We start from the raw sequence: 57,671 nt of genomic DNA on the forward strand, positions 1-57,671 counted from the left end.
GGCTGTTCTTGTTATATCGTTGTTGCTACCGCTTATAACGCATACAACATACTTTCCTTTTATGTCTTCTTTATAAAAATCTAAAGCAGTAATGCTTAACGCTCCTGCTGGCTCTACAACAATGGCATCTCTATTGTATAAATCTAAAATAGTTTGACATACTTTACCTTCTGGAACCGTAATCATAGCATCTAGATTATGTTTACATATTTCAAAATTTAAATCGCCTACACGTTTAACCGCTGCGCCATCTATAAATTTTTCTATATTTTCTATTTGAGTATTTACTTTATTTTTAATGGAGATAGACATTGAAGGTGCTCCTTCTGGTTCTACACCTATAATTTTAGTATTTGGAGATAGGTTTTTAAAAACGCTTGATAATCCTGATGCTAAACCACCACCTCCAACAGGAATAAACACATAATCTATAGGTTTTGTAGCTTGCTCTAAAATTTCTAATCCTACTGTGGCCTGTCCTTCTATTACTTTCTCGTCGTTAAAGGGATGAATAAACGTTTTTTTTAAGCTTTCGCTTTCCAACATAGCTGCTTCGTATGCATCATCAAAAGTATCGCCAATTAGCTCGATGGTTATGTATTCTTGACCAAACATTTTTACTTGCTCCACCTTTTGCTTTGGTGTAGGCATTGGCATATAAATAGTACCCTGTATTTTTAAAAGCTTACATGATAACGCAACACCTTGCGCATGATTACCTGCGCTGGCACATACTACTCCGTTTTTAGATTCGGTAGCTGTTAGCGAGCTTATTTTATTATAAGCTCCTCTAATTTTATAAGATCTCACTTGTTGTAAGTCTTCGCGCTTAAAAAAGATGTTAGATTGATAAGTGTTAGAAAATCTAATATTAGCACTTAAAGGTGTAACTACCGAAACATTTTTAATAGCCTCTGCTGCTTTTTTTACGTTATCTACACTCGGAAAATAAGTTTGTTTTCCCTTATCCATTTACTTCTAGTTATTAATTAATATAGGCTTATGCAAGTTACGTAATTAAACATTTTTAATACTGTAAATCTATTTGTTTTAGACAGGAAAACCTGTTAAGTTTTAAAACTTAACAGGTTTCTATTGCACATTTTATTGTGCTAGTTAGCTTAGTTAGTAGCTGTGGTGATCGTTTATACTATTGGCTTCATAGAAGTCATAGCTGTTCTTAAAAACTCTCCAACCTCTTCAACTGGGTGGTTTCTTAATGCAGCATTAACTTCTATTAATTTAGCGTTATCTACACCTGCTCCGTTATCTTTAGCATAAGGTTTACCAATAACACTTGTATCAATAGTTTTCATGAAATCTGTTAGTAAAGGCTTACATGCGTGATCGAATAAATAACATCCGTATTCTGCAGTATCAGAAATAACTGAGTTCATTTCATATAATTTACGTCTTGCAATTGTATTAGCAATAAGTGGAGTTTCGTGTAAAGACTCGTAGTATGCAGATGCATCGATAATTCCAGAATCTGTCATGGCTTCAAAAGCCAACTCAACACCAGCTCTTACCATAGCTACCATTAACACCCCATTATCGTAGTACTCTTGCTCTGTAATTTCTACATCTCCAGCAGGAGTTTTTTCGAAATTAGTTTCTGCAGTAGCAGCTCTCCAACCTAATAATTCTTTATCATCATTAGCCCAATCTGCCATCATTCCTGCAGAAAAACGACCTTCAATGATATCGTCCATATGCTTTTGAAATAAAGGACGCATAATATCTTTTAATTCTTCTGATAATTCAAAAGCTTTAATTTTAGCTGGGTTAGAAAGTCTATCCATCATATTAGTAATACCACCATATTTAAGACCTTCTGTTACAGTTTCCCAACCATATTGAATAAGTTTTGATGCATAACCCGGATCAATACCTTCCTCTACCATTTTATCGAAACAAAGAATAGATCCTGTTTGTAATAAACCACAAAGTATAGTTTGCTCTCCCATTAAATCAGACTTAACCTCGGCAATAAAAGAAGATGCTAACACACCTGCTCTATCTCCTCCTGTTGCTACAGCATAAGCTTTAGCTTGCGCCCAACCTTTACCTTCTGGATCGTTTTCTTCGTGTACTGCAATTAATGTTGGCACACCAAAACCTCTTTTATATTCTTCGCGAACCTCAGACCCTGGAGACTTAGGCGCCACCATAATTACAGTAAGATCTTTACGAATTTGCATACCTTCTTCAACAATATTAAAACCATGAGAATATGTTAAAGTAGCTCCTTTTTTCATTAAAGGCATAACAGCATTTACAGCGTTTGTGTGCTGCTTATCTGGTGTTAAGTTTAACACAACATCTGCAGTAGGGATTAACTCTTGGTATGTACCAACAACGAATCCGTTTTCTGATGCATTTAAAAAAGATTGACGTTTTTCTGCAATAGCAGCATCACGTAAAGTATAAGAGATATCTAATCCAGAATCTCTCATGTTTAAACCTTGATTTAACCCTTGTGCACCGCATCCAACGATAACGATTTTTTTACCTTTTAAAGCATTTACTCCATCTTCAAACTCTGAAGCGTCCATAAATCTACACTTCGATAATTGATTTAATTTGTCTCTTAACGATAAAGTGTTAAAATAATTTCCCATTTTAATTGTAAATTGTTGTGTTATTGATTATTAAATGCTTTAAGCATTTCTGTTACTTTCATTTCATCTTTTGTTACTGCAATACGTCCTGCTCGTACAAATTGCATAATACCATAAGTATTTAAATCTTTACGTAAAGATTCTATTTCTTTTCTTCTACCCGATTTTTCTAGTACAAAAAACTCTTTATTAACGGTAACAATCCTACTGTTACTATCTTTTATTATATTTTGAATTTGAGGTTCGTTAAACAACAAATCAGACTTAATTTTAAACATACAAGACTCTGTATAAATGGTCTCTTCTTCGGTATGGTAATAAGCACGAATAACTTCTATTTGTTTTTCAAATTGTCCCACAATTTTCTTGGCCTGTGCTTCTGTAATATTTACGACAATTACAAAACGGTTTACGCCTTCAATTTCTGATTGAGATGTTGTTAAACTTTCAATATTTATTGTTCTACGCTGAAAAATTGCCGAAATACGATTTAGTAACCCAATATTGTTTTCGGTATAAATTGAAATCGTTAATGTTTTTATTTCTTCGTTCATTTTCTTTAAAATGATATTAAAAAAAGAGACAAGAGAAAAGACTTTTTTATCGCTTTCGCGGAAGACTATAAACTCTTATCTATCTTCTTTATTTTTTATTCTTCTTTTAACTTAAACGTACATCTGAAACAGATGCTCCAGAAGGAATCATAGGAAATACATTCCCTTCTTTCTCCACACATACTTCTAAGAAATAAGATTCTTTTGACTCTATCATTTCTTTAATAGCATCTGCAAGCTCTTCACGCTTCACTACTTTTCTAGCTTTTATGTAATATCCTTCTGCAATGGCTACAAAATTAGGGTTTGTCATTTCGGTAGATGCATATCTATTATCGAAAAACAACTCTTGCCATTGGCGCACCATACCTAAAAACTCATTGTTAAGTACTACTATTTTAACAGCTGTTTTCTGTTGGAAAATAGTACCTAACTCTTGTATATTCATTTGGTAACCACCATCTCCAATAATTGCTACAACTTCACGCTCTGGCGCTGCCATTTTAGCACCTATTGCTGCTGGTAAAGCAAAGCCCATTGTACCTAAACCACCAGAAGTAATATTACTCTTAGTAATATTGAAATCTGAATAGCGACAAGCAATCATTTGGTGCTGACCAACGTCTGACACTATTGCTGCATTACCCTTAGTTTCTATATTTATTTGTTTTAATACCTCTCCCATAGTTAATCCTTCTTTGGTTGGAGAAATATCATTTTTAATTACTTTATCGTACTCTATAGCATATAGATCTTTAAATTCTTGATGCCATGCATCATGAGAATTTTCATTTAACTCTGCTAATAACAAAGCTAAACTCTCTTTAGAATTACCCAAAACAGCGACATCAGTTTTTACATTTTTATCAATCTCTGCAGGGTCAATATCAAAATGAATAACTTTAGCTTGTTTAGCATACGAGTTTAAATTACCTGTTACACGATCGTCAAAACGCATACCAATAGCAATAAGCACATCGCACTCGTTTGTTAACTTGTTTGGCGCATAATTACCGTGCATACCAACCATACCTATATTTAATGGATGCGATGTTGGCAATGCAGAAGCCCCAAGAATAGTCCAAGCTGCAGGTATTCCAGCTTTTTCTACAACTGCTTTAAGCTCTGCTTCTGCTTCTCCTAAAATAACACCTTGCCCCCAAACTATCATTGGTTTTTTAGCGTTATTAATTAAAGCAGCTGCTGCAGTTACAGATGCAGGATCTGTATCTGGTATTGCTTTATAACTTCTTATACCTTTACACTTTTCGTATTTAAAGTCGAACTCTTCAAATTGAGCGTCTTTTGTAATATCTATTAAAACGGGTCCTGGTCTTCCGCTTTTAGCGATATAAAATGCTTTAGCTAAAACCTCTGGAATTTGCGATGCTTTAGTAACTTGGTGGTTCCATTTTGTTACTGGTGTAGAAATGCCCACAATGTCTGTTTCTTGAAATGCATCGCTACCCAATAATGCTGAAGGCACTTGCCCTGTAATACATACTAATGGTGTAGAATCTATTTGCGCATCTGCAATTCCTGTTATTAAATTTGTAGCTCCTGGCCCAGATGTTGCCATTGCGACACCAACTTTACCAGAAATTCTTGCATAGCCTTGAGCAGCATGTGCTGCACCTTGCTCGTGACGTGTTAATACATGGTGTATTTTACCATGGTATTTATAAATCTCGTCGTAAACTGGCATAATAGCTCCTCCTGGATATCCGTAAAGAATATCTACTCCTTCTGCTATTAAGCATCTTATAATGGCTTCAGCACCTGTAATACGTTCTGTTTGTTCTGCCACTTCTTTTGTTTTATTTATTGTTTCTGTGTTCATGCTATTAAAATTATAAACCCTTTGACAGTGCTCCGGGTGACATGAGATATATTATTTAGTTAAAATTCGTCGGTAACACATCCTTTAGATGCAGACGAGACCGAACGTGCGTATTTGTATAATACACCTCTATCAAATTTTAATGCTGGAGCAACCCAGTCTTTTCTTCTTTTTTGTAATTCTTCTTCAGAGACTTCTAGAGAAATACTATTAGTTTCTGCGTCAATGGTAATCATATCACCATCCTTTACAAAGGCGATAGTACCACCTTCTTGAGCTTCTGGAGTAATATGCCCTACTACAAAACCGTGTGTTCCACCAGAGAAACGACCATCTGTAATTAAGGCAACCTCTTTACCTAAACCAGCTCCCATAATAGCAGCTGTTGGCTTTAACATTTCTGGCATTCCAGGTCCTCCTTTTGGTCCTTCGTAACGAATTACAACTACATCGCCACTTTCTACCTTACCATCTCGAATACCATCATTAGCATCATATTCGCTTTCAAAAACTTTAGCTTTACCAACAAAATTTAAGCCTTCTTTACCTGTAATTTTAGCAACACTACCTTCTTCTGCCAAATTACCATATAGCATACGTAAATGCCCTGTAGCTTTTATTGGTTTTTCTAAAGGCATAATTACATCTTGTCCTTCTTGTAAATCTGGAACGTCAACTAAGTTCTCTGCTAATGTTTTTCCTGTTATTGTTAAGCAATCGCCATGTAGTAATCCTTTTTTCAATAAATATTTTAAAACTGCTGGTATGCCACCTACAGCATGCAAATCTTCCATTAAGTATTTACCACTTGGTTTTAAATCTGCAATAAATGGTGTACTGTCACTAATATCTTGAAAATCTTTAAGTGTAAAATCTATTTGAGCAGATCTTGCAATGGCTAAAAAGTGTAGTACTGCATTTGTAGACCCACCAAGAATAGTAACTAAACGAATAGCGTTTTCTAAAGATTTACGTGTAATAATATCTAAAGGCTTAATATCTCTTTCTAACAATAAACGCATAGCCTCTCCTGCCTTAACAGATTCTTCTCTTTTTAAGTTACTTGCTGCAGGGTTAGATGAGTTATAAGGTAAAGCCATACCTAAAGCCTCTATAGCCGATGCCATTGTATTTGCAGTATACATACCACCACAAGCACCTTGACCTGGAATTGCTTTTTTAATTATTTCTTTATATTCTGTTTCTTCCATAGTACCAGCAACTTTGCTTCCCCATGCTTCAAAAGAAGATACGATATCTAGTTTTTTTCCTTCATGGCAACCAGAATCTGTTGTGCCTCCAAAAATTAAAATAGACGGGCGGTTTAAACGAATCATTGCCATTAAAGCTCCTGGCATATTTTTATCACAACCCACTACAGTAATTAGTCCATCATAACTCATGCCCTGTACAACAGTCTCCATAGAATCTGCAATAATATCGCGAGAAGGCAAAGAGTAACGCATTCCTGGAGTACCCATAGAAATACCATCAGACACACCAATAGTATTAAAAATAAGACCTACTAAATCTTCGTTTTTAGTACCATCTTTAGCTAGTTTAGCTAAATGGTTTAAGTGCATATTACAAGGGTTACCATCGTAACCTGTACTTGCAATACCTATTAATGGTTTATGAAAATCTTCATCAGAAAAACCAATAGCATACAACATAGATTGCGCTGCTGGTTGTGTAGAGTCTTGAGTAACCGTCTTACTATATTTATTAAGTTCTTTCATCTTTATTAAAGAAATTTTATGCTTTTATCTAGTTTTGTTTTTAATTTGATAACGATTTAAGATTTTAGTTAAAAAGTACACAATCGTTTAAAACAATTCACGAAATTAAAATATTAGGTTATTATACACTTATTTTAATACAATTTTAAAATAAATCCAACACCCGAAAAAAACATTTAAACCATTGATTTTTAATAAATTAAGTTGTTTTTTTTATGATGCCCAATTACCAAAAAACATGTAATAAAAAAGCCTTCCATTTCCGGAAGGCTAATAATTTATATTTCATATTAAAATAACACCTTCTTATCCTTGTGAAATAATCACAATGACATCGATAATTACGTTATTTAAAATGTATCTATTCATACTTACTCTACAAATATTCGCAATTAAAACTTAACAAGCAACTTATTCACAAAAAAAGTTAAAATCAATTTACTATTCATTTAATTTATTTATTTTTGCGCCATAAATAATAGAGGAAGGATTTGACTGATTGCAACCTCTTTTATATCATGCTAATATTGATATAAAGTAAAAATGCTAAAGGCAGTGCAAACTTCCTGAGACGTTATCGTCAAATCTTACAATAAAAAAATAATTAAAATGGCGTATTTATTTACTTCTGAAAGTGTTTCTGAAGGACACCCAGATAAAGTAGCAGACCAGATTAGTGATGCTTTAATTGACAATTTTTTAGCTTTTGATGTAGACTCGAAAGTAGCTTGCGAAACTTTAGTTACAACAGGACAAGTGGTACTTGCTGGCGAAGTAAAATCTAAAACCTATTTAGATGTGCAACAGATAGCAAGAGACACTATTAATAAAATAGGATACACCAAAGGAGAATACATGTTTGATGGCAATTCTTGTGGTGTGTTTTCTGCAATTCACGAACAATCTCAGGATATAAACCAAGGTGTAGACCGTGGTAGTAAAGAACAACAAGGCGCTGGAGATCAAGGTATGATGTTTGGATATGCAACAAACGAAACCGAAAATTTTATGCCTTTAGCATTAGATTTGTCTCATCTTATTCTTAAAGAATTAGCTGAACTACGAAGAGAAAACAAAGACATTACATACTTAAGGCCTGACTCTAAAAGTCAAGTAACTATAGAGTACAGCGACGATAATGTACCACAACGTATTGATGCCATTGTAGTATCTACACAGCATGACGATTTTGATGAAGACGACGTTATGCTTGCTAAAATTAGAAAAGACATTGTAGATATTTTAATACCACGTGTAATTACAAAATTACCAGAAGCTATTGGTAAATTATTTAACAACGATATTAAATACCACATTAACCCTACTGGTAAATTTGTTATTGGCGGACCTCACGGAGATACCGGTTTAACAGGACGTAAAATTATTGTAGACACATACGGTGGTAAAGGCGCACATGGTGGCGGTGCTTTTTCTGGAAAAGACCCAAGCAAGGTAGATAGAAGTGCTGCTTATGCGACACGACATATTGCTAAAAACTTAGTTGCTGCTGGTGTTGCTGATGAGGTTTTAGTACAAGTAAGCTACGCTATTGGTGTTGTAGAGCCTATGGGTATTTTTATTGACACTTATGGTACTTGTGCTTTTAACATGACTGATGGCGAGATTGCAGAAAAAGTATCTGAAATTTTTGACATGAGGCCTTTTGCTATAGAAGATCGTTTAAAATTACGCTCACCTATGTATAGCGAAACTGCAGCTTACGGGCATATGGGACGTAAAAACGAAACTGTATCTAAAACATTTTCTCAACCCAATGGAGATACAAAAACATTAGACGTTGAATTATTTACCTGGGAAAAACTTGACTATGTAGATAAAGTAAAAGAAGCGTTTGGTTTATAAAAAACCGAACTTAAATAAAACCTAAAAAGCCTTATAATTTAAATTATGAGGCTTTTTAGGTTTTATAATGACATTTGATTTTGTATAAAATTCCATCTATATTCGTTTCATATAAAATAAAACCATGAAAAACAAGCTATTACTTCTACTATTTTTTACCAGCGTTATAACACTAAATGCTCAAGACAATGCTATATCAGATCAAATAAAAACAGAACGAGATATTGAATTAAATAGCCTTCAGAACAACTTAGTAAACAATCAAATAAAAATAACAAATTTAACCGAGCAGCTTTCGCAACTAAGTAGCAAACAATATGGCAAGAAAATAGAATTGCAAGAACAAATTCAAAAAGAATTAGACAATCGCATTAAGTTTTTAGAAGAAAGTCCTAAAATTAAAATTAAATCTAACGGGCAACTTGCATTTACAGAACTTATTAAAATTCAAAAAGACATTCAACCTGCAAAACTTTATCTTTCATCAAATGGTTTTTACACCAAGTTAGGAAAGTTTGACAACTTGCAAAACTATGCAGAATTTACATCTTGGAAAAAAGAATACGATGCTTGGTACAAAAAAAAGCAAGGCAGCGATTTAACTTTCGACTTTATAAATAAAACCATTTCTTTAATTAGTGATGCCTCTAACGACATTCCGCTTTTTGGCTCCATATCTCAATCTGTAACCTCTGGAGTAACCCTAATATTATCTAATTTAGGCAATAGAGATAAAGGTTTAATGAATAAGACTCCACAGGTTTTAATGCTTTTAAATTCTATAGGTCAGTTTGAATCAGAAAAATCTATACTAGATAACGAGTGGAAAACTATAGATAGCGAATTAAACGATTTACAGTCTGAATATAAAATGCTAGTAGAAGAACAAATTGTTTTTTACAGCATAGATAAAGTAAAATACAATGCATTTTTAACCGCTACTCTAGGTTCTGATATTGATAAATTTAAAGTATACAGCAAAGAAAAAATACTAGCCAAATTAACAAAACTAGAAAATGGCAACAACCAAGATTGGATGGGTAATGTAGAAACATACATGTACCAAGTACAATCTATAAGAATTCGATTTGGAGAATTAACAGGCAGAATGCTTAACAATATCGAGAAATATGAAAATTTATTTTCTAAATACACCAACCCCGATAAATTTTCGGCAGAGTTTGTTACCAAAGCCAAAGAGTTAAAAGCAGATTTAAAACAAGTAAAAGAAAACTTTATTTTACAATTTAAACCTAGTAAATATATTGAAGATTCTGCAGTAATGTATATTAAACGATAAAGTAATAATGCAAAAACACCTAAAAAACTATTTGTAATAGCAATAATTATTCTTTTTTCTAACTGTTCGTCTCATTATACAGATTTAAAAATACTTAAACCAAAACCACGTATTTTTCATCTTAATGTCATTTAGTTAGAATTACCCAAAAAAGATATTGCCATCATAAACGAAAGTTGGACTTACAATAGTAACTCAGACATCTTTACCCTTAGCAAAAGGCGAATTTAAAGCTATTAAGAACTTCATTTTTAAGTCTATTAATTGCTACCTTATGTTACATTTTTAAAGTTTATCTAGACTAAACGCGCATAAAGCAAACCTAGATTTGTTTTATGACAACTAAACAATTTAAAATTAATACTAAACATTAACAGAAGCTTAAACATGCAGCAAACAATAGCTATTCTATACCAATCCAAACTTCCGCCAATTAAAAATGGTATTCAGAAGCCTATGAAACCAGGAGGTTATTCTGATAGCGGAGCAGATATTGCTTGCGCATTAATAAGACAAAACATTGCTGTAGTTACACCTGTAAACAAGCCGAATATAAAAAAAGATCTAGATTGGGTATTTCCCGACACAAAAAAAGGTATTCAAGATGCGTTAAACAAAGGAGCAAATACCTTTTGGTTAAATACAGTTTTATACAAAAACCACGACATAGAGAGTTTCTTTAACAGAGGTTTACAATTTATAGGACAAATACCTAGCCAAGTTGATATTTACGATGACAAGTATTTTACAAACGAGTTTTTAAGAGCAAATAAAATCTCTATTCCTAAAACGAAATTAATTTCGAAAGAAAATTTAGCCAATTACACCTTAGAATTTGATTTCCCTATAGTTGTTAAACCAATAAGGGGTCGAGGAAGCCAAGGTGTAACCTTGGTTAAAAACAAACACGAATTAAATAATAGGCTAAACGACATATTATCGATTAACACCTATGGAAATACCGTGTATGTAGAGCAATTTTTAAGCGGACAGGAAATAACTATTACTGTAATGCCTCGAGGTAATTATTTTATTAACAACAAAGAAATAAACTACAAAAAACCTTGGTGTCTTCCTGCTGTTAAAAGATATAATCATGAAAATGGAATAGCGCCATATAACGGAATTGTAGCAGTAATAGAAAACAGCATAGCACTTGAGCATAACGAGTTAAAATCGAAAGAAATAATTGAAGCCTGTAAACAATGTGAAAAGGCTGGTGAATTATTAAATATTAAAGCTCCAATAAGAATAGATTGTCGTGCAGATAAACACGGAAACTATTTTCTGTTCGATTTAAATATGAAACCTAATATGACTGGACCATCCAGATGCCACAGAGAAAACCAAGAGAGTTTAACCTTAATGGCTTCAAAAAAAATAGGTTGGAATTATACAGACCTACTAACAAATATGAGTAAGCAATCTTGGAACGCGAATTACTAACAACATTGCGCGCAACTAAAGTACGGGTTATGTACAAGGTTTTCCGTTGAAAAAATGTAGAATTAAACAAACAAAGCCTTAAAAGAGACTCTAAAAAAACTAAATAAAAAAAGCCTGCATAACATGCAGACTTTTTTGTGGGGAGAGCAGGATTCGAACCTGCGAAGACGTAGTCAGCAGATTTACAGTCTGCCCTCGTTGGCCGCTTGAGTATCTCCCCAAAACCGATGGCAAAAATATACTTTACTATTTAAACTGCAAAACAAAAAATAAAGAATTTCTCCCATTTTTTTACAAATCGTATTTTATACTAAGCACTAAATAGCGTGGTTGTATAAAATATTCGCTTGTACTTGTAAATAACTCGTTGGTACTGTCTTGATTAAGTGATTTTGTATTTAATATATTTGTAGCTCCTAATTTATACTCCCATTTACTATCTTTTTTCTGATATGCTAAACTAGCATCAAAAAAGCTATAATTATTTAATGTTTCAACTTCATTTTTATAATTATAGTACGAATAATCTGCCTTAAGCGTGAATCCTTTTAGAAAATAAGCATCTAAATTTACAAACGGACTATGGGTGTAAAATTTAGAATTGCCACTACCTTGCATATAATCGTTTACAGTTAAATTATAACCCACTTGTACATTTGGAGCCTCTTTAAAGTTAGTACTTAATCGGGTTCTGTAGGTTTGCGTAAACGACTCGTTAACACTTTGTTGATTATTTACAAATTGATTGAATTTAGAATACGAAAAGTTTCCGTTTAACGATGCTTTTAATTTTCCGAAGGTACGCTCAAAACGTCCATTTGCACTCATGGTTTCGTCTGCAAAATTAGAGTTAAAAGGTGTTGACACTCTGTTTGTACTCTGTATAAACTCGTTATCTGAACTATCTGGATACTCTGGATTCGCAACTAACAAAAACTCAGACAAATTTCTAATTTGATCCACACGCTTATTATAACTAATAGAACCAAATATATTAGTATAATTAAACATATTAAAGTTAAAATACCTTAATGATAAGTTATGAGACAACGAGTTTTCTAGATCACTATTACCCTGAAATAGCGAGTTGTAATTATTAAAAACCAAAGCTTCTGCCAATTGGTTTACATCTGTAAAACTGGTTTGCATTCTGTAATTAAACGATATGTTTTCGCTTTTCTTTAAATCTATTCTAGTATTAAAATCGGGTAGTATTCGTGCAAAATTATCTTTAGTTACCGTTTCAAACTGTGTGTTTTTTGTTGTGTAATTGTGCACAGAAAAACCGGGTGTAATGGTAAATTTGCCTAATTTTAATTGATAATGAAAACCAAGATATAAATCGCTTAAATTATATTTTATATCGTTTTCTATATCCCCTATATCGCTATTTAAATCAAAAACATCACCACTATCTAGTATTTGATAAATTGACGAATTAAACCTTTGTGTACTAAACATGGTACCAAACGTAAAATTAACATTACTCTTTTGGTTTAATACGTACCAATAATCGAGTTTGCTATCTAGTTTATTAGTTTTAATACGCTTGTCTTGAGCCACATTAAAACCTGTTTGATTGTTGTCTAGATTTAAGGTTTCAGAAAAACGGAATTCTGCAGTTTTCTCTAAAGATGCATTGTAAAATGGATCTTCGTCCTGTATAAGATACTGCGCCTCTAATGCAAATATGTTTTTCTCATTTAGAGTATAATAATAATTTACATTTTGATTTAAGCTAAACGGATTTTGTGTTTGAGTTTCGTCTATGTTTTGCAATATAGAAGAGTAAAAATCTTGATACTCTGTTTGCTTAGACACTCGAGCAAAAATATCGTAATCTAAATGATTGTTGCTATTTGGCTTATAGCTAGAACTAAATTTAAACAACCCTAAATCGCTTTTTTGCTTGGTATCGCTGGTTGTACTTTCGTTATTAACCTCTGCCCCATTGGATTCAGACTGTGTATAGGTTTTATCTGTGTTTTGTTCCATTTGGGTTTCGTTACCAGAGTAAATAGCAAACCCACTTAAAGTCCAGGTTTCTTTTGGAGAATAACTAAAGTTTGCTGCTCCAAATTTAGCCTCTATAGATTTTGCTTTGTTATTTTGAAGCGTTAAAAAACCAATATCGCCAGTTTCTACATTAAAGCTTGTACCACTATCTCTACCAGGTCCTCTAAACCCTCCAGAAAAATTAAAATAATCGCGTCTGGTAAATGGTACTTCGCCAATATTATTAAAATCTGTAATAATATTTATACTGTACTTAGGACTGTAATAGAACAACTTAGGATGCACCAAATAACGCTCGTCTAAGCCTGCTCCTGCTGTAACCTCGCCAAACCAAAAATTCTTTTTACCTTCTTTTAATTTAATATTTATAGCAATATTATCCTCGTTGTTTCTTAAGTTTTTTAATTGCCCAACCTCATCATAATTTTTAAGTATTTCAATTTTATCTAAAGCATCAGCAGGAATATTTTTTGTTGCCAATTTGGTATCGCCATCAAAAAAATCTTTTCCTTCTACCATTATTTTACTAACCGATTTGCCTTCAACCTCTATTTCGCCTTCATCATTAACCTCTACTCCGGGTAATTTGTTTAAAACATCCTCTAGTTTTCTATCGGTTTCGTGCTTAAAAGAATCGGCGTTATAAATTAAGGTATCTCCCTTTACAACAACTGGCATTTCGTACACCAATTCTATGGCATCAAGATTATTATCTGGTTTTAAAAAAAAATCTACAGTTAAAGCGGTACTTTGGGTTTGTAAAAGCTCTTCGCCCGTTTTCATACCTATATAACTTACTTGAAGTTTATAAGAAGCATTAGGCTTTAAACTTAATTTATAGCGCCCTGCATCGTTTGTAATTCCGTAAGCATCTAAAGCCTTTGTCTCTTGATTTATAGCCACCACGTTAGCCAGCTCTAGAGGGTCGCCAATACTATCTTTAACGACACCTTCTAATTTTATTTGGGCAAAAGCCGAGGTTGTTATTAGTAAAAATAACATGCTAATTTTAACTTTCATAAATATTTTGCTAGGTTAGGTTGTTTTTTTTATGAGTTGTTTTTTTATACTATTATCGTCCTCGACCTCCGCCTGGGCGTCCACCTCTGCTACGAAAGTTTTCTCTCATTTCTGCAGTTTTCTTTTTTACAATTTTATTGTAAGCCTCTTTAGTTACTTCTTTACCCTTAGACGGTCTTTTTATATGGTCTTTCTCTGTAGGGTTTAAAACAATTTTAGAACATAAAATGGTTGTTTTATCAGAGCTTAACTCTAAAATTAAACCTGGCAAACCCCAATACTCCGCAGGACCTTGGTTAACAGGAATTTGCATAGTATACCATGCCTCTACCACAACCTCTTTAGGTTCTTCGTCTTTCTTCTCTTCTTCTTTTTTAGCATCTTCTGGATCTCTTCCTGGCGGACGCCCAAAGCTAGAGACATCAAAATCTGTTACTGTTTTTTTAGCTGTCGCTTTAAAACACATATATTTTCCAATTTGTTTGGTTTCGCCACTCATTACCCAATCAAACTTTTTTAAAGGATCTTTTATTAAAAACTGTTTACCAAAAAACTCTTGATCTTGTAATAACAATTCTTCTTTTACATTTTTATATTGTGGCCCAGCTGTAAAACTAGACATCATACCAGAAAATCGACCTCCACCACCTTGGTTTGGAGCTGCTAGTTTTTCTTCTTCTTTATAAATAGATTCTGTTTTATTAAACGTTAATACATAAGTTTTTTCAAACATACTTTTCATTCGTGCTTGCATACGATGTTTAGCTTCTTCTGGCATATCTGGTCTTCCAAAATTGCTCATATCCACAGCTGTTTTAGAGTGGTAATATGCTTTACCCTGAAAATCTTGTTGGGCAAATGCGGTTGCAGATACCAAAGCAATACAACTTAATAGTACTAGCCTAATAGTATTAAAATTCATCTTTATAAAAGGTTTAATTAAATTTAAAATCGTTTTATTAATAAAACTTAGACAGTTAAGCTCTATGTTAGTTTAATAGCCAGATGTTAAAGTATTCTTAAAAAAAGAAAAACTATTTTATTATAATATGATTAGCTTTTAACATAGTTTATACAAAAACGGTTTGATTTTTGTATTTTTCCCGCTACAATGATGTATTTACGATTAACCTTCCTTTTTATTTCTATTTCAATATTCGCACAAGAATCTATTGAAACATCTTTTATAAAAAACATAAGTATTGATGCAGATACAATTATTGGAATTGATAATTTTAAAACCCTATTTTACACAAGGAATAACGTTTTTTACAAAAAAACGAACAACAACACTAGCAATTACAGCAACTTACAACTAGGCAACATATACTCTGTAAACACATTTAATTCGCTTAAAACAAATATTTTTTATAAAGATTTTAATACTGCTATTATTTTAGATAATAGACTAGCTGAAATTTATAAAATTGATTTTAACAACCTTCAACCCTATAAAAACGTATCGCGAATTACAACCGGTCCAGATAATACTCTTTGGGTTTTTAATCAAGATTTACAGCAGTTAGAATTATACGATTATAAAGCAAATATAACTCGTATAAAAACCTTACCTACAACCAGCAAAGTGTTAGATTTAAAGAGCGATTACAATTATTGCTACCTTTTAACTTTAAACCATTTATACATATATAATTATTTTGGAAGCTTAATTTCGAAACACAAAAACTCTGGATACACTGCTTTAGCCACTTACAACGAAAACATTATACTAAAAAAAGAAAACACTTTGTATTACTTAAAAAAAGGAAATAAGGACGTAATGCCTATTTCTATAAATAAAAATTTAATAAATCAGTTTTTTGTAACCAACGAAACCTTGTATATTTACCACAATAAAAACTTGCAACAATTCCAATTAAAAATAAATTAACACTATGCATATTGCTATTGCGGGAAATATAGGCGCTGGAAAAACAACCCTAACTAAATTACTAGCAAAACATTATAATTGGGAAGAACAATTGGAGGATGTTGTTGACAACCCTTACCTAGACGACTTTTACAACCAAATGGAACGTTGGAGTTTTAACTTGCAGGTGTACTTTTTAAACAGTCGTTTTCGTCAAGTTTTACAAATTCGTAAAAGCGGAAAAGAAATTATTCAAGACAGAACCATTTACGAAGATGCTCATATTTTTGCTCCCAATTTACATGCTATGGGTTTAATGACAAATCGTGATTTTGAAAACTACAGATCGCTTTTTGAACTTATGGAATCTTTAGTTCAAGGTCCAGATATTTTAATTTATTTACGAAGCTCTATTCCTAACCTAGTATCTCAAATACATAAAAGAGGTCGCGACTACGAAAACACTATTAGCATTGATTATTTAAGCCGATTAAATGAGCGCTACGAAGCATGGATTCATGGCTACGATAAAGGAAAACTTTTAATTATTGATGTAGACGATTTAGATTTTGTTGCTAATCCAGAAGACTTAGGCTCTATAATTAATAAAATTGACGCAGAGATTAACGGATTATTTTAATAGCATAACCCACAGTAAACCAATACAAAAACATATTTAAAACACCCTCATTGTTAACATAAAGTTATTTTAATAATAACATTTGTGTACTTTTGTTATACACTTAATGTTTTATTCCTGTCTATAACTCTTTTATGATTAACACCGACCAAGACATCATCAACCAACTAAAAAGAGGTGATAAAAAGGCACTAACAAAACTCTACGATAGCTACTGGCAGGCATTATACATATCGTCGTATAACTTACTTAAAGACAAAGAACTTTGTGAAGAAATTATTCAAGATGTATTTATAGATCTATGGAAAAGCAGAGCAACACTTGAAATAAAAATTTCTTTAAAGGCCTACTTGTATGCCTGCACACGATATAAAGTTTTTGCACAATTTAGAAAAAATAAAATGATTAGGGTTGAGCTTTTTGACGACCTTAAAAAAAGATTTCAGTACACAAACCCTGAAACAAAAATTATGCACAAAGAGTTGGTAGAGCAAATTAGCGCTATTGTAGAGACACTACCAGAAAAATGTAAAAGAGTTTACAAATTAAGTAGAGAAGAGCAATTAAGCCACAAAGAAATTGCAAAAAAACTTAACATCTCTACAAAAACAGTAGAAAACCATATAACTATTGCCTTAAAAGCATTAAGAAAAGCCCTTGGACACATGCTAAGCATTGAGCTTATACTATTTATTACTCAAAACTTAAAGTAGTTTTAAGCATAGCTATTGCCACCAAATAAAACATGCTTTTTAGCTAGAAACAATAAAAACTTAATAATAATTTAATTTTTTTAACTTTTAATTAGGGGATACTTTAAATAGAAGACACTCTATATATAACACCCCCATTTTAGACTTTATAAATAAATGAATACAAACGAGGTAGACAAAAAAGATTTTCAAGAATTAATTGAAAAATATCTAGACGGTAAAATTTCTTTAGAAGAAATTAAATTGTTGGTAAACTACTATGAAAGCTACCAACAAGAGCATGAATGGGTTGAAGCTCTTGGCTCTAAAAACAAAATAAAACAAAGAATGCTTATTAATATTCTTGATGAGCTACAAAACGAAGACAAAGCAATATTAGCTATTCCATTTTACAAAAAGCCTATATTTAAATATGCTGTGGCTGCAACAATAGCTTTATTAATTGCCCTCCCTTTTATTTTCGAAAGCAACATTATAAATAACCAACAAACCATTGTTAACACGACCATTAATAATAATATTGAAATTGGCACAAGCAAAGCTACTTTAACATTAGGAGACAACTCTGTAGTTCGTTTAGAAAAAGGAAAACAATTAAAAATAGATAATATTTTTAGCAATGGACAACAATTAGTTTACAATAAAAAACGCCCAAAAACTAAAACAAGAGCACAAAACACTAAAGTAAAAATTGAATATAATTACTTAACAATTCCTAGAGGTGGCGAGTTTTACGTTGTACTTGCAGATGGCACAGAAGTTTGGTTAAACTCCGAAACGCAATTAAAATACCCAACAACTTTTGTAAAAGGAGAAGAAAGGCGCGTAGAACTTGTATACGGAGAAGCTTATTTCCATGCTTCGCCTAGCACAAAACATAGCGGATCTAAATTTAAAGTCATTAATAAAGTTCAAGACATTGAAGTATTAGGAACCGAATTTAATATTAAAGCATACAAAGACGAAGACTTTACATACACCACTCTAATTGAAGGTGCTGTTAAGGTTAATAATGGGTCGCATACAGAGACTTTAAAACCTAACGAGCAATCTATACTAAATAACAACAACAAAGACTTTGTTGTTGCTAAAGTAGACACATACTCTGAAATAGCCTGGAAACGAGGTTTATTTAGTTTTAAAAGAAAAACTTTAAAAGAAATTGCAAAAGTACTATCTCGTTGGTACGATGTTAATTTTGTTTTTGAAAATAAAGAACTAGAAGATGTGCAGTTTAAAGGTGTTATTAGCAGAAATCAAAATATAGAAGAAATATTAATTCAAATTCAAAATACAAATTATATAAATGCCTATGAAATAAACGACAATACCATATCTCTAAAAAACTAAAAATAAAGAGGAACAGAGTTTAGACCGTCCAAAGTATAAGACTCTATCCCCCAATTTTAGAATTGCTAATTAATTAAACTGTTTAACTAACAACATGCGAATTTATGAAAATTAAATTAACCGAATCTAGCTTCCCTTTACGGGAAAAGGTACTATTAAACATTATGAGATCTTTTCTTTTTTTATTGTGCTTAAGCGTTTTTGGAGTCACTCCAAACAATGTCATATCACAAAATGCTAAAATCAAAATAGTCGAAGATAAAGAAATAACTATCGACGAGGTTTTTGATTTAATTATGAGCCAAACCGACTACACTTTTATCTACCATGTAGATATGTTTAAAGATTATCCTAAAATTGATCTTAAAAAAGGAGTAGTAAAGGTAAATACGCTCTTAGAAAAAAGCCTTTCTAATGGAAATTTCGATTTAGACTTTACATCTAGCAATACTATAATTATAAAGGAAGCCAAAAACCTTCAACAAGAAGTATTAATTTCTGGAGTGGTAAGAGACGAAAATGGGCTCCCAATTCCTGGAATGACGGTTTATGTGTCAAGCAGAGAACCTTCTTCAGAACAAGCTCCTAAAGATTTTATGTTAAGAGGAACTACTACAGATTTTGATGGTAAATTTAGTTTAAAAGCCGAAATAGGATACTATTTTATTGTTTCTGGTATGGGATATGAAAGGCATACAGAACAAATAGCTAGAAGTAAAAAAATTTATAATGTGACTTTAAAAGAAAGAGTAAGTAAATTAGAAGAAGTACTTGTTGTATCTTCTGGTTATCAAACTATTTCAAAAGAACGTGTAACTGGTGCTTATTCTTCAGTAAAGAAAAGCCAATTAGACAAGCCTGCTTCTAGTATTGCAGAACGTTTAACAAGTGTGGTTTCTGGTTTACAAACTGTAATTGGCGAAGATGGAGAATCAAGTTTTCAAATTAGAGGTCTTACTACGCTTGGTGCAGATAAAGACCCACTAATTGTTTTAGACGGATTCCCTATAGAAGGTGGCTTCGAAACCATTAACCCAAACGATGTAGAAAGCGTTACTGTTTTAAAAGATGCAGCAGCAGCTTCTATTTGGGGAGCTAAAGCAGCAAATGGTGTCATTGTTATTGTAACTAAAAAGAATATAAATAGAGAATTACAGGTTTCTGCATCTTCTTTTGTAAGGTTTTCATCAAAACTAGATATAGACTATACGCTTAATAATGCTTCAAACGAAGATTATATAAAATATTTAAAACTTGGGTTTGATGGTAATAATTTTGGTAGTGGTTTTTCGCCACCTAACGAATTTAGTCTTGGAGGTTTTAATAATTACACAAACATGTATACCGCTTTTTACAACGCACAGTTTGGCGCTATTACATTACAAGAAAGAGATGCTTTAATAGCTAAATATAGTACATACGATAACACAAAGCAAATAAAGCAACACTTGCTACAAACACCAATGGTACAGCAGCATAACGTTAATATATCTGGCGGAAATTCTAAAATGTCTAACAGCTTATCTTTACTTTATGAAGATAGCAAAACAGCTTTTAAAGGCGACAAAATAAACAAATACTTAATTAATTTTAAGAATAACACGAAACTTACTAAGCGTTTACAATTCGATTTTTCGGGAATGCTACAGTATAATGATGAAACAAATAACGGTACCGATTTAGCTACAATTTCAAACTTATCAAAGTCAGACATATTAGTAAATGACGATGGTAGTTTAATAGATATGTCGTACTTAAACAACAATCTGTATGCTATAAGCCAAATACGTCCAGAGGCCAATTTATATCCGTATGGCGGTAACATATTTTACAACCCTATTCAAGAAATAAATAATAGAGATCGTACTTCTAAAAAAATAAACACGCGTATTCAAACCAGTTTAAAGTTAAATATATTAAAAGGTTTAGATGTAACATCGAGTATTCAATATGAAATTTTCGATACTCAAAATAGAGATTTTTATAACGAAAACACATACGATGTTAGAGCAGCGGTAATTAAAAGTTCTACACCAGACCCTGCTGGCGGTGCACCAACCCAAAATATACCAGACGGAAATGTTTTACAATCTAACTCATCAAGAGTTAATGCGTATACTTTTAGAAATCAACTTAATTTTAACCGCACTTTTGCCGATAAACATAACATTAGTTTTATTGGAGGGGCGCAAACAGAAGAAAGAGTATATAAAACAAGTATTTATCCTACCATTTTTGGGTTTAACGAAGCTACGTTGCAATCTGGAGGCTCTATACCAGATAACATACTTGACATACAAAGTTGGGCGGGAAGCTACTTTGGTTTTTTTCCAATAAGAATTGCTAACCAGAACCTTCGCTTTATTCCTTTCGAGTTTAGCAATCAACCTATATATACAGAAGATACCGATAGATTCTTTTCTTACTACGCAAACTTAGGCTATACATTCGATAATAAATATTCTATTACTGGTAACTATAGAAACGATGCATCTAACCTTATTGCAGACGACCCTTCTGTACGCTCTAACCCATTTTGGTCTGTTGGTTTAGCATGGAAAGCACATAAAGAGTCTTTTCTATCTAATGTCGATTGGTTAAATAGATTAAATATTAGAACTACCTATGGTTATGGTGGCAATGTAGATACGAGTACTTCGTCTATTCCAACTTTAGCGCTTGATCCAACAATAGATTCGGTTACAGGAGAATTAAAATCAACTATCGCAAATGTAGGAAACCCGCTATTACGCTGGGAAAGAACAAGAACTTATAACTTTGGTGTAGACTTTACAATACTAGATAACAAATTAAACGGATCTATCGACTATTATAACAAAAAAGGATCAGATTTAATTGTTACACAATCTATTGCATCTGTAAATGGCAACACCACCGCAACCATAAACAATGGTGAAATGGTAAATAAAGGAATTGAAGTTAGCTTAGGGACAACGCTACCTATCAAAGGCAACGATCTTGTTTGGAGTGGTTCTCTAATTTATAGTTATAATGATAATGAAATTACTAAGTTTTTTAGAACATCAACTACTACTCGAGATTTAACATCAGCTGGTGTAAGCCAAGCTTATACTGAAGGCTACAACGCAAACACTTTATGGAGTTTTGATTATGCTGGAGTAAATGAAATAGGTGGAAGAGACGTTCCTTCGTATGTGGGATTAGACGGAGCTTTAAGCTCTTTTCTAGAAAACGATTTTAACGATGCGTCTCAATTTATGCTTAATTCAGGCACTTCTGTTGCTCCAACAAATATTAGCACTAGACAGTTGTTTAAAATATACGATTTCGATTTATCTTTTATTGTTGCTGGTAAATTTGGACATAAATTTAGAAGACCTAATTTTAGCTATGATTCTGGTGGAGAAACACCAATAAACAACTATGTGTCTGAAGCTCTTAATGCTGGAAATGGTTCTGAGGTTGCACCAATAATTTCAGATAATTTTTTATATTTTAGATACAGGAACTATACTCCTTATCTCGATTATTTAGTTTTAGATGCTTCACTTATTAGATTTCAAGAGGTTAATTTAACCTATAACTTACCTTCAAAAGTAACAAAAACACTTGGTGTTAACTCGTTACAATTCTATGCTCAGGTAAATAACTTAGGATCTATCTATTTTAACGATTTTAATGAAGACCCTGAGTATCCTACAGGTTCTATTAAACCACAAGCTACTTATACTTTTGGACTTAATTTAAACTTTTAAAACTAGCTACACATGAAAACATATAAATTAATACTTACACTAATTTTAGTTACTGCATTTTTTACAGGGTGTGATGACTATTTAGACGAGGCACCATCAAAGTCTAACGGAGTTTTACCATCTTCAATTCAAGATTTAGAAGGGCTGTTAAATGAAAGAGCTACTTTTCAATTGGAGCGAGCAAACGAAATTGCAACAGCATCTGATGATTTTGAATTAAACAGTGATTATTTTGATGCAAACAATACAGAAATTACTATAGGGAACATACATGAAGCTACTTGGAGTACAGAAAACACAAACACGAGTCTTACCTTAGGATGGACTGGCGAGTGGTCTAAAATCTTTACAGCAAACTTAGTTCTAGAAGCTTTAGATATAGTAGAAGGTACAGATGAAGAAAAAGCAAATATAAAGGCAGAAGCTCATTTTATTAGAGCCTATAGTTACTTTTTATTGGCTACAACTTATTGCTTAGCTTTAAAAGGTAATGAAACAGAAATGGGTTTACCTATAAAAACAGTAACAAGTTTTGAAGAGTCTTTAAAGAGAGCGACGTTACAAGAAACTTACGATTTTATGACTGCAGATATAGAAGAAGCTTTAAAAATAACCCGTAAACTAGACTATAAAAATGGACTAAAACGTATTTGGAGAGCTAGTACAGCCTCTGTAAATGCATTTGCAGCTAGATATTACTTAGCCATTCACGATTACGAAAAAGCTGAAAAATATGCACAAGAAGCACTTGATGAGGATAACACCCTAAGAAACTTAAATACAGATTTAACCTTAATAAGTCAGACCGTAACTATAGAAAGTGATGGAGATCCTAGCACTACAGAAACAGCAGAGATAATAAATGCAAAATTAGACAATACTACAAGTAAGCCTGATATACTTGTTTGGGGAGAGTTTTATTATGAAAGAACTTTATTAAACTCTTCTGGCGAGCTATACCCCTCTGATGATTTATTAAACACTTACGATCAAGTTAACGATTTGAGATTTGAATATTACATGGTTGAAAATCATTCCTACATTAGAGGAACAGACGGTATAAATAACCCTCTTTTTAGCCAAACAGGATATTCTTCACCAATTGCTGGAAACTCTAATCGTGCTGTATCTGGTCCCTCTGTTGCAGAAATGTATTTAATTGTTGCCGAATGTCAAGTTCGTAATGGAGACTTTAATACAGGTTTAGAAAATGCAAATGTTTTAAGAAGAACAAGAATGCGTAATACAGCATCTACTAGCGATATTGAATTATCTGCAAGTTCTCAAGAAGAAGCACTAACACAAATTTTAGAAGAAAGACGTAGAGAATTACCTTTTGTTTTAAGATGGTACGATGTTAAGCGTTACAACTCTAATGATGATCCATCTGATGATGTTGACGCTCTTGTAAGATCGTTTTACCCATATTCTGCAAGTGCTGTAGATCAAAGTGCACCTTTACAAACCTACGAGTTACTTAAAGGGTCTCGTAAATATGCACACCCAATACCACAAGATGATATTATAGCTAGCGCAGGTGTTTTACTTCAAAATACATACTAATTTCTTTTAGTATACTTACTATAAATAGAAGGCTTGTTATATTTAATAAGCCTTCTTTATTTAAACAACTTAGTAAAAAGTTGTTCTACTTAGCCACGCTAATAGTAAACTATACTAAAACAGACTTAAATAATTAACATATAATTAACGTCTATATTTTAGGGGCATTATCCCTATTTATAATACTTAACAAGCAAACACTAACACATTTAAAAGCCATGAAAAAAATTGCATCAATACTTATATTATCCTTTCTGTTTGTTTATAGCTTAACATCTTGTAAAGATGAAACAAAAAAAACAAATGGTTATACAATTACCGGAACTGTAACTGGAATTAATAATACATATGCTAAAATTTCTGAATACACCTTTTTTAACCAAAAAAAAGCCACAGTAATAGATAGTGTACCGGTTACAAATGGCACCTTTAAAATAACCGGAAAAGTAGACTTTCCAGACATGGTACACTTGCAAATAGGTAAGTGTAGCGGTGCTTTTTTACTAGAAAACAGCAATATAGACCTTACTATTAATGTAAGTAACATAGATGAGAGAAACCCACGCTTTGAGCCATTAGTAAAAGGATCTAAATCGCACGACGAAGTTTCTAGTGTAACCAAAAAAGCTAGAGCGGTTTATAAAGAAGGTCGTTATCCAAAACTAGATGCGTTCAATAAAAAATCAAAAGCAGTATATGCTTCAAATGATAGCATTAAAATAGCCAGTTTAGATAAGGAAAGAAAAGCTTTAATGCCATTAATGAATAAAAGGCAAGACGATTATAACAACGTCATTTATAGTTACGTAAGGCAAAACCCAAGTTCTTCACTGTCACCGCATGTATTGGGCGTAAATTATACAGAAGGAAGAATGTCTAGACTATTACTTAAAGAATTTTATAATACTTTTGAAGGAGATGCACGAAAAACAGGATTTTTTAAAAATTTCATAGAAAAAATTTATAAAGATAACTTCGAAAATCTAGGTGTTGGTAACACAGCTCCAGATTTCACTTTAAAAACCGTTAACGGTGATAAATTAACCTTATCTAAAGTTGAAGGAAAATATAAACTTGTCGATTTTTGGGCGTCTTGGTGTATACCTTGCAGAGCTTCATTTCCCCACTTAAAAGAGTTAAGTAAACAATATAAAAAACAAGGTTTTACTATTATAGGTGTTGGCACAGCAGATGAAGAAGCTAAATGGAGAAAAGCCATTGAAGAAGATAAAACAACCTGGAATCATGTATATGATGTAAGCGAAAACCATAAGTACGGGCCTGTGGCAAAATCTTATGGTGTACCTCACTTACCTACAACGCTTCTTGTAGATGCTAACAACAAAATAGTTTTAAGAAACCCTACAAAAGAAGAACTAGACTCTAAATTAAAAGAGCTTTTTAAAAATTAAACTTTTCTAATTAAAAACTCACACCATGAAATCTATAAAAAACACCATACTTTTCTTTTCGGTATACCTACTAATCTTTTCATATAGCAATGCTCAAGAAAAAGACAATACATTTAAAATAACCGGAGAAGTTACAGGACTTACAGGAGATTTACATTTTCGCCATCCAAATAGAAAATATACAAAAGAAAATACCACAGATATTATTAAAGTAGTTAACGGAAAAATAAACTACACCGATACTATATCTAAATTAAGCATGCTAAGAGCTTATCCAAGTTTTGATGGTTCAGATAGTAAAGTATTTAAAATCCCTAAAGATGGTAAAGGTTATTTTCCGGTAAAATGTGCTTATTTATCATTCTATGCATTTCCTGGTGCAAATATAACGATAAACGGAGAGGCATCAGACTTTATGGATATGTATCCTGGTGGCGATAAATTAAACGAAAGCCTAGCAAGCGCAAACAAACTAACCTTTCCATACTACAATAAAATGGGGAATTTAGCGGTTAAAAACACCTACGAAACAGATTCTCTAATTATAAAAGAAAATAATAAAAAAGCAGAAGCACTGTTTTCTACTTTAAAAAACGAGTTAGTTAAACATATTAAAAACAACCCAAAATCTTTAGCTGCAGCTTGGTATTTAAACGATATGTTAATTCGTAGTCAAATTGAAATTAGCGAAGCGGAAGAATTATTTAACGGATTGTCTAGTGAAGAATTATCAGAATACCCAGATTATCAAGATGTAGCAACCCGAATAGCAGGAACAAAAGCTACCAAAGAAGGGTTTCCTGTTCCTTCAATTAAAACCAATGCTACCTTAGATGGTAAAGCATTCGATATAAAATCTTTACAAGGTAAATATGTTTTGATAGATTTTTGGGGCCTTTGGTGCAGCCCATGTGTAGCAGAAATGCCAGAAGTAAAAGTGTTTCAAGAAAAGCATAAAGATAATTTAGTTGTTGTAGGTATTAACTCTGGAGATACTAAAGAAAAAATTCAAGCCTTTGTTGAAAAGCACGGGTATATGTGGCAACAATTACTAAGCGATAAGGCTAACACGTCAGATAATTTTGTAAACCACTTTAATGTACAAGGGTTTCCAACAAAGTTAATCATAGACCGTAGAGGCAACATTGTAAAACGATTTGTTGGTGGTGGCGAAGAAGCGTTTAAGTTGTTAGAAGAATTATTAGAAAAATAAAATCACTTTAAGAAAATATTAAAAATATAATTATGACGTTTAAAAAGATCATATTAATAGTAATTACTTGTGTTAGTATTTACTCATGCAAAGAAACAGAGAAAAAAGAAGCTTTTAATGGGTATGTTGTTACTGGAAAAGTAAAAGGTTTAGATCAAGGCATTGTAGAGTTAATTGAATTTAATTTTACTGATAGAGGCGCGAAAAAGGTCGTTATTGATAGCACACAAATGACAAATGGGGCATTTGAGTTTAAAGGTTTTATTGAGCACCCAGATAAGGTTGTTATTATGATAAATGATAAGTACAATAGCGATTTCTTTATAGAAAACAGTACTATTTCTTTGTCTTTTGATATTGCAGAGTCAGACCGAGGCCAACTTAAGGCTAAAGTTTCAGGTTCGAAATTAGAGACTATTTATAATGCGCAACAAGCAAAATTGGATAGCATAATGTATCAGGAAAAATTTGCTGTATTAAAAGATATTAGACCCAAAATGGCAGCAGCTTATAATTCTAAAGACGACGAAAAGATTAAAGCCTTTAGAGAATGGAGAGCTCAATTTAGTGAATTGGAACAACAACAACGTAATGAACAAAGAGATTTCAAGATTCAATACATTAAAGATCACCCCGAGTCTCCTGTAGCGCCTTGGGTTTTAGGATTTCAATTTAGTGAAGGACGCATGTCTAAAGACGAAATGAAAGCTATTTATCCAATTTTTAAAGGTGAAGCCAAAACCACTTCGATGTTTAAATATTACGAAAAAACGTTTAATGATATTTTTAAAAATCTAGGTATCGGTTCTATAGCCCCAGATTTTAACTTAAACGATGTAAACGGGAAAGTAGTTTCTTTAAAAGGCATAAATGCAAAATATAAACTAGTCGATTTTTGGGCATCTTGGTGTGTACCTTGTAGAGCTTCTTTTCCGCATTTAAAAGAATTATATAAAAAATATGGTAAAGATGGCTTTGAAATTTTAGGTATTGGCACTGCAGACGAAGAAACAAAATGGAGAAAAGCCATTGAAGAAGATAAAATTACTTGGATGCACTTATACGACTCTAGCGACGACCATCAATGGGGCGTTGTAGCAAGGCAATATGGTGTACCTTTTTTACCAACTACTTTTTTAATGGATGAGAATGAAAAAATAATTCTTAGAAATCCATCAAAAGAAGAGCTAGATGCTAAGTTAAAAGAAGTTTTCGGGCATTAATCTTAATACATTCAACATTTACATTATACAGTTATAAAAAGAGCAGAAATTATTTTCTGCTCTTTTTTGTTTTTACAAAAAAAATTAACACTTCTTAACAAGGGGTAAAGCTTTATACACACACTTAATAAATATAACCACCTAAACTAATTCGTTATTTCTAAATAAAATATAAGATTATATGAAAAACATATTATTTAAAACATTAGCACTTTTTTTTGTTATACAACTTGGTAACGCACAAATACCAAACGATTTAAAAAGCAAAGCAATACAAGCGTCAAAAGCACTACAAACACCAGAAACTACACCAGCAGATCCTGTATCCATAAATTCTAAAATTGTATGGTCTAACGACAAATCACATTTAGCAATAATTCTTAAAGCCAGCATAGAAGAGCAATGGCATATTTACGCTTATGTACCACAAAACCAACCATACATTGCATCTAGGCTAGAATTAGAATTACCAGAAGGAATAACAGCAATTGGCGACTGGGAAAAATCTATTAGCGAACCCTATGGCGACGATATATTTGTTTATCATGGCAATCCTGTTTTTGTTCAATACTGTTCTGTAGGCAGCTATAATAAATCTACAACAATTACATCTGGTTTATTTTACCAAACCTGCGATCTTAGAGTATGCTTACCTCCACAAACAAAAACAAAATCGTTAACCCTTTAATATTATTTTAATCAACATTTAAAACTACACATATGAAGCATCTTTTAAAACAAGCCCTTTTACTTATTTTAACAATTGGGTTATCCCTACCTACTTTCGGGCAATCAAAAAAATCTGATTTAAAAATTCTTTATGTAGGTACAAATCCAGACAAGCCCATATCAGAAAGAGATCTAAAATACTCTACCAATCCAGACAGAAAGCTAGCATTGCAAAAAAAAAGAGCCTCCGATTTTGAGAGTTTTTTAAATAGATATTTCGAAACTGTAACAACCATTTACGGAGCCGATTTTAAAGAAACTATGTCTGCAGATTATGATGTTACCATAATTGACGCTTATCTCACCCCTTTTACAGGCGGTTACGAAAAGGATAAAAACGGACAAATATTAGGTTACAAAACACGCCAATATTTAACAAAGTCGTTTAATCATGCCACTATCATGATTGGAGAACCTTCTGCTTTTATTGGAGAAGGACGCGAACTAAAAATAGATCACTTGTGCCTATGTTTAGATGCTCATGCCCATGGCATGAAATTAGAACACCCTATATTTAACACCCCAAATAAAATTACTATTACTTACGAAAAACAAAAAGTTCCTAGTAATTACAAAGCAAGATATGGAGGTAGAGATTTAAGAGAAACAATGCCTATGTGGAGAATGCAAACTGAAGGCTATGAAGACGGTAAAGGCTTCCCTATTGGATTAGTATCGACAGGTTATGCTTTTGAAAACGGAATTGATGCCGAATGGATTTCCAGTGGCAAATGTGCTAAAGGTGTTGAAGCTACAGCTATTGGGCGTCATGCTAACTTTTTCCATTGGGGTTTTGCAGCTGCTCCAGAATATATGACAGATAGCGCTAAACTTACATTTATTAATGCGATACACTACATAGCTCCTTTTAAAGGCGCTAAGCAAATTACAAGAAAAATTAAAAGAATACCATTACGTGAATACACAAGAGAACAACAATGGACAGTTTCTGACCGTGGAGCAAAAGCTTGGTTACACTACATTAACAAAGACACATTAAAATCTAAAGAAGAAAAACTAAAACTTCAAGCTAAAAAAGAAGCAGGTAAAACACTTTCTGAATTAGAAAAAATGAAATTGCAAATGCCTATTAGAAAAGAAACTAGAGAGTGGACTATTCGCCACGAACCACAAGATTTAAAAGACAAATTTGGAAATAACTGGAAAGCTTATGAAGAACGCTACAAAGAAAACATGAATTACTTTTACCCATTACCGTACAAACATTATTACCAAAATGCAATTGATGAAGATGCTAAAGCTCTTGGCATTCCAAATAACGACATAAAGCTTATAGATACTGCAATTAAAATGCTAAAAAAAGGAGGCGATGTAGCAATGGCCAAACGCATTTTAACTAGATATACTAACGAAAATTTTAAAACAGAAAAAGAATGGGTTAAATGGTTTAAAAAGAACCGCAATAAACTATATTTTTCTGAAGGCGATGGGTATAAATATATTATACTTCCATAACTAATTAATACAACCTAAAATGAAAATCAAATTTATAAATTTTCTTTTTTATGCTTATTATTTTCAATTAAAACCTTAAGAGTCCAAGAAAACAACACCAATTTTAAAGTATTTGGCACTCTTAAAGGCATAGACTCCTCTTATATATTTAACGATTTTGCAACTCCAAAAGCATACGGTTAGATACAATTACGATCTAAAAAGGGGCAAACGATAATAATTTTGTTTCAAAATTTAATATAAGCTGGTTTCCATCAAAATGTATTACAGATCCAGAAGGATTTAAAGAAACTGTTATTAAGCTTGATAAACTACTGTAAAGGTAAACACTAGAATAATTAACAGCAAAACCTCTTTTTTTAATAGATTTCGCAAGGAATTAATAAAAAAAATAAAAATTTAACATTTTATTCTTAGGGGAAAACGCAAATTATATACTCTTAATAAATATAACACAACATTATTAAAATGAAATTAAAGACCTTAACACTTTTACTTCTAATTGGTTTTACATCCCTAATAGTAAAAGCGCAAAACAGTAAATTTAATAAAATTCAAGAATTAGAAGGCATAGAAGAATACCTATACACTCCTAACGGAATGAAGGTGTTACTTGTACAAGACAATTCGGCTCCTGTAGTTACAGTACAAATTGTATATCGTGTGGGCTCAAAACATGAGGTAACAGGAAACACAGGTTCTACTCACTTATTAGAACATTTAAATTTTAAAGGCACTCCTACTTTTAACAAAAGAAACGGAAATGCAATTTTTAATGTTTTACAAGGTATTGGTGCACAAATGAATGCCACGACATGGAATGATCGTACAAATTATTACGAAACTATACCTAGTGATAAATTAGAATTAGCGCTACACATAGAGTCTGACAGAATGCGCAACTCTTTATTATTAAAAGAAGATAAAGATGCAGAAATGACTGTAGTTCGTAATGAGTTTGAACGAGGAGAAAACAATCCTAATAGTCTTTTAAATAAAGAAATATGGGCTACTGCTTACATGGCTCATCCATACCACCACTCTACAATTGGCTGGCGTGCAGACATAGAAAACATGCCTATTGAAACATTACGTGAATTTTACAATACATACTACTGGCCAAATAATGCAACTCTAACCATTATTGGTGATTTTCAAAAAACAACACTCTTTAAACTTGTAGATAAATATTTTGGTAAAATAACAAGGGCACCACACAACATGCCTCAACCTTATACTACAGAGCCTGCTCAATTAGGACCAAGAAGAACTATTATAAAAAAACCAGGACAACAAGGCATGCTAACGGTTGGATACAAAATACCTGGCCGAATGCATGAAGATTTACCAGCCCTTACTGTATTAAGTCAAATTATTGGTAACGGACAGTCTTCTTTACTAAGCAAATCTTTTATAAATACGGGCTTAGCTTATTTCGGGTCTGCCCAAGCATCCAATTTTAAAGAAGCTGGTCTGTTTACCATGTCTTTAGGTTTTGCCCCAACAGCTAATCATGACGATTTATATGCCTCTCTTTTAAACATGGTAGAGAAAATAAAAAAAGAAGGAGTATTACAAGAAGACATTAATAGAATAGTAGCAAAACTTAATGCTCAAACTATTTTATCTAGAGATGGATCTGGAAGCATTGCAAGCCAGATAAACGAAGCTATTGCTGGAGGAGACTGGACAGATTATATTAATAAAAGTAATAGGCTTAGCAAAGTTACTACACAAGATGTAAAACGTGTAGCCAACACTTATTTAATAGAAGATCAAAGCACAACGGGTTATTTTATTCCTAAAACATTAGGCAAAAATACACCTAACGACTTAAAAGCTTCAAATGTTATACCGGATAATAACGATAAATACTTTTACAGAAACCCAAAACACATCCACGACAACTGTATAAACGAAACAAAACCTAATCAACTTTCTCAAAAAGCAGTTACCCAAATAGCATCGGCTTACGAAACTATAGAGGCATCAAAATCTGGAGAAAAATTTATTCGAAAAAACATAGAGAATATAGATCTTGTTACTGCTAAAACCGGAGCTAAAGGCTTCCTTACTATATCGGCTAGTTTTCCTATTGGCGATTATTTAAACACCAATGGAAATGAAATGACACCATATTTAACCACCCAAATGCTAAACAAGGGGACTATTAAAAATAATAAATTACAATTTTCTCAAAAGTTAGAAAAGTTAGGAGTACAATTAAACATTAGTGCAGAAACTCAAAACGTAAACATTAGTTTTAAGTGTCTTAAAAAAGATCTAAACACCGTTATTAATTTACTTGCAGAAGAATTGCGCTACCCGTTATTTGATAAAAAAGAATTCGACCTGCTAAAACAGCAAACTGTAGGACAAATGAAACAAGGCTTAACAGACCCTAGTTCTCAGGGAAAAATTAAACTTTCGCAGGCCATTTACCCTAAAGGACACCCAAATTATTTAACAGACACACAAACATCTATAGATAATTTAAACAGCGTAACCCTACAAGAAATAAAAACGTTTCACAAAACCTATTTTGGTAACGCAGGCCTACGCATGGTTGCTGTGGGCGATGTAGATACAAAAACATTGTATGCTGCATTAAAAAAAGCCTTTAAAGGTTGGAATGGTGGTGTAAAAGGTCTTGCTAAATACACAGAGCCAACAAAAGAAAACGGTTTAACTAAAGTTATAAGTATTCCTCAAAAACCAAGTGCAGAAATGTTTATTGGTCAATATACAGGCATTAAAAGAACCGATAAAGATTTTATGCCTTTTTATATTGGTACAAGCATATTAGGAGGCGGATTTTCTGGACGCTTAATGCAAACCGTAAGAGATAATGATGGGCTAACATACAGCATTGTAGCTAACCATACAGGCCACTCAAACACTGGAGGCTATTGGTTTGTTAATGCTTCTTTTAACCCTACACTTTTTCAAAAAGGACTAGATGCTACTATGGTTCAAATTAAAAAATGGATATCTCATGGTATTACAAGCGATGAGTTGGCTAGCAAAAAAACTAACATTACAGGAAGTTTTAAAGTAGGACTATCTACCACATCTGGATTAGCAGGAACAATTTTAGCATTTTTAGAACGAGGGTTAGAACCTAGTTATATAGACAAATACCCAAAAGATGTTGAAGCTGTAACAGTTAAACAAGTTAATGCGTCTATTAAAAAGCATATCAATTTAGATCAATTAATTATTATAAAATCTGGATCTCTAGATAACAACGGAGCCCCTTTAAAATAACACTATTTTTCTACTTACATTTGTATTTATGTGAATTTTTTGAATTAGTTATTTAATAATTTATTAGAAAGATAGAAAGAAGGGCTATATATCCCCATTTAGCCCTTCTATTTTAAAAATAGAATAAACATTTAAGAATCATTTAACAGTTTCAAGTTAGGGGGAAAGTAGATTTGTAACGACTTATATAACACAAGTACTAAACATTTATTTATAATTTAATTACATCTGTTAATATTTAAATATTGGGTAACAAATGTATCGTTAAATAAAAAATACATTTAATTTTATTTAGCAACCTAAAGCACTAAAAATGAAAAACTTAATTCTATTACTAGCCTTTTTTACCTTTTCTATAAGTAACGCACAAATACTAGAGCCCGTAAAATGGACAACTAGTATAGAAAAAACATCAGACACAGAAGCTGTCTTAATAGCAACTGCAACCATAGAACCTCATTGGCACCTCTATTCGCAAAACGTACCAGAAGATGGCCCAATTGCTACAAGTTTTTCTTTTAAGGGTAATGCAAACTATTTAAAAAAAGGAAACACATCTGAAGAAACAGGACACACTATTGATGATCCTATTTTTGGAATGAAAATTAAATTTTTTGAAAACAAAGCCTCTTTTAAACAGCGTATAAAATTAAAATCTAAAACAAATTTTAAAGTTGAAGCTACGGTTGAATTTATGGTTTGCGACGACACGAGATGCTTACCTCCTACTGAAACTGATTTAGTATTCGAAATAAATTAACTAAACCACCAAACACAATAATAACTATGAGAAAATTAATTTTTCTTTTTGCTTTAATGGCCTTTTCTTTTGGCTATTCGCAAATATTAGACCCTGTAAAATGGACAACTTCTGTTGAAAAAATTTCGGATACCGAATTTAAATTAATAGCCAAAGCTACGGTTGAAGCTGGTTGGCACCTCTATTCGCAGAATGTACCAGAAGACGGGCCAATTCCTACTACATTTACTTTTGATGATGCTAACGGTGCGTTTAAAATTATAGGAAATACTACCGAAGAAGAGGGACATACTGTTGACGATCCTGTTTTTGATATGAAAATTAAGTTTTTTGAAAACAAAGCTACTTTCGAGCAAAAAATTAAGGTTATAGGAGACAAGAATACACTTGAAGCGTTTGTAGAATTTATGGTTTGTGATGATACACGATGCCTACCTCCTACCGAAGTAGATTTAACATTTAACCTAGACACAAATACTAGTACATCAAACGTATCTGCTACCAAAGACATTACTACTTCATCTTCAAAAGAATCAGACAAGAGTCTTTTAGGAATATTTATTATTGCCTTTTTATCAGGTTTCGCCGCATTGTTAACACCCTGTGTTTTCCCTATGATTCCTATGACGGTGAGCTTTTTTACCAAACAAAGTAAAACCAAAGCTGCTGGTATACGTAATGCCATAATTTACGGATTATCTATTATTGTAATTTATGTGTTTTTAGGCATTTTAGTAAGCCTACTATTTGGAGCCGATGCCTTAAATGCATTATCTACCAATGTTTGGTTTAACATAATTTTCTTTATTTTATTATTAGTTTTTGCTGCTTCTTTTTTAGGAGCGTTTGAAATTATGCTGCCCAATTCTTGGGCAAACAAAGTAGATTCTCAAGCAGATAGAGGTGGTTTAATTGGCATCTTTTTTATGGCTCTAGCCTTAGCAATTGTTTCTTTTTCTTGTACAGGACCTATTGTTGGAACCTTACTAGTAGAAGCTGCTGCTGGCGGTAGCCAAATAGGGCCTATTGTTGGCATGCTAGGATTCTCGTTAGCCATTGCTTTACCTTTTGCCTTATTTGCTGCTTTTCCTGGTTGGTTAAACTCTTTACCAAAATCTGGTGGTTGGTTAAATACAGTAAAGGTGGTTTTAGGATTTTTAGAATTAGCTTTAGCATTTAAATTTCTATCTAACGCCGATTTAGTTTTACAATTACACTGGCTAGAACGTGAAGTATTTTTAGCTATTTGGATTGCCATTTTTGGAGCCCTTGCGTTTTACCTTTTCGGAAAAATACAATTACCGCACGATTCGCCTTTATCACATATTTCTGTAGGAAGATTAAGTTTAGGCTTAATAGTAATGTCTTTTACTATTTATATGATTCCCGGACTATGGGGGGCGCCATTAAACTTAATAAGTGCTTTTCCACCACCTCAACATTATAGCGAATCGCCTTATGGTGTAGGATTTACGCAATTAGGATCTGGCTCGAATTTGGCAAATAACCACAGTGAAATTCCAGATGGAGCACACTTAATGCCTCCACACGATATTTTAGCTTTTAACGATTACGATAAAGGTTTGGCTTACGCAAAAAAAGTAGGCAAACCTGTTATGATAGATTTTACAGGTCATGCTTGTGTAAACTGTCGTAAAATGGAACAAAATGTTTGGGTTAAGCCTAGTGTTCTTAAATTCTTAAAAAACGATGTGGTTCTTATTTCGCTTTATGTAGACGATAAACGCAAACTAGAAGACCACGAAATTGTAGACTCTAAATTGAGACCAGGTAAAAAATTAAAATATATTGGCCAAAAGTGGAGCGAACTACAAACCATAAAATACAAAGCTAATACACAACCTATGTATGTATTAATGGATCATAACGAAGAAAATTTAATAGAACCCGTAGCCTATACTCCAGATGTTAACGCGTATCATACCTGGTTAAAAAAAGGTATTAATAATTTCAAATTAAAAAACTAATGAAAAATCTAATTTACATATTATCAGTAGCTTTAATATTTGCATCTTGTAAACAAGAAGCAAACAAAGACTTTGTAACCTTTTCTGGAACAATTTCAAACCCAAACTCAGACTCTTTAATTATTGCTCAACGTGGTATTATTAAAACCATTAAAGTAGATGCTAACGGATCGTTTTCTGACACCCTTTCTGTTGAACCTGGAAACTATATCTTTTTTGATGGAAAAGAAAGAGCTTCGCTATTTTTAAAAAACGGATACGATTTAAATTTAAGTCTAGACACCAAAATGTTTGATGAAACCTTAAAATACGAAGGCAAAGGGGCAGAACCAAACAACTATCTTGTTAAAAAAGCTATTTTGCAAGAAAAAATTATTGATTATGAGGAGCTAATGAGTATGTCTAAAACAGACTTCGATAAAAAAATGGCTTCAAACTCTAGTGCTTTAAAAGCGCTTATAGATAGCACTACTAATTTAGACTCTACTTTTATTGCTTCTCAAAACGAAGAAATTGAAGGTTTAAATAAGCAGTTTAGCTCTATGTACAACGAGAAACAAAAATTACTAGCGCTTACAGGGCAGGACTCTCCAAAGTTTACCGATTACGAAAACCATGCAGGAGGTTTAACATCTTTAAACGATTTAAAAGGTAAATATGTATACATAGATATGTGGGCTACTTGGTGCGGGCCTTGTAAAGCAGAAATTCCGCATTTAAAAAAAATAGAAAAAGCATATCACGGAAAAAACATTGAATTTGTTAGTATTTCTGTCGACAGAAAAAATGCCTACGACACATGGAAAAAAATGGTTAATGAAAAGGAATTAGGAGGCATACAACTTTGGGCTAAAGAAGACAAAACGTTTGCAGACAGCTACAGCGTAACAGGAATACCTAGGTTTATTTTAATAGACCCACAAGGTAAAATTGTAAAAGCAGATGCACCAAGGCCATCTAGCAGTAAATTAACAGAACTTTTTAACGAACTAAACATATAAAAAGCAAGATCAATTAGTTTTGATTGTTTTAGTGTTGAAATTACCTTGGTTTCTTATTTTCCAAGGTAATTTTTTTTAAAAATCTAACCTTATGAGTTCTATAGTAAACAATATAAAAAATATTTTTGCCTCAAAAGCTAAAACCTCATTAAATTTAGAGGCTTATTTTCAATCATTTAAAAACAATATTATAGGAGACGACTTATATTTTGATTCGCCCTACGGAAGAAAAAAAATTATTTATGCAGACTGGACTGCAAGCGGAAGGCTCTACAAACCTATTGAAGATAAAATAACAAAACAAATAGGCCCTTTTGTTGCAAATACGCATACCGAAACCTCTATTACAGGTTCTGCAATGACACATGCTTACCACGATGCCAGAAATATTATTAAACAACACGTTAACGCCTCTAAAGACGATGTATTAATAACTGTTGGCACTGGCATGACAGGAGCTATTAATAAATTTCAACGTATATTAGGTATAAAACTAAACGAAAACTTAAAAGATAACACCACGGTTCCTGAGGAGAAAAGACCTGTTATTTTTGTATCGCACATGGAGCACCACTCTAATCAAACATCTTGGCTAGAAACCATTGCCCGTGTAGAGGTTATACCTTCGAATAGAAACGGATTACCATGCCTAACAGAACTAGAAAACCTATTAAAAAAACACCAAAATTGCCCTATAAAAATTGCAGCTGTAACAGGATGCTCTAACGTAACTGGTATTCGTACTAACTATTATGATATTGCTAAAATTATGCATCAAAATAATGGTTTGTGCTTTGTAGATTTTGCTTGTTCTGCACCATACGTAAACATCGACATGCACCCAGAGCATAAAGACGAATATTTAGATGCTATTACCTTTTCGCCTCATAAATTTTTAGGTGGCCCTGGATCTTCTGGCGTGTTAATTTTTAATAAAAAATTATATAAAAATGTTGTTCCAGACAATCCTGGCGGTGGCACAGTAAGCTACACGAATCCTTGGGGAGACCACGATTATATTGATGATATTGAAACCCGTGAAGATGGTGGTACTCCTGGCTTTATTCAAGCTATAAAAATTGCTCTTTCTATTAAATTGAAAGAACAAATGGGAGTAAAAAACATTTTAGACCGCGAGCATCAATTAAACGATATTGTATTTAGTAAACTCTCTAAAATTAAGAATTTAAAAATTTTAGCTCCAAACCATAAAGATCGACTAGGTGTATTTTCTTTTTATATTGACGATGCACATTACAATCTTATAGTTAAACTTTTAAACGATAGGTTTGGAGTACAAACTCGCGGAGGCTGCTCTTGCGCAGGTACTTACGGGCATTATTTACTTAATGTAGACCAAAACACATCTAAATTTATAGAACAAAAAATATTAGAAGGTTGTTTAATTGAGCGTCCGGGCTGGATTAGAATGTCTATTCATCCCACTATGACAAATAGCGAAATAGAATTTATATGTCAATCGATTGAAGAAGTAGCAAATAATTACAAAGCATGGCAAAAAGATTATACTTATAATGCTGCTAAAAACGAGTTTATTCACAACGGAAATAAATCAATAGAAAAAGAAATAACAAAAGACTGGTTTAAATTATAAGCCTTCTTTTTTTTACATAACTACAGCCCTATTTAATCATTTTACTAAAGGATATGAATTATATAATTAAAGTAATATGTTTTTTAACATTAAACATTGTTTTAGCGCAAGAAACAGCTCAAAAATTAACACCAGCACCAAACTACCGCTTGGCATCAAAGTTTTCGCCTTCTAACATTGCAAAACTTGTACACTCTACATCTGTAAGGCCCAATTGGTTAAAAAATGGAAACCGGTTTTGGTATCAATATAAAACTACAGAAGGCTCTAACTATTATATTGTAGATGCAGATAAACGTACCAAAACCAAATTATTTGATAATGCTAAAATGGCAAAATGGTTAACAGAAATAACTAAAGATCCATATGATGCAAAACACTTACCTCGATTTAACTTTAAGTTTGTTAAAAACGAAACAGCAATTCGTTTTAGAGTAACATCAACAGAAAAAGTAGATGTTACTGAAAAGGAAAAAGAGCTTACTAAAACAGATACGACATCTATAAAAAAAGACTCTACATTAACCAAAAACAAAAAGCCACTAAAAAAGGAAAATAAGGTTTATCATTTTGAATATAAATTAGGAAGCAACGCCTTAACTATAATCGATAATAAAAAAGAGAGCGAAAAAAAGTGGAAAATGTGGGCAAATATTTCGCCAGATAGTACCATTGTTTTATTCTCTAAAAACTACAATTTATACTGGATGGATAAGGAGAATTTCTTAAAAGCTGTAAAAGACGAAAAAGACACTACAATTGTTGAAAACCAATGGACTAAAGACGGTGAAGAGAACTACAGCTACGGTGGTTACGCTAGAGGAGAAAACAACGAAACCAAAGAGAAGAATAAAGACAAGCGCAAAAGCATTAGTGGTATTTGGTCTCACGATTCTAAAAAATTTGTTTTTCAAAAAGGAGACTATAGGCATATAAAAGATCTTTGGGTAATTAATTCTGTTGCCAACCAACGACCTACTCTAGAAACTTACAAATACCATATGGCAGGAGAACAAGAGTATTACAAACCTGAAGTTCTTATTTTCGATATGCCCTCTAAAAAAATAAACCGTATTAAGTTAGATACCACTATACAACAAGATATAAATATTTATAAAGCTCCAATAAAAAAGTCGAATTTTTCTGATGAGTTTAAGCCTGCATTATTACTATCTAAAAAAAACAAAATATACTACAGCACAAAAAGTAGAGATAGAAAAAGAATTAATATTTGTGTTGCCGATATTAATACAGGCGAAACAAAAACATTAATTAAAGAGGAGCTAAACACATACGTAGAAGAAAAACCTCTAGTACTTTTTAATAACGAACAAGAACTAATACATTGGTCTGAGCGCGATGGTTGGGCGCACTTTTATTTATATGATAGTAATGGTAAATTAAAAAGACAAATTACAAAAGGTGAATTTCATGCAGAAAAGTTTGTTAATATAAACGAAAAAGAACGGGTTTTATATTTTACAGCAAATGGTGTTACCAAAAATCAAGACCCTTACTACGAGCATTTATTTAAAATAAACTTAAATGGTAGTGATTTAAAAAACCTAAATGCAGGAGATTACAACACAAACACCAGCATGTCTGACTCTAATAAGTATTTTGTTAGTAATTACTCTAGAGTAAACACAGTACCAAAGTCTGAACTACGAAACAACAACGGTAATGTTGTTTTAAGCCTTGAAGAAGCAGATTTATCGCAATTAATGGCTACTGGATATAAATTCCCTGAGCCTTTTAAAATGAAGGCAGATGATGGTATTACAGATATTTACGGAGTAATGTATAAGCCTTTTAATTTTAATGAAAAACTAACTTACCCTTTGCTAGAATATGTGTATCCTGGACCACAAACAGAAGCTGTAAACAAATCTTTTTCTGTTAGAATGGATAGATTAGACCGTATGGCACAAATAGGCTTTATTGTGGTTACTTTAGGTAATAGAGGCGGACACCCCTCGAGATCTAAATGGTATCATAATTACGGGTATGGCAACTTGCGAGATTATGGATTAGCCGATAAAAAATATGTAGCAGAGCAATTGGCAGATAAACATGCTTTTATTGACATTAATAAAGTTGGTATATTTGGTCACTCTGGCGGTGGTTTTATGTCTACAGCTGCTATGCTAGTATATCCAGACTTTTTTAAAGCTGCAGTATCTTCTGCTGGAAATCACGATAATTCTATTTACAACAGTTGGTGGAGCGAAACACACCATGGTATTCTAGAAGAAAAAGATGACGATGGCAGTATTAAATACAAATATGTTATTGATAAAAACCAGTCGTTAGCAAAAAACTTAAAAGGAAACTTAATGTTAATAACAGGAGATGTAGATAATAATGTACACCCAGGAGGCACCATTAGAATGGCAAATGCACTAATTAAAGCAAATAAACGCTTTGATTTTATGCTCCTACCAGGACAACGCCATAGCTTTGGTAACATGACAGAGTATTCGTTTTGGTTAAGAGCAGACCATTTTAGCAAGCACTTTTTAAACCAAGAACCTAAAAGTGTAGATATTATAGAAATGAATAGAGATAAACCTTTACGACATTAAAAATATAAAAGCACATGTACTCATTTTAACATTTCCTTAATAAGGGTACTTCGTTTTTTTCTACTCTATACTTATATAACTCATAATCAAACTTAAAAAGATGAAAAAAATCTTAACAGTATTATCACTTTTTTTAATCGCAAGTATTGGTGCTCAAAATTTAAGCGCACCATTACCTATAGACTCTAGTATTAAAAAAGGCGTTTTACCTAACGGTATGACGTATTACTTACATAGCACAGATGTAACCAAAGGTGTTGCCAGTTACTATATAATTCAAAATGTAGGATCTGTTTTAGAAGAAGACAATCAACAAGGTTTAGCTCATTTTTTAGAGCACATGGCATTTAACGGTACAGAAAACTTTGAAGGAAAGGGTATTTTAAACACTCTAGAAAAAGAAGGTATTGTTTTTGGGAAAGATATTAATGCTTACACTTCTTTTGATGAAACCGTATACAACGTAAATAATGTACCAACAACACCTAGATTAACAGATATTGGTTTACAAATACTTCATGATTGGTCTAACTATTTATTACTAACCGAAGAAGAAATAGATGCAGAACGCGGTGTTATAAAAGAAGAATGGCGTACACGACAAAACGGAAGAGCTCGTATTCTAGAAAAAACTATTGGTACCATGTTTGGACATTCTGTTTACTCAAAAAGACTTCCAATAGGATTAATGGATATTGTAGAAAACTTTGAATACAAGGCTTTACGAGATTTTTACCATAACTGGTATCGCACAGATTTGCAAGCCATTGCTATTGTTGGCGATTTTGACATGGCAGAAATGGAAGCAAAAGTTATATCTAAATTCTCGGCAATACCAGCTATAAAAAACGGTCCGAAACGTTTTAATGTCAAAATTGAAGATAACCAAAACCTAGATTATGCCATTGGAATGGACGATGAGGTTTCTACTGCAAGCATACAATTTAGTATTCGCCATGCCAATAGTTTAGCTAACGAAACTGTTGCCGATTTAAAAGAAAGCTTATTAAATGGCATTATTTCGAGTATATTAAGAGAACGCTTTAGCAATATTACTCAAAATCCAGAAGCACCTTTTATAGGAGTGCGTGCAGGCTATAGCAACGCGACCCGTTTACATAATGCTTTTAGCGTTCAAATATCTCCAAAAGAAGGAAAGCAACAAGAATCTTTTAAACTCGCAATGAGCGAAATTAATAGAGCTATAAAATTTGGCTTTACTAAAGCCGAAATTAATCGTGTATTGGTAAGCTATAAAAGTGGTTACGAAAATCAAATAGCAAAATTAGAAGACAGAAGCCACAAGCAAATTATTAAAATTATTCAGTCTAATTATTTAGATAATAATACAATAGGAGATTTAGCTAAAGAGTATGAAATTGCAAAAGATTTGTTAGATAATATTTCGCAAAAAGATTTACTTAAACAGGTACAAAAACTTTACACAAAAAAGAACAGAAGTTTAATTGTTACAGGTGTAAAAGGTAAAAACAACCTAACAAAAGATCAAGCCATAAGCATATTAAACGAAGTTGAAAATAGTACAACATTAAAACCTTATAAAGAAGAGGACGCATTAAAACCTTTAATGTCTGGTGTAAACTTAACGCCTGGAAAAATTGTAAATAAAGAAATTAACAAAGCTCTTGGTTTTACTACATATACACTTAGTAACAATGTAAAAGTACATTTTCAATTTGTAAATAAAGACAAAAATAAAGTAAGCATGCTAGCACATAGCTATGGTGGTACCTCTTTACTACCGTTAGAAGACATGCCATCTGCAAGTATTTTAGGTAATGTAGTTAGCATGTCTGGGTTAGGCGAGTTTTCTGCAACAGAATTACCAAAAGTATTAGCTGGAAAACAAGCTAGCGCTAACTTTAAAATTAATGGTTTATCTGAAACCATATCTGGTGGCTCTACAACTAAAGATGTAGAAACCATGCTAGAGTTAGCTAACTTACGTTTTACTAAACCTCGCTTTGATAAAACTGCATACAATGTATTTATGCAAAATGTAGATAACTACTTGGTAAGAAAAAGTCAAGATTTAAAATCTAAAATAAGTGATAGTTTAACCGTAACGTTATATGGTAAAAACAATCCTAAAAAACCACTTTTTGACAAAGCATATATTCAAAAATTTAGCTTAGATAAGGTTGAAGATATATATAAATCTAGATTTGCTAACATAGGCGATTTTCAATTCTTTATCTCGGGCGATGTTACTGCAAAACAATTAGAACCTTTATTAGAAAAATATATTGCTAGTATACCTGCAACTACAGAAAAAGAACACTGGAAAGACAACTCTGTAAATTGGATAAGAGACAACACAGATAAAGATATTTACTTGCCCATGCAAGATGCCAAAACATCTGTCAAAATTGCTATAAAAAACGAGATGCCTTATACTTTAAAAAATGCTTACTTAATGAGTATTTTAGGCGATATACTTACGCTTAGATACACACAGTCTTTAAGAGAAGAAGAAGGAGGCACATATGGAGCAAGAAGTAATGGAGCTTTATCTAAAAAACCAGTTTCTAGAGCTAGTTTAGGTGTTAGTTTTGATTGTAATCCAGACCTTGCAGAAAAGTTAATAAGTATTGTTTATAAAGAAATTGACTTGATTAAAAATGGCTCCATACAACAAAACGACTTAGATAAAGTTTTAACTAACTTTTTAAAAGAAAGAGAAGAAAGTAAAAGCTCTAACCGTTACGACATGAGTGCGATGCAAACTCTTATTTTAGAAGGCTATAATAGAACTGAATCTAAAAACTTTGAAGACATCATTAACTCAATAACAACAAAAGATGTTCAAGAAATTACTAAGAAATTATTAAAAAATAATAAATCTTACGAGGTTGTTTTTAAACCTGAAAAATAAAACATCGCTCTGTTAATAACAAAAGCCAGTTATATTTTTATAACTGGCTTTTATTATACAAGTAATACATCTATTTAAGCCAACTGCCTTACTAAAAATAATAAAAATGGCGTGTCTTCAAACCCCTTTCTTATTTTTTTAAAAGCTATACCCATTTGTACCTCTACGGTTTTTATAGAAACACCTAGTTTTTCTGCTATCTCACTATATTTAAAACCTTCAAACTTATTCATTTTTAAAATTTGCTGGCATCTTGGCGGTAAATCGTTTATAATTGTTTTAAGCTTTTCTAGCCTCTTTTGCATCAATTCTTCATCTTCTTCAACCAAATCGCGTAAAGCTTTTTCTTTTAAATCATCAAAAAAAGTATCTTGCTTTTTCTTTTTTCTGTAATAATCTATATAAGAATTATAAGCTATAGAATACAAATAGCTTTTAGGAGATTTTAAAATTTTTATTTTCTTTCTTTTTGTCCAAAAAATAATAAAAGACTGTTGGGCAATATCTTCAGCCAAATAAAGATCTTTGGTAAAAGTATTAATATAGCCAACTAAAGGTGTGTAATACTTATCAAAGAAAATTTTGAATGCCTTTTTATCATTCTTCTTAATCGCCTCTAATAAAAAAATATCCTTCATTAACTGTTTCTAAGAAGTAAACTTAGCAGAAATCGCATCAATAAAAAAAAATATTTAACAATTATTTAATTTTTCTTTAGGGGTTTTCTTAAAAATTTGCGTCAGTACCATACAACACTAAAAAAAAAGACGTGAAAAATTTAATTAGTAAGCTTTTATCAGATTCTATTACAGAAGAAGAAAAGAAAGAATTGCGCATTTGGCTTAAAAACCCTAAGAACCAAAAAGCCTTTAATACGCAAGTACGCCACGCTTATACTTTAAATCTACTTTATAATAAAATAGACGAAGAAGAAGCTTACAATAAAGTATTTAACACTATAAAACAACAAAATAAACCTATTCTGTTATATAAACGCAACTATATTAAATATGCTGCTGCTATTGTATTATTTATGGCTGTTGGGTATTTTTATTTAAATCAGAATAGCTTAAATAAAGGTAATATTACCATAAGCGACACCAATATTAAAGTTGGCACAGACAAGGCAACATTAACTCTAGAAGATGGCACTAATATTTTTTTAGAAAAAGATAAAAATTATATTTCAAATAATGTAGAAAGCAACGGAAAGGCACTAACCTACAAAACAAAAAACAACACTAAACAAGATATAGCATACAACTATTTAACAGTGCCAAGAGGTGGGCAATATAATGTAACATTAGCAGACGGGACTAAGGTTTGGCTAAACTCTGAATCTCAATTAAAATACCCTGTACACTTTATAGAGGGGCAAACAAGACAAACAGAATTGGTTTATGGCGAGGCTTATTTTGATGTATCGCCAAGCACTAACCACAATGGCGCTAAATTTAAAGTACTAACTAATAAACAAGAGGTCGAGGTTTTAGGTACCGAATTTAATATTAAAGCCTATAAAAACGATAATACTACATATACAACACTTATAGAGGGTAGTGTAGCTATTAATAAGGCTAACAACAATAAGCTTTTAACACCAAACCAACAAGCTATTGTTTTAAATAACGATGAAACTATTTCTGTTTCTAATATAGATGTTTACAACGAAATCTCTTGGAAAGAAGGTGTATTTAGTTTTAAAAACAAACCATTAAAAGACATTATGAATACCCTGTCTAGATGGTATAATATAGAGTTTATATTTAAAAACAAAGCACTAGAAAACGATTTATTTGGAGGCGTTTTTGACAAAAGTCAAAACATAAGTGAAGTTCTAAATATGATTCAAAATACAGGTAATGTATCTTTTAAATTAGAAAAAGGAAAAATTATGATAGAATAACATATAAAACAAAAAAGAGGAACAGAGACTAGACATCCTACCGTACCATTCTCAGTCCCCTTTAGTATTGTAATAATTAATTAAAATGTTTAACTAACCAAAACAGTCAAATTTATGAAAATTAAATTTATTAGAGGCCCTATAGTCTTTAGGGAAAAATCGCTACTATTTATTATGAAAACTCTCATCTTTTTAAGTTGTGTTTTAACTTTTGGTTTTAATAGCAGGGCCAGTTTTTCGCAAAATGTAAAAATAAACATTGATAGAGATCAAAAAATATCGGTAATAGATGTTTTCGAACTCATAAAAAAAGAAACAGACTATAGGTTTGTTTACAAAACGGAAGACTTTAAAAATGCCCCAAAAGTAGAGTTAAATAAAGGCACAATTACTGCTCATAATTTACTTACCAAAAGTTTATCTTATGGTAACTATACCTACGAGTTAACTGTTGGAAAAACCATAGTTTTAAAACATATTACGAGTGTAAATAAAAACAATTATCAGCAATTAATAAAAGGTAATATTACAGATGTTAATGGAGCACCTCTAGTAGGAGCCAATATTATAGCAACAAACTCAAAAGGAGAAATACTGCGAGGCGCATCGTCTAATTTTGATGGAGATTATAAAATAAGCGCTTCAAAAGGAGATATTTTAAAATTCTCTTATGTTGGTTTTATACCACAAGAAATTACAGTTACTAACCAACAAGAACTTAATGTTATTTTAAAAGAAAATGCAAATAAGCTAGACGAGGTTATTTTAAATACAGGATATCAAAAAATATCAAAAGAACGTGCTACTGGATCTTTTGAGCAATTGAATGAAAAAACATTAAGCATAAAAACATCTCAAAGTATTTTTGATAAAATTGAAGGCGAAGTTTCTGGGGTTTTATTTGACGCCGAAGATGGGGCAACAATTAGAGGTATAAGTACAATAAACTCTGTAAACGATCCTTTAGTTGTGGTAGACGGTTTTCCTATTGAGCAAGGAATAGAAACCATAAACCCAAATGATGTTGAAACCATTACTGTTTTAAAAGATGCAGCTGCAGCTTCTATTTGGGGTATAAGAGCAGCAAACGGAGTTATAGTAATTATTACCAAAAAAGGCACTAAAAATGCTAAGCCTGCGGTTAGCTATTCAACTAGTTTTTCTATAACCAATCAATTAGATTTACACGAACAGCCATATGCAACTACAGAAAGTTTTTTAGAATTTGAAAAACACATGGCAGATAATTCTTGGAGGAACCTACCAAATGCCTTTAACTCGTCAAACATTTCAAAAGGACTAGAAACCTATCTATCTTTAAACGAAGGGTTAATAACTAATACAGAAGCAGATGCTATTATAAACAACTTAAAAAACATTGATAGCAGAGATCAATTTGAAGATTTATTTATAGCAAATCAAACTTGGTTGCAACACAATTTAAGCATTAATGGCGGAGGCGAAAACAGCAGTTACCGTGCTTCTTTAATGTATAATCAAAATAAAAATAACGGATCGTTTAAAAACAACGATGGCGATCAAATTGTAGCTAATATTAGCAACCAAATAAACATATCTCCAAAATTTACTTTTACTGGTAGAGTTAATTATTCGCAATCCAAATCGAAACTAAACGGACTGTCTCTTTCTAATGCTATAGGCTTAGACCAATACCAAAATATTATAGATAGCAATGGTGAGCGCTTAACACAATCTCAAGGGTTTTATCAAGAATTTAAAGACGCTAGAAGTGTAGAAAACGGATATCCTTACAACTGGGATTATAACTTATTACAAGAATTTGAAAACAAAAATAACAGTTCTAAAAGTTCTCAAATTAGATTACAAGCTGCTTTAAATTACAAAATAACAAATCATTTATCTTTAGAAGGCAGGTACCAGTACGAAAAGGGCATTACAGAAAATAGAAACCTTTACAACGAAAACACGTTTCAAGTAAGAAACCTAGTTAACACTTACACGACAAACACAGGAGCTAACGGAGCTTTAGTTAGTGCCATTCCAGAAGGAAGCATGTTAGATTTAAATACATATAATTCTGAATCTCAATCAGGGAGATTACAATTAAACTACAATCAATCTTTTAAAAACAACTTACACAACATTAATGTTATTGGTGGATACGAGGTAAGAAAAGTACTTTCGGACTCAAACGGAAATAGATTATATGGTTACGACGACCAGTCGCTAAATTTTGCAAGTAATTTAAATTTTGCCGATAGATTTCCTACCGTTTACTTTTTTGGAGAAAATCAAATTCCTAACTATGCCACTATTACAGAAAACGAAAATAGATTTATTTCGTACTACGGAAACTTTGCTTATACCTACGATAAAAAATACACCCTTACAGGAAGCACACGCTTAGACGACGCCAATTTATTTGGGGCTAGCGATAAGTATAAAAACATCCCCTTATATTCTATAGGTGGTAAATGGGCTATCCATAACGAAGATTTTTTTAGCAACAAAACAATAAACTATTTATCGCTAAGAGCAACTTATGGTAGCAATGGTAATGTAAACAATACTACAAGCCCATTTGTACAAGCAGGAATTTCTACAGACCCTTTTACTGGAGACGAATACGCTTTTATTTCTAATGTTAAAAACCCAGAATTAAGACTAGAAAAAGTCTACGTAACTAATTTAGGTTTAGACTTTGGTATGTTTAACAACAGGCTTAGTGGGTCTATTGAATACTATAAAAGACGTAGTGAAGATTTACTATCCAATGTTATTTTCCCTTCTATTTTAGGATTTAATTCTGCTTTAATTAATGCTGGAGAAATGGAAAACAAAGGTATAGATGTTTCTTTAAAAGGTCTGGTTATTAACAAAAAAGACTTTAAATACAATACAACACTTAACCTTGGATATAATAAAAATACAGTTACAGAAGTAGATGTTCCAGAAAACACACCTTTTGCATATACTATTCTGCGTTCTCCTTTAAAAGACAAACCTTTACGCTACTTATACAGTTATCAATTTGAAGGTTTAAATGAAGAGGGAGACCCTTTATTTTTAAATGAAGAAGGAGAGCTAGTAAATAGAGACATCGATGTGGTTGAAGCCTTAAAATACGAAGGCACAACAACTCCAAAAGTATATGGTGGTTGGGTTAATCAATTTTCGTACAAAGGTCTTACTTTAAGAGCTTTAACAAGTTTTAAGTTTGGTCATGTATTTAGAAACACCAACTTTATGGATTATGCAAGTCTTCCAAATGCTTTTGGTGGTAACCACTATATACATAAAGATTTTGAAAACAGATGGCAAACCCCAGGAGACGAGTTAACTACAGATATTCCAAGGATACCAACAACAAGAACAGATGCCACTCTAGACACTTACCAAACGTATTACAAATATGGCAGTCAGCATGTAGATGATGCTTCGCATATTCGTTTAAGAGAAGTTGTATTAGGCTATCAATTAAATGATAAAATAACCAATTTAGCAGGTTTTAAAAGACTATCTATTAGTCTTCAAGCAACAAATTTAGCCTTAATTAATTTTAACAAATGGGATGTTGATCCAGAGAGCTTAATCTTTAAAATAAGACCAACATTTACCCTAAGTTTAAATGCTAATTTCTAAAATGTTAATTATGAAAAATACACTATATATACTATCACTTATATTACTAATGTTTTCTTGCGACAGAGAAGATTATTTAGATATTCAACCAAAAGGTCAAGTAATTCCTAGTAAAATTAACGATTATAGATTGCTTTTAGATCAAACCGAAGTATTTGGAAACACTCAAGGTTTACAAGTCATATCTCCTGGATTTGTAAATAGTTTTTCTAATAACGAATTAACTAGCGATGATGTTATGATAACAGACAATCTTATAAGTTTTTTTCCAGACGGAGTTGCATCAACAAATACGTATACATGGAACGATAATATTTATACTGAAGCCGAAGAAGATGGCGATTGGCAAACCTTATATGGCCAAATATATGTATCTAACATTATTATTAAAGATGCTCCCAATGCCAGCGATGGTACTTTAGAAGACAAGCTCGCTTTAAAGGCAGAAGCACAAGCACACAGAGCATTTGCTTATTTTTCTTTAGTTAATTTATATGCACCACATTATAACGCAGCAACCGCAAACACAGATCTTAGCATACCTTTACGCTTAAACACAGAACTTATTGGTATAGACTTTCCTCGTGCAACTGTAAGCGATGTTTACGATGTAATTTTAGATGATTTAACAGAAGCTGTAACATACTTACCAAATACACCAGAATTAATTCATCGCCCATCAAAAGCGGGAGCATATAGTCTTTTAGCTCGTATATATTTATACATGGGAGATTTTGAAAATGCTAGAGACGCTGCCAATAATGCATTGACACTAAATAATACACTAGTAGACTTTAATACGTTTCCAGATTGGTTTTTCCCAGGCATAGCTAGTCCAGGAGATATTCCTCAAGAAGATCCAGAAATTATTTGGCATAAAGCATCAAGCGGAACATACAGTACAACAATTGCTTCTGATGATTATTTAAATTTATTAGAACCTAACGACCAAAGAAGACGTTTGTTTGGCCCACCTTCACTATTTGGCTTATCTGGCACAGAACAAATATATGCTATGGGATTTGCTAGAGGTTTTAAGCCTATTGGCCCTTCTACTGCCGAAATGTTTTTAACCAGAGCAGAGTGCTATGCAAGATTAAACCAAGTAAACTTAGCTGTTAATGATTTGAATACATTACGAGAAAAAAGAATGGATACCGATACCTTCACCCCAATAACAGCCACAGATCAAAACGAGGTTTTAGCTTTGGTTAAAAAAGAAAGAAGGCTAGAGTTGTTTATGAAAGGCCATCGTTTATTCGATTTAAAACGCTACAACGTATACGACACACCAAAAATAGACCTTACACACACCTATAATGGCAATACATTTACTTTGCCTGCCAACAGTAAAAACTGGGCTTTACCTATAGCCAAAAAGTACATCTTACAAAACCCAGAAATAGGAGATAACATAAGAGATTAAAACAAGTTTTTATAAGCTTATTTAAAACTAAAAAGCTAGATAATTTTACCTCTAGCTTTTTAGTCTATTAACAAACCTTTTGGTGTATCAAAACATCACACTATCAAATTTTACCATGAAAAAAACAAAATTCATTTTAATTATTGCTACCCTAGTTTTAAGTGCTTGCAATAATGCAGAAAATAAAAAACCAGACACTTGTAAGCTCAATATTAATGTAGATGGATCTAGCAATGGTATTTTAACCATAGCACCTTACCAGCGTGTAGAAACTAAGGAGGCTTATAATAAATTTACCATTAAAGATTCTATTAAACAAAAAACAACCACCATAGAAATAGATACTGTAAAAGCAATAAGAAGAATATCTATTAATTACAATAATAAAACCTACCAAACAGAAATTTTTACTGGCCCGGGCGAATTTAATCTATCTATAATAAACGATAGTCTTATAGTAAAAGGCACACCAAAGCATAAGGAGTTTATTAAAATTAAAGAAACGCTTGGCCTATCTAAAATGGAACGTTTAAGGTATAAAAAAGACTTAACTCCAGAAGAAGAAAACTTTAAAACCAGCTTTGCTTCAAACCTTATAGAAACAATTAAAAAGCACCCAAAAAACATTGCTTTAGCTCAAACAGCATATAGTCAATTTTGGGGAGCAGATGCAAAAACTTTAGATACGGTTTTAAATAGTTTTGACAGCAGTTTACACACCAATTATTTTGTTGCACCCCTTGTAGAAAGAAGAAAAAATTTAGATTTAGTAGCTGTTGGTATGCCTGCACCAACATTTACACTTAAAAGTTATGATAATAAAGATGTGTCTTTAACAGACTACAAAGGCAAGTATTTACTAATCGATTTTTGGGCATATTGGTGCGGACCATGTATAAAAGGTTTTCCTGAATTAAAAGAAATAAGAGAAACTTATACAGAAGACCAACTATCTATTTTAAGCATAAGTACAGATAAAAATTATGATAAGTGGATTGAAGCTGTAGACAAACATAAATTACCGTGGACACAAGTTATTGATGATGCTAAACTACCTGTAAGTATTGGTAGTAAATATACTGTAATTGCAATTCCGCATTTAATATTAATATCTCCAGAAGGTAACATTGTTTACAAACATAAATATACAGATAGCCTAACAGAAGAGTTAAAGAAAATATTAAATTAATACCCCTTTTATTTATGAAGAATATTATTTTAATAACTAGCTTAATATTAAGTTTGGTTGGCTGTAAAGAAAACTCTCCTAAAACTACAGATTACGTTATAATTTCTGGAACAATAACCAATTCAAGCTCAAAAACAATAGAGCTAAAGAATAGTATAATGTTTGATGTAGACCCTAACCCTAAACACACTATTAATCTTTCAGAAAATGGTTCTTTTAGAGATACTCTTAATGTAATGGATGGGCATTTTTACTTTATAGAAGGTAAAAACATTACATCATTATATCTTTATAAAGGTGTAGACATCAATATCTCTTATAATGCCACAAACTTTGAAAGTTCAATAAAGTTAACAGGAGAAGGCGCTCCAGTTTCAAAATATCTGTTAAAAAAAGAAAGAATTATTAAAAAAGCCTATGGTAGAACAGGAGAAGATGCTCAAAACTCTAAAAATATATTTGACAATATAGAGGCAGACTTTATAACCAAAATAGATGATATAAAAACTGAAATGGAAATTGCCTTATCGGAAACCCAAAATATTCCTGAAGAGATAAGAGCTAAAGAACAAAAAGACATCCATTATCAATATATAGATTTTATTTCAAGATATAAAAGTGTTTACCCATACATCAGCAAAGACTCTACATATATCCCATCTAAATCATTTACAAAAGCATTAGATGAATTAACTTATGATAGAGTAGAAGATTTCATGCAATCAAGTCTTTACCAATATGCATTATTTAATCACTTTAAAGATATTGCAGTAAAAAACACAGAGGAATCCTACCCTACAGACATGGAGTTTTTAAATGTATTTAATACCGTGCCCAATGAAGTTATTAAAAATAAAATGCTGTATTTTGAAACAAACACAAGGTTACCTAGAAAAGATGATTTAACTGAAATTTATAATTTCTTTATGAATAACTCTACAGATACATTTGATAAAGAAAGAATAACAAATTTGTATAATGAGTTAAAAGTATTAAGTAAGGGAGCCCCATCACCTACATTTGAAAACTATGAGAACCATGCAGGAGACACTAACTCTTTATCAGATTTTAAAGGTAAATATGTTTATATAGATATTTGGGCTACTTGGTGCGGACCATGTAAATATGAAATTCCTTTTTTAGAGAAAATAGAAAAAGAATATAATGATAAAAACATAGCTTTTATTAGTATATCTGTAGACACTAAAAAAGCCTATAGTGCATGGAAAAATATGGTAACAAACGATAATATGAAAGGCATTCAGCTTTTAGCAGATAAAGCTTTTAAATCTAAGTTTGTTAAAGATTATAAGGTAAATGGCATTCCAAAATTTATTCTAATAGATCCTGCTGGTAATATTGTGAGTTCTAATGCTCCAAGACCTTCTAGTGATAACATTAAACCCTTTTTAAACAAACTATTAAACTAACATAGTTTACTTATTTCTTTTTCTGTATAACGCAGGTACTCATCTTGTCATAAAAAGCCTTTTAAACTTTAACTTTTTGTTAGTAATGGTAATTATAATTTTTAAAGTCTTAAGGCATGTAAAACAACTTAAAATATTAAACCAATGAAAAAAGTAGTCGTATTAATAATTTTCACCTTCATTTCAACAGCATCATTTTCTCAAGGCATATCTTTTGAACATGGTACATTTAAAGAAGCTATCGAAAAAGCAAAAAAAGAAAACAAATTGGTATTCATGGACTGTTACACAACTTGGTGTGGCCCTTGCAAATGGATGAGCAAAGAAATTTTTCCTCAAAAAGAAGTTGGCGATTTTTTTAATGACAACTTTATTAGTATTAAAGTAGACATGGAAAAAGGAGAAGGTATTGCCTTAAATAGCAAATATGGAATAAAAGCTTACCCTACTCTACTTTTTATAGATGGTAATGGTAACGAAGTACATAAACTAGTGGGAGGATTAAAAGCTCCAGATTTAATTGAAGGTGCTAAATCTGCATTAAATCCTAACTTAAGAATAAGTTCGCTTAAAGCAAAATACGACAGTGGAAATAAAGACCCTGAATTTTTAATGTCCTACTTATCTGCTTTAAAAAAACAGCATGACAGCAAAAATATGGCTACTGTTGCTAAAGAAATTATTAAGCAGTCTGATTTAGAAAAATTTATGACTAAAGATTTATTTTTTGTAATCTCTGCTGCCAATTATGCATACAATACTAAGGCATTTAACTACCTATTAAAAAATAAAAAAAAGGTAAAAGAAATAACTGAACCTTTTGAATATGGTACCGTTTTCTATTCACCTATTTACGTTCATTTACAAGAATACGCAACAAAATGCAAAAGCATTAAAGAACTTAACAAAGAAGTAGATAGATGTGTCAAACCTTTTGGCATCAATGAATTTGGAGATATAAAAATGAGTTTAAGTTATAACTATTACCTTGCTAATAACCAATTGCAAACTTGGTATGATAATAAAATAAAAGATGCAGAAACTCTAAAAGGAGACCAAAGATACATTCATAATTATTATAACATTTGCGATGAGATTTTAAGATCTCCAAAACTATCTAAATCTACAGAGATTATAGACAACTTCATTAAAATAGCTGTAAATTTTGCTGCAGATAAAGAGAATGGTATTATTATGGGAAACCTTATGTTGGCTAAACTTTATTTACATACAAAAGAGAAAGAAAAGGCTAAAAATAGCTTTAATGTTTTTTTTGAAGAAAACGCAAAATCTGGAGGAGTAAACGATCATCCATCTGTAACGAATCTTAAAACAGCTATTTACAACCTATAAAAGCTCTATATAAAAAGTACAAGACTAAAAACCACGCTATTAGCGTGGTTTTTTTGTTACTTAATTTGAATTAGTCATAATAAAAAAAGTTAATTACTTTTTATAAAGTTTGTTTAATTTAAAAGCATTTGTATTTGTAATAGCATCATCATGCAACGCTAATTTTTATTAACTTTAACCTTGTTAAAGGTTTCTGCTTTAAGTGGCTCTGCGTGTGTGTATACCACTTCGTTTATTTCTGTTTTTTGTTCTACATAATTTGCAACACCACCAGTAGTTATAGCAATACTTGGAGCTATTACTAAAGCTACAACAGACATTAATTTTAATAAAATATTTAAAGAAGGTCCCGATGTATCTTTAAACGGATCTCCAACTGTATCGCCTACAACAGCAGCTTTATGTACGTCTGTTCCTTTTCTACCATCTTCTTCAATGGTTTTCTTAGCATTATCCCATGCGCCACCAGCATTAGACTGAAATATAGCCATAAGAACGCCACAAGTGGTTACACCCGCTAGTAAACCTCCTAGCATTTCTGCGCCTCCAACACCAAACCATTGTCCGCCAAAACCAACTAAAACAGGCACAACAATAGCTAACAAACCTGGTAAAACCATTTCTTTAATAGATGCTTTTGTAGAAATATCGATACATTTCCCATAATCGGCAACACCATCTGCAGCATCAAAAATAGCTCTATCTGCTTCATTCGCTTTAGTCATGTCAGAGTCATATTTTCTCATAATACCTAAAGCAGCTTTAAGCTCTGGAATATCTCTAAATTGACGACGCACTTCTTCAATCATTGCCATGGCTGCTCTGCCAACTGCATTCATAGATAAAGCTGAAAAAACAAAAGGTAACATACCACCTATAAGTAACCCAGCCATAATATCTGGTCTAGAAACATCAATAGAAGTTATATTGGCTGTTTTCATAAAAGCAGCAAATAGCGCTAAAGCAGTTAAAGCAGCAGATGCGATAGCAAACCCTTTACCTATTGCAGCAGTGGTATTACCAACAGCATCCAATTTATCTGTACGTTCTCTAACTTCGCTTGGCAATTCTGCCATTTCTGCAATACCACCGGCATTATCACATATTGGTCCGTAGGCATCAACAGCTAATTGTATGCCTGTATTAGCTAACATACCAACTGCTGCAATAGCAATACCATATAAACCTGCAAAATGATGAGACACCATAATTGCAGCTGCAATTAACAAAATAGGAATTGCTGTAGACATCATTCCTACCCCTAAACCTGCAATAATATTGGTTGCTGCTCCAGTTTCGGATTGTTTTACAATATCCATTACTGGTTTTTTACCTGTAGCAGTATAATATTCTGTTATTTTCCCTACAGCTAAACCTGCAACCAAGCCTGCTATTGTAGCCCAAAATACACCCATAGATGTGTAGGTAGTGCCTGAATCTACCCAAGATTCTGGTAGCATTTCATTAATTATAAAATAAGAAGCCACTAACATTAAACCAGCAGAGCCAAACTCTCCAATATTTAATGCCGCTTGCGGATTTCCACCATCTTTTACGCGTACAAAAAAGGTTCCTAAAATAGACATTACAATACCTACAGCTGCTAGCATAAGTGGTAAATATACTGCTCCTAAACCATCAAAAGCATCTTGAAATTCTGGTAATGTAGCATAAACAGCACCCAATACCATAGTACCTATAATAGAACCTACATACGACTCAAACAAATCGGCTCCCATACCAGCTACATCTCCAACATTATCTCCTACATTATCTGCAATAGTTGCAGGGTTTAAAGGATGATCTTCTGGAATACCAGCTTCTACCTTACCTACTAAATCGGCTCCAACATCGGCAGCTTTGGTATAAATACCACCACCAACACGAGCAAATAAAGCTATGGACGACGCCCCTAAAGAAAAACCAGATAACACATTAAGCACCTCTCCTATTTCCCAGCCTTGCCCACTATATAACATAAACAATCCGCTAAGTCCTAAAACACCTAAACCTACTACACCTAAACCCATTACTGCACCTCCCGCAAAAGCAACCTCTAATGCTCTTCCTAAAGATTGACGAGCAGCCTGCGTTGTTCTTACATTGGCTTTGGTTGCTACTTTCATGCCTATAAAACCTGCAAGTGCAGAACAAATAGCACCAACAATAAAAGACACCGCTACCATACCATTAGAACCTACTTCAGAGTTTCCTTTAAAATATAGCAGTATAGCTACAGCAATAACAAAAATTACTAAAACCTTATACTCGGCTTTTAAAAATGCCATGGCACCTTCAGAAATGTT

The 57,671-nt window shown here is 32.3% G+C and carries 36 protein-coding genes and 1 tRNA gene (2 of these 37 running past the window's edge); 27 read left to right on the top strand and 10 right to left on the bottom strand.

What is annotated here, in order from left to right; translation table 11 throughout:
• The 5 genes from ilvA to ilvD all read right to left on the bottom strand — a co-directional run.
• Nucleotides 1-972: the 5' portion of a threonine ammonia-lyase IlvA gene (gene ilvA, locus ABD715_RS07145; RefSeq protein WP_344787453.1), read on the bottom strand. The gene continues 294 nt to the left of window position 1, outside the view; the window shows 972 of its 1,266 coding nt (coding positions 1-972); it begins with the start codon at nucleotides 970-972; the stop codon falls past the left edge of the window.
• Nucleotides 973-1,145: 173 nt separating this feature from the next.
• Nucleotides 1,146-2,621 (bottom strand): ketol-acid reductoisomerase, encoded by a 1,476-nt coding sequence (gene ilvC, locus ABD715_RS07150; protein WP_344787454.1) that lies wholly within the window; start codon nucleotides 2,619-2,621, stop codon nucleotides 1,146-1,148.
• A 20-nt stretch (nucleotides 2,622-2,641) separates the two neighbouring features.
• Nucleotides 2,642-3,175, bottom strand: coding sequence for an acetolactate synthase small subunit (gene ilvN, locus ABD715_RS07155; RefSeq protein WP_344787455.1), 534 nt, complete (start codon nucleotides 3,173-3,175; stop codon nucleotides 2,642-2,644).
• Nucleotides 3,176-3,281: 106 nt separating this feature from the next.
• A complete protein-coding gene (gene ilvB / locus ABD715_RS07160) occupies nucleotides 3,282-5,015 on the bottom strand; it encodes a biosynthetic-type acetolactate synthase large subunit (protein WP_344787456.1) in 1,734 nt (577 codons plus the stop codon).
• Between the two features lie 59 nt (nucleotides 5,016-5,074).
• On the bottom strand, nucleotides 5,075-6,754 hold the full coding sequence (gene ilvD / locus ABD715_RS07165; RefSeq protein WP_344787457.1) for a dihydroxy-acid dehydratase: 1,680 nt from the start codon (nucleotides 6,752-6,754) through the stop codon (nucleotides 5,075-5,077).
• Nucleotides 6,755-7,363: 609 nt separating this feature from the next.
• Between ilvD and metK the strand changes: the two genes are divergently transcribed.
• The 3 genes from metK to ABD715_RS07180 all read left to right on the top strand — a co-directional run bounded on the left by metK (nucleotide 7,364) and on the right by ABD715_RS07180 (nucleotide 11,363).
• Nucleotides 7,364-8,617, top strand: coding sequence for a methionine adenosyltransferase (gene metK / locus ABD715_RS07170; protein ID WP_344787458.1), 1,254 nt, complete (start codon nucleotides 7,364-7,366; stop codon nucleotides 8,615-8,617).
• Nucleotides 8,618-8,741: 124 nt separating this feature from the next.
• Nucleotides 8,742-9,917 (top strand): hypothetical protein, encoded by a 1,176-nt coding sequence (locus ABD715_RS07175; RefSeq protein ID WP_344787459.1) that lies wholly within the window; start codon nucleotides 8,742-8,744, stop codon nucleotides 9,915-9,917.
• A gap of 387 nt (nucleotides 9,918-10,304) precedes the next feature.
• Complete coding sequence (locus tag ABD715_RS07180; RefSeq protein WP_344787460.1) at nucleotides 10,305-11,363, top strand: ATP-grasp domain-containing protein; 1,059 nt, start codon at nucleotides 10,305-10,307, stop codon at nucleotides 11,361-11,363.
• A 138-nt stretch (nucleotides 11,364-11,501) separates the two neighbouring features.
• Here the strand turns inward: ABD715_RS07180 and ABD715_RS07185 are convergent.
• The 3 genes from ABD715_RS07185 to ABD715_RS07195 all read right to left on the bottom strand — a co-directional run bounded on the left by ABD715_RS07185 (nucleotide 11,502) and on the right by ABD715_RS07195 (nucleotide 15,321).
• Nucleotides 11,502-11,583 (bottom strand) — tRNA-Tyr (locus ABD715_RS07185).
• Nucleotides 11,584-11,654: 71 nt separating this feature from the next.
• Nucleotides 11,655-14,399, bottom strand: coding sequence for a TonB-dependent receptor (locus ABD715_RS07190; RefSeq protein ID WP_344787461.1), 2,745 nt, complete (start codon nucleotides 14,397-14,399; stop codon nucleotides 11,655-11,657).
• A 52-nt stretch (nucleotides 14,400-14,451) separates the two neighbouring features.
• Entirely contained in the window at nucleotides 14,452-15,321 is an 870-nt protein-coding gene (locus tag ABD715_RS07195) for a GLPGLI family protein (RefSeq protein WP_344787462.1), read from the bottom strand.
• 189 nt (nucleotides 15,322-15,510) lie between these two features.
• On the opposite strand from ABD715_RS07195, the gene ABD715_RS07200 reads away from it, so the two are divergent.
• The 18 genes from ABD715_RS07200 (at nucleotide 15,511) to ABD715_RS07285 (ending at nucleotide 44,437) form a co-directional block, all read left to right on the top strand.
• Complete coding sequence (locus ABD715_RS07200; RefSeq protein WP_344787463.1) at nucleotides 15,511-16,290, top strand: hypothetical protein; 780 nt, start codon at nucleotides 15,511-15,513, stop codon at nucleotides 16,288-16,290.
• 4 nt (nucleotides 16,291-16,294) lie between these two features.
• A complete protein-coding gene (locus ABD715_RS07205) occupies nucleotides 16,295-16,909 on the top strand; it encodes a deoxynucleoside kinase (RefSeq protein WP_344787464.1) in 615 nt (204 codons plus the stop codon).
• Nucleotides 16,910-17,043: 134 nt separating this feature from the next.
• The gene (locus tag ABD715_RS07210; RefSeq protein ID WP_344787465.1) at nucleotides 17,044-17,622 is read left to right on the top strand and encodes an RNA polymerase sigma factor; all 579 of its coding nucleotides are present in this window, start codon (nucleotides 17,044-17,046) and stop codon (nucleotides 17,620-17,622) included.
• 156 nt (nucleotides 17,623-17,778) lie between these two features.
• Nucleotides 17,779-18,972, top strand: coding sequence for a FecR family protein (locus tag ABD715_RS07215; RefSeq protein ID WP_344787466.1), 1,194 nt, complete (start codon nucleotides 17,779-17,781; stop codon nucleotides 18,970-18,972).
• Nucleotides 18,973-19,136: 164 nt separating this feature from the next.
• Nucleotides 19,137-22,709, top strand: coding sequence for a SusC/RagA family TonB-linked outer membrane protein (locus ABD715_RS07220; RefSeq protein ID WP_344787467.1), 3,573 nt, complete (start codon nucleotides 19,137-19,139; stop codon nucleotides 22,707-22,709).
• 12 nt (nucleotides 22,710-22,721) lie between these two features.
• The gene (locus ABD715_RS07225; protein ID WP_344787468.1) at nucleotides 22,722-24,272 is read left to right on the top strand and encodes a RagB/SusD family nutrient uptake outer membrane protein; all 1,551 of its coding nucleotides are present in this window, start codon (nucleotides 22,722-22,724) and stop codon (nucleotides 24,270-24,272) included.
• A gap of 218 nt (nucleotides 24,273-24,490) precedes the next feature.
• Nucleotides 24,491-25,684 carry a redoxin family protein gene (locus ABD715_RS07230; RefSeq protein ID WP_344787469.1) on the top strand — a complete coding sequence of 398 codons (1,194 nt, stop codon included), beginning with the start codon at nucleotides 24,491-24,493 and terminating at the stop codon, nucleotides 25,682-25,684.
• Between the two features lie 25 nt (nucleotides 25,685-25,709).
• Nucleotides 25,710-26,897, top strand: a complete 1,188-nt coding sequence (locus ABD715_RS07235; protein ID WP_344787470.1) for a TlpA family protein disulfide reductase — start codon at nucleotides 25,710-25,712, stop codon at nucleotides 26,895-26,897.
• A 32-nt stretch (nucleotides 26,898-26,929) separates the two neighbouring features.
• Nucleotides 26,930-28,120 (top strand): redoxin domain-containing protein, encoded by a 1,191-nt coding sequence (locus ABD715_RS07240; protein WP_344787471.1) that lies wholly within the window; start codon nucleotides 26,930-26,932, stop codon nucleotides 28,118-28,120.
• A 181-nt stretch (nucleotides 28,121-28,301) separates the two neighbouring features.
• The gene (locus ABD715_RS07245; RefSeq protein WP_344787472.1) at nucleotides 28,302-28,808 is read left to right on the top strand and encodes a protein-disulfide reductase DsbD domain-containing protein; all 507 of its coding nucleotides are present in this window, start codon (nucleotides 28,302-28,304) and stop codon (nucleotides 28,806-28,808) included.
• 32 nt (nucleotides 28,809-28,840) lie between these two features.
• A complete protein-coding gene (locus tag ABD715_RS07250; protein WP_344787473.1) occupies nucleotides 28,841-30,325 on the top strand; it encodes a hypothetical protein in 1,485 nt (494 codons plus the stop codon).
• A gap of 468 nt (nucleotides 30,326-30,793) precedes the next feature.
• On the top strand, nucleotides 30,794-33,592 hold the full coding sequence (locus ABD715_RS07255) for a M16 family metallopeptidase (RefSeq protein ID WP_344787474.1): 2,799 nt from the start codon (nucleotides 30,794-30,796) through the stop codon (nucleotides 33,590-33,592).
• Nucleotides 33,593-33,905: 313 nt separating this feature from the next.
• Nucleotides 33,906-34,352 (top strand): protein-disulfide reductase DsbD domain-containing protein, encoded by a 447-nt coding sequence (locus ABD715_RS07260; RefSeq protein ID WP_344787475.1) that lies wholly within the window; start codon nucleotides 33,906-33,908, stop codon nucleotides 34,350-34,352.
• A gap of 26 nt (nucleotides 34,353-34,378) precedes the next feature.
• Complete coding sequence (locus ABD715_RS07265; RefSeq protein WP_344787476.1) at nucleotides 34,379-36,340, top strand: protein-disulfide reductase DsbD family protein; 1,962 nt, start codon at nucleotides 34,379-34,381, stop codon at nucleotides 36,338-36,340.
• Entirely contained in the window at nucleotides 36,340-37,341 is a 1,002-nt protein-coding gene (locus ABD715_RS07270) for a TlpA family protein disulfide reductase (RefSeq protein ID WP_344787477.1), read from the top strand. The genes ABD715_RS07265 and ABD715_RS07270 overlap by 1 nt, the downstream gene beginning before the upstream one ends.
• A gap of 91 nt (nucleotides 37,342-37,432) precedes the next feature.
• The gene (locus tag ABD715_RS07275; RefSeq protein WP_344787478.1) at nucleotides 37,433-38,956 is read left to right on the top strand and encodes an aminotransferase class V-fold PLP-dependent enzyme; all 1,524 of its coding nucleotides are present in this window, start codon (nucleotides 37,433-37,435) and stop codon (nucleotides 38,954-38,956) included.
• Nucleotides 38,957-39,009: 53 nt separating this feature from the next.
• Nucleotides 39,010-41,541 carry a S9 family peptidase gene (locus tag ABD715_RS07280; protein ID WP_344787479.1) on the top strand — a complete coding sequence of 844 codons (2,532 nt, stop codon included), beginning with the start codon at nucleotides 39,010-39,012 and terminating at the stop codon, nucleotides 41,539-41,541.
• 100 nt (nucleotides 41,542-41,641) lie between these two features.
• Nucleotides 41,642-44,437, top strand: coding sequence for a M16 family metallopeptidase (locus tag ABD715_RS07285; protein ID WP_344787480.1), 2,796 nt, complete (start codon nucleotides 41,642-41,644; stop codon nucleotides 44,435-44,437).
• Between the two features lie 74 nt (nucleotides 44,438-44,511).
• Here ABD715_RS07285 and ABD715_RS07290 read toward each other — a convergent pair whose 3' ends face one another.
• A complete protein-coding gene (locus tag ABD715_RS07290; protein WP_344787481.1) occupies nucleotides 44,512-45,075 on the bottom strand; it encodes an RNA polymerase sigma factor in 564 nt (187 codons plus the stop codon).
• A gap of 131 nt (nucleotides 45,076-45,206) precedes the next feature.
• Here ABD715_RS07290 and ABD715_RS07295 point away from each other — a divergent pair, with 131 nt between their 5' ends.
• The 6 genes from ABD715_RS07295 to ABD715_RS07320 all read left to right on the top strand — a co-directional run bounded on the left by ABD715_RS07295 (nucleotide 45,207) and on the right by ABD715_RS07320 (nucleotide 55,365).
• Nucleotides 45,207-46,343: a FecR family protein gene (locus tag ABD715_RS07295; protein WP_344787482.1), complete on the top strand. Its 1,137-nt coding sequence runs from the start codon at nucleotides 45,207-45,209 to the stop codon at nucleotides 46,341-46,343.
• 174 nt (nucleotides 46,344-46,517) lie between these two features.
• Nucleotides 46,518-49,967, top strand: a complete 3,450-nt coding sequence (locus ABD715_RS07300) for a SusC/RagA family TonB-linked outer membrane protein (protein ID WP_344787483.1) — start codon at nucleotides 46,518-46,520, stop codon at nucleotides 49,965-49,967.
• A 10-nt stretch (nucleotides 49,968-49,977) separates the two neighbouring features.
• Complete coding sequence (locus tag ABD715_RS07305; RefSeq protein ID WP_344787484.1) at nucleotides 49,978-51,393, top strand: RagB/SusD family nutrient uptake outer membrane protein; 1,416 nt, start codon at nucleotides 49,978-49,980, stop codon at nucleotides 51,391-51,393.
• 115 nt (nucleotides 51,394-51,508) lie between these two features.
• Nucleotides 51,509-52,582, top strand: coding sequence for a TlpA family protein disulfide reductase (locus ABD715_RS07310; RefSeq protein ID WP_344787485.1), 1,074 nt, complete (start codon nucleotides 51,509-51,511; stop codon nucleotides 52,580-52,582).
• A gap of 14 nt (nucleotides 52,583-52,596) precedes the next feature.
• On the top strand, nucleotides 52,597-54,012 hold the full coding sequence (locus tag ABD715_RS07315; protein ID WP_344787486.1) for a TlpA family protein disulfide reductase: 1,416 nt from the start codon (nucleotides 52,597-52,599) through the stop codon (nucleotides 54,010-54,012).
• A gap of 144 nt (nucleotides 54,013-54,156) precedes the next feature.
• Nucleotides 54,157-55,365, top strand: a complete 1,209-nt coding sequence (locus tag ABD715_RS07320) for a thioredoxin family protein (protein ID WP_344787487.1) — start codon at nucleotides 54,157-54,159, stop codon at nucleotides 55,363-55,365.
• Between the two features lie 158 nt (nucleotides 55,366-55,523).
• On the opposite strand, the gene ABD715_RS07325 is transcribed toward ABD715_RS07320, so the two are convergent.
• A protein-coding gene (locus ABD715_RS07325; protein WP_344787488.1) for a sodium-translocating pyrophosphatase crosses the window boundary here: on the bottom strand, nucleotides 55,524-57,671 show its 3' portion. 123 nt of this gene lie beyond the right edge of the window; 2,148 of the gene's 2,271 nt are visible here — the last part of the coding sequence; its start codon lies beyond the right edge, outside the window — the gene reads right to left on this strand; the stop codon is at nucleotides 55,524-55,526.

It is taken from the genome of Postechiella marina, from assembly GCF_039538365.1.
GTDB classification, from domain to species: Bacteria; Bacteroidota; Bacteroidia; order Flavobacteriales; family Flavobacteriaceae; genus Postechiella; species Postechiella marina.

Bases quoted from the DNA above. Each gene is read 5' to 3' on its own strand.
- ilvD (WP_344787457.1), bottom strand. From the start codon at position 6,754: ATGAAAGAACTTAATAAATATAGTAAGACGGTTACTCAAGACTCTACA.
- ABD715_RS07275 (WP_344787478.1), top strand. From the start codon at position 37,433: ATGAGTTCTATAGTAAACAATATAAAAAATATTTTTGCCTCAAAAGCT.
- ABD715_RS07180 (WP_344787460.1), top strand. From the start codon at position 10,305: ATGCAGCAAACAATAGCTATTCTATACCAATCCAAACTTCCGCCAATT.
- ABD715_RS07240 (WP_344787471.1), top strand. From the start codon at position 26,930: ATGACGTTTAAAAAGATCATATTAATAGTAATTACTTGTGTTAGTATT.
- ABD715_RS07315 (WP_344787486.1), top strand. From the start codon at position 52,597: ATGAAGAATATTATTTTAATAACTAGCTTAATATTAAGTTTGGTTGGC.
- ABD715_RS07215 (WP_344787466.1), top strand. From the start codon at position 17,779: ATGAATACAAACGAGGTAGACAAAAAAGATTTTCAAGAATTAATTGAA.
- ABD715_RS07230 (WP_344787469.1), top strand. From the start codon at position 24,491: ATGAAAAAAATTGCATCAATACTTATATTATCCTTTCTGTTTGTTTAT.
- ABD715_RS07210 (WP_344787465.1), top strand. From the start codon at position 17,044: ATGATTAACACCGACCAAGACATCATCAACCAACTAAAAAGAGGTGAT.
- ABD715_RS07225 (WP_344787468.1), top strand. From the start codon at position 22,722: ATGAAAACATATAAATTAATACTTACACTAATTTTAGTTACTGCATTT.
- ABD715_RS07205 (WP_344787464.1), top strand. From the start codon at position 16,295: ATGCATATTGCTATTGCGGGAAATATAGGCGCTGGAAAAACAACCCTA.
- ABD715_RS07320 (WP_344787487.1), top strand. From the start codon at position 54,157: ATGAAAAAAGTAGTCGTATTAATAATTTTCACCTTCATTTCAACAGCA.
- ABD715_RS07300 (WP_344787483.1), top strand. From the start codon at position 46,518: ATGAAAACTCTCATCTTTTTAAGTTGTGTTTTAACTTTTGGTTTTAAT.
- ABD715_RS07245 (WP_344787472.1), top strand. From the start codon at position 28,302: ATGAAAAACATATTATTTAAAACATTAGCACTTTTTTTTGTTATACAA.
- ABD715_RS07310 (WP_344787485.1), top strand. From the start codon at position 51,509: ATGAAAAAAACAAAATTCATTTTAATTATTGCTACCCTAGTTTTAAGT.
- ilvN (WP_344787455.1), bottom strand. From the start codon at position 3,175: ATGAACGAAGAAATAAAAACATTAACGATTTCAATTTATACCGAAAAC.
- metK (WP_344787458.1), top strand. From the start codon at position 7,364: ATGGCGTATTTATTTACTTCTGAAAGTGTTTCTGAAGGACACCCAGAT.
- ABD715_RS07235 (WP_344787470.1), top strand. From the start codon at position 25,710: ATGAAATCTATAAAAAACACCATACTTTTCTTTTCGGTATACCTACTA.
- ilvC (WP_344787454.1), bottom strand. From the start codon at position 2,621: ATGGGAAATTATTTTAACACTTTATCGTTAAGAGACAAATTAAATCAA.
- ABD715_RS07175 (WP_344787459.1), top strand. From the start codon at position 8,742: ATGAAAAACAAGCTATTACTTCTACTATTTTTTACCAGCGTTATAACA.
- ABD715_RS07305 (WP_344787484.1), top strand. From the start codon at position 49,978: ATGAAAAATACACTATATATACTATCACTTATATTACTAATGTTTTCT.
- ABD715_RS07255 (WP_344787474.1), top strand. From the start codon at position 30,794: ATGAAATTAAAGACCTTAACACTTTTACTTCTAATTGGTTTTACATCC.
- ABD715_RS07200 (WP_344787463.1), top strand. From the start codon at position 15,511: ATGATGTATTTACGATTAACCTTCCTTTTTATTTCTATTTCAATATTC.
- ABD715_RS07190 (WP_344787461.1), bottom strand. From the start codon at position 14,399: ATGAAAGTTAAAATTAGCATGTTATTTTTACTAATAACAACCTCGGCT.
- ABD715_RS07260 (WP_344787475.1), top strand. From the start codon at position 33,906: ATGAAAAACTTAATTCTATTACTAGCCTTTTTTACCTTTTCTATAAGT.
- ABD715_RS07290 (WP_344787481.1), bottom strand. From the start codon at position 45,075: ATGAAGGATATTTTTTTATTAGAGGCGATTAAGAAGAATGATAAAAAG.
- ABD715_RS07265 (WP_344787476.1), top strand. From the start codon at position 34,379: ATGAGAAAATTAATTTTTCTTTTTGCTTTAATGGCCTTTTCTTTTGGC.
- ilvB (WP_344787456.1), bottom strand. From the start codon at position 5,015: ATGAACACAGAAACAATAAATAAAACAAAAGAAGTGGCAGAACAAACA.
- ABD715_RS07280 (WP_344787479.1), top strand. From the start codon at position 39,010: ATGAATTATATAATTAAAGTAATATGTTTTTTAACATTAAACATTGTT.
- ABD715_RS07250 (WP_344787473.1), top strand. From the start codon at position 28,841: ATGAAGCATCTTTTAAAACAAGCCCTTTTACTTATTTTAACAATTGGG.
- ABD715_RS07195 (WP_344787462.1), bottom strand. From the start codon at position 15,321: ATGAATTTTAATACTATTAGGCTAGTACTATTAAGTTGTATTGCTTTG.
- ABD715_RS07285 (WP_344787480.1), top strand. From the start codon at position 41,642: ATGAAAAAAATCTTAACAGTATTATCACTTTTTTTAATCGCAAGTATT.
- ABD715_RS07220 (WP_344787467.1), top strand. From the start codon at position 19,137: ATGAGATCTTTTCTTTTTTTATTGTGCTTAAGCGTTTTTGGAGTCACT.
- ABD715_RS07270 (WP_344787477.1), top strand. From the start codon at position 36,340: ATGAAAAATCTAATTTACATATTATCAGTAGCTTTAATATTTGCATCT.